This is a genomic window from Streptomonospora salina (assembly GCF_014204715.1).
GTDB lineage: Bacteria > Actinomycetota > Actinomycetes > Streptosporangiales > Streptosporangiaceae > Streptomonospora > Streptomonospora salina.
On sequence record NZ_JACHLY010000001.1, the window covers coordinates 2,640,650 to 2,698,320 of the forward strand.

Below are 57,671 nucleotides of genomic sequence, written 5' to 3' on the forward strand. Positions count from 1 at the left end.
CATGGATCGGCTCCGGTTGGTGTAGACGGATCAGCGAGCGGAGAACGCCGGGCGGTAGGCGCCGACGGCCGCGAGGGGCGGCCGTGTATCGGATTCCCCCGTCGCGCTCAGTGCGCGGCGGGCCGCAGGACCTTGGTGCGCAGGACGGACTCGGTGAGTCCGAGCTGGCGGTCGAGCTCCTTGACGGTCTTGGGCTCGGCCGTCAAGTCGACCACCGCGTAGATGCCGTCGGAGTTCTTGGCGATGTCGTAGGAAAGACGGCGCTTCCCCCAGACGTCGACCTTCTCGACGGTGCCGCCGTCGTTGCGGACGACTCCCAGGAACTGCTCAAGCGACGGGGACACCGTGCGCTCGTCGAGGCTGGGGTCGAGGATGACCATAACTTCGTAACGACGCATGAGCGTTCGTACCTCCTCTGGACTGTTGCGGCCATGGTCTCTCCATGGCAGGAGGGCATTGAGCCAGACGGGAGCCAAGGTTACCAGCCGTCACGGCCGTCGACGGCCCGTCCGCAAGCAGTCGGCGACCGTCAGCGCGCACAGCGCCGCGACCGCTCCCAAGCGCCCGAGCAGCACCGGAGCGTACCCCTCGAACGGCAGGCCCTGCGGCGCCCCGGCCACGGCCGGATCGCCCTGCTGCGACACGTGCAGCAGGTGCTGCCAGATCCCGAAGAAGTAGCAGACCTCGGCCGCCTGCCACAGGACGAACAGGGCCGCGGCCGCACCCGGGCGGATCGTACGCGGCCAGGCCAGGGCGGCCAGCGGGATCAGCCACAGCGCGAACTGCGGCGACCACACCTTGTTGGTCATCAGGAAAGCCGCCACCACCAGGAACACCAACTGCTCCAGCGGGGGGCGCCGCCTCGACAGCAGGCCCAGCAGTGCGACCCCGGCGCAGGCGAGCACCAGAGTGCCCGTTCCCGTCGCGTTGACCAGGTCCAGATCGCCGGAGTCGAACAGGCCGTAGCCGCCCAGGGCGTAGTAGACCGAGCCCCAGTCGGTGCCGCGCTCCTGGCTGAAGCGGAAGAAGGTCGCCCAGTTGTGCGGCGCCGCGAGGTAGACCGGAAGGTTCACCACCGCCCAGGTCGCGACCGCGCCGGCGAGGACCCGCAGGAAGTCGGCGGCCGGCGGTCCGCCTTCCTTGCGCCACAGTTCGCGGACCGCGAGCACCAGCAGCGGCCCGAACACCAGGAACGGGTAGAACTTCGCGGCCGTCGCCAGCCCGATCAACGCACCGGCCGCCCACATCCGGCCTCGGGCGTAGCAGACCAGCCCGCTGACCAGCAGCGCGACGGCCAGCAGGTCCCAGTTGATCAGGCCGGTGAGCACCGCGGCCGGGGCCAGGGCGACGAAGCCCCCCGCGAGCAGCGCGGCGCGCGGACGGAATCCGCCGTCGCCGTCGAGGCCTCCGCGGCCGGCGATACAGCCGGTGCCCACCACGGCGACCACCAGGCAAAGGCCCAGCACGGCGGCGGTGAGGTCGAAGTAGGCGAACGCGCGGCCGATCCCGTCGGGAAGCCAGGAGACCGCCCGCGCCGCGGCGAACATCAGCCCGCCCGTCAGCACCGGGTACTCGGTGGCGACGTCGAGGTAGGGAACCGCGCCGTCACCGAGCCCGTCGCGGTAGTACAGCGGAAAGACGTCGCTATAGCAGCCGTAGGTGTACTGGCCGCCCTCGATCCACGCGCCGCCGAAGCGGCACTGCCATTTGGCGAGGTAGGCCAGCACCGCGCCCGCAGCGCCCAGGACCGCCAGCCAGAGTCCGATCCGCCCGTTCACGGAGGACCTATGCCGCGGGCCGGCGGCTTCCTCGCCGCCGGCCCGCGCATCGGGTGTCGCCGCCATCTACTCGCCACTCAAGAGACCGGGTTGGGTTCCCGGGCTCTCCTCGTCGTCGTTGTCGTCGTCGTTGTCGTCATCGCCTGGCATGCCGTCGCCGCTGTCGTCCCCGCTGTCGCCGCCGTCGTCAAAGCAGGGCAGGTCTTCGGGACGGCACTCGGTCGTCTCTTCGTCCGTCGGGTCGGTGGGGATCGTCGGAGTCCACGTCGGGCCCTCCGGCTCCTCCTGCTCCTCCTGCTCCTCTTCTTCTTCCGTTTCCTCTTCGGTCGACGTGGCCGTCGGCGTGGGCGTGGGGCCGTAGCGCTCGGCCGAACCCGCGTACACGGGTTCGGGGAACTGCTGGACCTCCTTGCCGTCCATCGCCGTGGTCATGTAGTCCTTCCAGATCTTCGCGGAGGTCGTACCGCCGTAGATCGCGTTGACGCCGGGGATGACCAGCTTCTGGCCGTCGTCGCGGCTCAGTCCCACCGCTGTGGCCAGCTGCGGGGTGAATCCGACGAACCACGCCGACTTGGCGCTGTTGGACGTACCGGTCTTGCCCGCCACCGGGCGCCCGTCGGGCAGCGCCGCCGATTCGCCGCCGCCGCCGTCGACGACCTGGGTCATCGCGTAGGTGGCGTCGGCCGCGGTGTCCTGACTGAAGGCCCGGGTCCCCGACTCCAGCTCGGCCTGGTCGTCGGGCTCGACGACGTCGCCCTCGGCGTCGGTGAGCTCGGTGATCATGTGCTGGGGCATGTGCACACCCCCGTTGGCGAAGGTGGCGAACCCGGCGGCCTGGTCCAGAGCGGAGACGCGGTAGGTGCCCAGCGCGATGTTGGGGCCCAGGTCCGCGGTCTCGAACTGGTCCTCGCTGACCCCCGCGTCGTCGGCCGTCGTGACGACCGCGTTCGGCGTGGTCTCGATCGCCAGCTGCACGAAGCTGGTGTTGATCGATTTGGCCGTCGACTCGATGAGGTCGACCTCGCCGTGGGATTCGTTGCTGTCGTTCTGGATCGGCTCGGCGATGCCGGGGAACTCCTGCGGGGAGTCACCGTTGAAGGTGCTTTCCAGTCCGATTCCCTGTTCCAGGCCGGTCGCCAGCACATAGGGCTTGAAGGCCGAACCGGCCTGCGCGTCGAGGGTGAGCGAGTTGTTGGGGTCGGAGCTGAAGTCCTCGCCGCCGTAGAAGGCCTTGATCTCACCGGTCTGCGGCTCGACCGACGCCAGGTGCTGCACCGTCGCCTCGGGCATGTCGGGCAGGGTCTGGCTGAACGCCTCGCCGGCCCGCTTCATCAGCTCGGGGTCGAGCGAGGTCTCGATCGAGTAGCCGCCGGTGCTCAGCTGGCCGGGTTCCAGGCCGTAGCGGCGGTTGGCCTCCTGCTGGACGGCCTGGCGGATGTAGGCCTCTTGGTTGGTGACGTTCGCGCCGGGGTTGTAGTCGACCGTCTCGGGGAACTCCAGCTCGTCGGCCTCGGACTTGGGCATGCCCAGTTCCGAGTTGTCGCCGTGCATCTCGATGAGGCCCTTGCGGGTGTACTCCCACCGGTCCTTGAGGATGTCCTCCATATCCGAGCCCTCTTCGACGTTCTCGAAGTTGCCGGGCTGCTGGATGATGGAGCCGATGAACACGCCCTCGGCGGCGTTGAGCTCTTGGACGTCCTTGCCGAAGTAGGCCTGGGACGCGGCCTGGACCCCGTAGGCCTGGCGGCCGAAGTAGATCGTGTTGAGGTACTTCTCCAGGATCTCGTCGGCGGGCATCTGCTGGCCGGCCTTGATGGCGATCAGGATCTCGCGCAGCTTCCGGCTGTAGGTGCGTTCCTGGGACAGCGTGTCGTAGTAGTTGCGCGCCATCTGCTGGGTGATGGTGGAACCGCCGCCGGCGGCACCGCCGGTCAGCACGGCGCGCATGGTGCCGGTGATCGAGATGCCCGGCTCTTCGTAGAACTTGCGCTGCTCCGCCGCGAGGACGCCGTTGACCACCTCACGCGGGATGTCTTCGCTCGTGACCATGACACGGTTGATCTCGCCCGTGGTCGCGGCCTCTTCGCCGTTGGCGTAGTCGATGCTCGTGGACGCGAGCATGGCGTTGTCCTGCTGGCCGAGCTTCGCCAGGTCGGTCCGCGCGTAGGCGATGCCCAGCACCGCGACCCCGGTGACGAACATCAGCGCGCAGACGACCAGCGCGGGTTTCCACACTTTGCCGAAGAAGCGCCTGACGGGGCCGCGGTCGTCGTCCTCGCCGGAGCCCCCGCGCGGGGTCTTGCGGCGGCCGCCGCCCCCGCTGCCGGCTGCGGCCCGGCGTCCGGACTCGGCGCGGGCGCCTCCCGCTGGGGTGCGTCGGCCTCCGCCGCCCTGCCGGGACTGCTCGGGGGCCCGGCGCCTGCGGCCGTCGTCCGGTCCCGCCGCCGCCTCGGCACGGCTGCGTCGCGGGCGCTCGTCGTCCCAGAAGCCGGCGCTGTCGTCGCTGCCCGGCCGACTGCGCCGATCACCGGCGCGTTCGTCCGCCGCGGGGCCGCCGGCCCGGCGGCCACCGCCGTCGCCGCGGGCGCCCTCGGGCGGGCCAGAGGCCCGTCGGCGCCCGCCGGCATTCCGTCGTCTTTCGGTACTCACGCGTCCTCGATTGCTGTTAAGCGGCCGATCGGCCTTGCGACTCGGGTAGTGGAGGGGGATAAGCCCCGCGCGAAGGAGAATCCGGCCTGCGGATCGAACCACACCAGTCGTTTCGGGGGTTGAAGCGTCCGCTGATGGGACGCGCGACTGCCGCGGTCGGTTTTCGACCCTCCGGAAAGCTCGTCCTCTGCTGCCTCCTGTCGGCGACCTCTAGGCAAGGATCCCGTGGCGGAACACGGTCGGGCGACGTCCGTGCGACCACGGCGGGCCCCGGTCCCGCCGCCGCCTACCGGGCCCGTCGTCGGGGGCGGGCCACAGGCGCATCGGGCCTCACGAGTAAAGCACCCGTCACGGTAGAGCGATGCCGCCCGCTAGCACAACCCACGCGGGAGGGTACCGCTCGGCCGGACGCCTCCGGCGGGTTCCCGCCACCCTGTGTGCGCGGACACGAGCGCAGGGGCGCACTGCGCAGCGTTCGGCGCGGCGCGAGCCGATCGTGTTCCGGCGGACACTCCCGCAGGTCGCGTCGGCTTCCTGCTGGAAGGACCGCGACACCCGGCCTGTCCCAGGGTGTTAGATACTCAACACGGGCTTGCGTTATATCGACGCGATATACTCAGTCCTACACAAAGCACACATTGAACTCAGAACTCCGGTGCCGTCCGCATCCGGGATCGGACGTCGCCCGCCGGCCGCGTGGCACACCGGACGCCCGCAGCGGGAACAGATCCGGTCCCGACGCGGCTGACCCCTATCAGGTGCGACGAATCAGGGAGGTGCGCGGATGAGTGCAGGGCGGGCGCGAGTGTTGGAACTCGCCGTCCTCGGACACCTCGCGGAAGCCCCGATGCACGGCTATGAACTGCGAAAACATCTCAACGCCGACCTCGGTGCCTTCCACGCCTTCTCCTACGGCTCCCTCTACCCGGGGCTGAAGTCGATGCTGCACCGCGATCTGGTGGCGGCCTCCGCGGGCGACGGCGGCGCGGCGCGGGGACGGCGTTCGCGTATCGTCTACCGCCTGACCGAGCACGGTCGCGACCGGCTCCACGAGTTGCTCTCCGAGAGCACTCCGGCAGCCACCGACGACGAATGCTTCGGGGTGCATTTCACCCTGTTCGGCCGCACCGCCGCCGAGGTGCGGCTGCGTATCCTCGACGGACGGCGCACACGCCTGCTGGAACGGTTGTCTGCACTGCGCGAACGCCTGAGGGGGCAGGTGCAGGACCCCTACACGGTCGAATTGAACCGCCATCGGGCAGCGGCCATCGAGAGCGAGGTCGACTGGCTGGACACGCTCATCCGCCGAGAGCGGCGGTGCGCCGAAGGGTCGGCGGGCAGCGATGCGAGCATCGGCGGGAATCCCCCGCCCGGCGTGGGAGCTCCGCCGCACACCGACAACCGGCACTAGCCGGGGCGGCCCGAGCCGCCGCAGGCCGGCGCGTCGTCCCCGACGCGCCGACATAATTCCGAGTCAGCAACGAAAAAGGAGCAAGGACCAATGGGTTCGGTACGTGTAGCCGTCGTCGGTGTCGGAAACTGCGCGGCGTCGCTCGTCCAGGGCGTCCACTACTACTCGGATGCCGACCCCGAGGCCCGGGTGCCGGGCCTGATGCATGTGCAGTTCGGCTCCTATCACGTACGCGACGTCGAGTTCGTCGCCGCGTTCGACGTCGACGCCAAGAAGGTCGGCCACGACCTCGCCGACGCCATCAGCGCCAGCGAGAACAACACGATCAAGATCTGCGACGTGCCGCCCACGGGAGTGGCGGTGCAGCGCGGCCCCACCTTCGACGGGCTGGGCCGCTACTACCGCGACACCATCGAAGAGTCCACCGAGAACGCCGTGGACGTGGTCGCCGCGCTCAAGGCCGCGCGTGCCGACGTGCTGGTCTCCTACCTCCCGGTGGGCTCCGAGGACGCCGACCGCTTCTACGCCCAGTGCGCCATCGACGCCGGGGTCGCCTTCGTCAACGCCCTCCCGGTCTTCATCGCCTCCGACCCCGAGTGGGCCGAGAAGTTCTCCCAAGCGGGTGTGCCGATCGTCGGCGACGACATCAAGTCCCAGATCGGCGCGACGATAACGCACCGCGTGCTGTCCAAGCTCTTCGAGGACCGCGGGGTCGTCGTGGACCGCACGTACCAGCTCAACTTCGGCGGGAACATGGACTTCATGAACATGCTGGAGCGTGAGCGGCTGGAGTCCAAAAAGGTCTCCAAGACGCGGTCGGTCACCTCCCAGATTCCCCACGAACTCAACGCCGGTTCGGTCCACATCGGCCCTTCCGACCATGTGCCCTGGCTCGACGACCGCAAGTGGGCCTACATCCGGCTGGAAGGCCGGGCCTTCGGCGACGCGCCGGTGAGCCTGGAGTACAAGCTGGAGGTGTGGGACTCCCCCAACTCCGCCGGGATCATCATCGACGCCCTCCGCGCCGCCAAGATCGCCAAGGACCGCGGGATCGGCGGCCCCGTCCTCTCGGCCTCTTCGTACTTCATGAAGGCCCCGCCCGAACAGCACAGCGACAGCGACGGCCACGCCATGGTCGAGCGGTTCATCGCCGGCGAAGCCGACCGCTGACCCCCGCGGCCGCCGCGCCGGCTCGGTTCCGGTCCTCCGCGGATCCCCGGCCGCGGGGCGCGGCTCGGGCACGACCGGCTCCGCGCGGCCGGGACCGGCCGCGCCCGAGCCGCGCCCGGCTGCGCGCGCCATACTGGCCCTCCCCCGTGAAACCGAACCGGGCGATGCGCGCGCCCGAACAGGGCAAGGAGCCTCGATGAGCCACCCCCGAGAGCCCGGTCGGCCCCCGTACCCGGGGCCGCAGGGACCGTGGCGGCAGCCTCCGGTGCCCGGCGGCCCCCACGACCCGCACTCCCCCGTGCAGCAACCTCCGGGCGCCGGAGGCCCCGGGTACGGGACGCCGCCGGGGCCGCCGCCCGGCGGGGCGCCGGGCACCCCGGGCAGCCCGTACCCGCCGCCTCCGGGCGGGCGCCCGCCCGGAGGCGGCGGCAACGCCGGACTCGTCCTCGTGATCGCCTCCGTCTGCGTGGCCGTCCTCGTCGTGATCGGCGGAGTCGGCCTGTGGCTGCTCTCCGGCGGCGGAGACGTCACCGCTTCGGGCGGGCAGGGATCGGACGACAGCGTCCAGGCGCTCTACGAAGGCACCTGGGACGGAACCCTCGACCAGTACGACGCCGCAGGCGGCCCCATGGGGACCTGGTCGCTCACCGTCGAGGTCGGCGAGGAGACCATCGCGGCCGAGGAGTACGGCTTGGGCGGCCCCGAGGACGGCCGCTGCACCTGGGAGATCTCCGGCGCCCAAGGCACCGGGGCGCAGCTGACGTTCGGCTACACGGTCGCCGACGACCCCGACTGCGCCGACAACGGCGACGTCGTCATCGAACCGTCGGGCGGCGACTCCCTCGACATCACCGTAACGGGCACGCTCCAGGACGGAAGCGAGACCGAGTCCCGGGGCACGCTGTACCGGGATTAGCCCGGCGCGGCCCGGCAACGGCGACCGCCTCCACGCGGCGCCGTCCGCACGCCGCCCGTCGGCCGGAAGCCCGCTCCCGGGCCTCGCGCGACGTTTCACGTGGAACACGGCAAGCGGCACGACCGCGCGTCCGTGCGCTGCACGGCCCTCGTAGTCTTGGGCGGTGTCCTTCTACCGCGATCTGCGCGACGTGCTCCAGGGCCCGCGGTTCCGCCGCCTGTTCGCCACGCGCCTGATCTCCCAGTTCGGCGACGGCGTCTACCAGGCCGGGCTGGCCGGATACGTCTTCTTCTCCCCCGAGCAGCACACGACCGCCCTCCAGGTCGCCGCCGCCTTCGCCGTGCTGCTACTGCCCTTCTCGGCCGTCGGCCCGTTCGCGGGCGTCCTTATCGACAGATGGTCACGTCGACAGGTCCTCTTCGTCTCCACTCTCGCCAAAGGCCTGGTCGCCGCCTGTACCGCGGCGCTGGTGTGGTCCGGCTCCGACGGCGCCGTCTTCTTCGCGACAGCCCTCGTCGTACTCAGCGTGAACCGCTTCGTGCTGGCCGCGCTCTCCGCCGCCCTGCCGCACGTCGTGCCCCGGCACGAACTGATGATGGCCAACGCGGTGACGCCGACGTGCGGCACCTTCGCCGCCTTCCTGGGCGCGGCCGTCGGCGCCGGGCTGCGGCTGCTGGGCGGCGACGGGTACGCGGGAACGGCGCTGATCCTGGTAGGGGCCGGCGCGGCGATGGCGCTGGCCGGGCCCGCCGCCCTCACCCTCGGACGCGGTGAACTCGGCCCCGACCTCGGCGAGCAGACGGACCGGGTACGCACCGCCGTCCGGAACGTGGCGGTCGGTTTGGCCGACGGCGCGCGCCACATCTTCGACCGGCGCCCCGCGCGCTACGGACTCGCCACCGTCGCCGGCCACCGGCTCGCCTACGGCGTCGCCACGCTGGTGACCCTGCTGCTGTACAACAACACCTTCACCGCCGGAGGCGTCGCCGGCTTCGCGGGGTTCTCGGTCGCTCTGGCGGCCTCGGGCGCCGGATACTTCGCCGGCGCGGTGGCGACCCCGTGGGCCACCGCCCGCGTCCGGTCCGACACGTGGATCGCGCTGCTGCTCGGTACCGGCGCCGCGGTACTGCTGGTCTTCGGGCTGCCGTTCACGCCGGTACTGTTCCCCGTCGCCGGGTTCGCGCTGGGCGCCGTGTCCCAAGGGGTCAAGGTCAGCGTCGACACGCTGGTTCAGCGACATGTCGACGACGCCTACCGCGGACGCGTGTTCGCGATCTACGACATGCTGTTCAACGCGGCTTTCGTCGCCGGCGCCGGTCTCGCGGCGGGTGCCGTCCCCTCCTCGGGCGAGAGCGCCGCCGCGGTCGCCGGGATGGCGGCGGGTTATGCGCTGATGGCCGCCGGCTGGACGGTACGGGCCCGGCACCTGCGCCGCGCCGAACCGGCCCCGACCGCCCGCGGCGGCTGATCCGGTGCCCGGAGACCGCCGGCGAGAAGCCCTTTGGGAACCACGTGGCCCGGGCCCGTCCACGGACCGGCCCCGCCGGACGGGCCCCGGCGGGTGTCTGAGGCCCGACGGCTACCGCCGTGTCGACACGGCGCTTTGCTGACGAACCGACGTGGGGGCATGCCGACACGGCGCTTCACCGCTGCGCCCTCCCGGACGGCCCGCGCCGGGCGCGTGTCTAGTCGGAGCCTTCGCCGCCCGCGGCCTCCTCGGTGCTCTCCGCGGGCTCTCCGGCCTCCGCGGCCTCGTCGAGGTGGCGCTGGGCCCAGACGCGCAGTTCCGCGGCGGCGGCCTCCCGCCCCATGGGGCCGTTCTCCAGGCGCAGCTCCAGCAGATAGCGCCACGCCTTGCCGACCATCGGCCCGGGCTTGATGTCCAGGATCTGCTGGATCTCGTTGCCGTCGAGGTCGGGGCGGACCTTGTTGAGCTCCTCCTCTTCGGCGAGGCGCTCGATCCGGTTCTCGATGTCGTCGTAGGCGCGGGCCAGCGCGGCGGCCTTGCGGCGGTTGCGGGTTGTGCAGTCGGCCCGCGTCAGGATGTGCAGACGCTGCAGCTGCTCGCCGGCGTCGCGCGCGTAGCGCCGCACCGCCGAGTCGGTCCACTCGCCCTTGCCGTAGCCGTGGAAGCGCAGATGCAGGCTGACCAGTTTGCCGACGGCGGCCACGACGTCTTTGGAGAAGCGCAGCGCACTGAGCCGACTCTTGCTCATGGAGGCGCCCACGACCTCGTGGTGGTGGAAGGTGACGCGGCCGCCGGACTCGAACGCGCGGGTTTTGGGCTTGCCGATGTCGTGCAGCAGCGCCGCGAGGCGCAGCACGAGGTCCGGCTCCACCCCGCGCTTGCGCTCCAGTTCGATGGCCTGGTCGAGCACCGTCAGAGAGTGGTCGTAGACGTCCTTGTGCCGGTGGTGCTCGTCGATCTCCAACTGCATGCGGGGGATCTCGGGCAGCACGTGGACGGCGAGGCCCAACTCGACCATCAGCTCGACGCCCCTGCGGGGAGCGTCGCTGAGGATCAGTTTCGTGAGTTCGTCGCGGACGCGCTCGGCCGAGACGATCGCCAACCGGTCGGCCATGCCGGAAGCGGCTTCGCGCACCTCGGATTCCGGCGCCAGCCCCAGCTGTGCGGCGAAGCGCACCGCGCGCATGATGCGCAGCGGGTCGTCGGAGAAGGAGTCCTCCGGCTCGCCGGGGGTGCGCAAGCGGCCCGCCTTGAGATCGGCCAGACCGCCGAAGGGGTCGACGAACTCGCGTTCGGGCAGCCGCACCGCCATGGCGTTGACCGTGAAGTCGCGGCGCAGGAGATCGTCGTGCAGCGAGGTGCCGTAGTGGACCTCGGGCTTGCGGGACTTGGGCTGGTAGGACTCGCTGCGGTAGGTCGTGATCTCCAGCTGGAGCCCGCCCTTGCGCAGTCCGACCGTGCCGAAGTCGATGCCGACCGTCCATACGGCGTCGGCCCAGGACTCGACCAGGGAGAGGATGGTCTGGGGGACGGCATCGGTGGTGAGGTCGAAGTCGTGGACCTCGCGGCCCAGCAAGGCGTCGCGTACCGGGCCGCCGACCATCGCGAGCTCGTGCCCGCCTTCGAGGAAGAGCTCTCCCAGCTCCTGAAGGACGGAGCCGATGGAACCGAAGAGCTCGGTTATCGCCGCCCGCTGCCGGTCGGTGAGCTCACCCGGGGATGGCGGGGCTGCCCCTTCCGCCGACGCGCGGGGGGATTCACCGGGAAACGCTGTGTTGGGCACACCACCAGAGACTAGGCGGCAGCACCCCGGTCATGCGAATCGGCCCGTGGGTTCAGGCGGTCCGTGTGCTGAGGGCCACGGCCGGTTCCGACGATGCCGCGCCGGGTCTGGGACGGGGCGGCAGCACATTCCGCCCTGGCCGTAATGCAACGGAGCGCGGCCGGCAAGGGGGTATCGTTCGGAACAGTCCGCCGCGACTCCCGCGCGCCCGCGCGCCCCGGGAGGGTGCGGAACGGGTCGCGAGATCGCCCCGACGAGCGAATTCGTACCCAATCCCCCGCGGGCCACTGTCAACCTGACACGGAAGACCTTCTGGCGTGCGTCGAATCGTCCACATCGGCGCGGTCGTGGCCACGACCGCAGCCGTCAGCCCGGCACTAGCCGCATTCGGTCCTGCCCACACCCCGGCCGACGCCGATCCCGGGGACGACGGCGCCCAGAACGCTCCGCTGACCGTCGAGGCCATCACGCCGAAATCCATCGGCGACGACAGCACGGTGCGCATCAGCGGACAGGTCACCAACACCACCGGCAGCGCGCTCGACGAGATCGAAGTCCGCTTCAGCTATTCGTCCCGCCCGTTCCGCGAACGCTCCGAACTCGACTCGTTCGCCTCCGGTGACGGCGCCGCTCCGGAGACCGAGGCCGGCGGCGCCGAACTGGACACCCCCCTGGCGCCGGGCGAATCCACCGAGTACACCCTGAGCGCCGAGGCCGCCGACCTCGACCTGTCCTCGTGGGGCGTCTACCCCATGGCCGTCGAGGCGGTCAGCGGGGCCGGCGAGGACGTCGGCGCCACGCGCACGTTCCTGCCCTACCGCGGCGGCGGATCGGCCCCCGAGCCCGTCGACATCGCCTGGGTATGGCCGCTCGTGGACAGCCCCCAGCGCGCCGGCGACGACACCTATCTGGACTCCTCGCTGCAGGAGAGCCTCCGGTCCGAAGGGCGGCTCGGCCGGCTGCTGGCGGTCGGCGCCCAGAGCGACGAGGTCGTCCTGGATCCCGAGGCTCCCGGAACGCAGACCCCCGCGTCTCCCTCCCAGCCCCAGGAACCCTCCCCGTCCACACCGTCGGTCCCGGCCGACGACGCTACGGATCCCCCGGACGCCGCCGACGATTCGGCTCAGGGACAGGACGAAAGCGGCGACGCGTCCGACGTGCCCGTCACATGGGCCGTCGACCCGGGGACGCTGGCCGATGTCGAGCGCATGACCTCCGCCTACGAGGTCGCCGACGATCCGCAGGCCGCCGTCAGTACCGGCACCGGATCCGCGAGCCCCGACATGAGCACCACCTCCATGGAGGCCAGTGCCGAGGCGCAGCTGTGGCTGGAGCAGGCCCGCGGCGCGCTGGCCGGGGACCAGGTGGTCTCGACCCCGTACGCGTCCGCCGACATCGCGGCGCTGCTGCGGAACGGCCTGGGCGACGACGCCGACGCCGCGGTCTCGCTGGGCCGCAGCACCGCCGAGCGCGTGCTGGGACGGTCCACCGACGCGACCGTGGCGCTGCCCCAGGGCGGTCTGATGAACCAGGCCACCCGCGAGTTCTTCCAGGGCCACGGCGCGAGCACGTTCCTGCTGCGCGACGACGCGATGCCCGCGAAACCGCATGTGGACCACACCGCCACCGCCGAAGCGCCGGTGTCGCTGGGCGAAGGCGAGCAGGGCACCGCGCTGGTCGCCGACTCCGGGCTGACCGAGGTGCTGAGCACCGACGCTTCCCAGCCCGGCGAGGCGGCCCTGGCCCAGCAGCGTTTCGCCGCTGAGAGCGCGATGATCGCCGGCGAGGATCCGGGGGGCCGGCGTACGGTCGTGGCCTACCCGCCCTCCGATTGGAATCCCGGAGCCGAGTACGCCCAGGGCCTGCTGGAGTCCAGCGCGTCGCTGCCGTGGCTGGATCCCGTGAACCTGGCCGACGTCGCGCCGGACGGTTCCGGCGCGGGCGAGGACCGCACCACCCCGACCTATCCCGAAAGCGGGACCGAATCCGAGCTGAGCGGGTCCTACCTCCAGCCGATCAAGGACCTGCGGGGCCGGGTGCGGCTGTTCAACAGCGTCCTCGTCGACGACCCGGACCCGTTCCGCCCGGCAGTGCTGCGGCTGGAGTCGGCCGCCTGGCGCCGGGAGGACGACCTGGCGGGCCCGGCGCGCGCGCTGGTCGAGCGGGCGATCGAGCGCGACATGGACAAGGTCCGCATCATCCCGACCGAGCCGGTGACACTGGCCAGCGCATCCGGCACGATCGGGATCCCGCTGGCCAACGACCTTGAGGACCACACCGTCCGGGTCAACCTGTCCATGCTCCCGGACAACCCCGAGCGCCTGAACATCGGCGGGTACCAGGACACCATCGAAATCGGTCCGGGAGAGAAGACGACCGTCTACGTCGAGCTGTCGGCACGCGTCAACGGCCGGACCGTGGTCCGCATGAACCTGCACAACTTGAGCGGCGAGCCGGTCTCCGACGGGCAGTACCTGCCGGTCAACGCGACAGGCATGGGCATGCAGGCGCTAATCATCAGCGGCATCGGCGCCCTGGTGCTGGTGGTGGCTCTGGCGCCGCGGGCGCTGCGCAAATGGGCACGCGACCGCAAGGGCGGCACCGCCGCCGGGGACACCGCCGCCGGGGACGGCGCCTCCGCGGAGCAGGCGGACGACTCTCCGGAGGACGGATCGGAAGGCGTCCGGGCCGACGCTCCGGACGAGGCGTCGGCGCCGGCGTCCGGCGTGCAGGACAATGAGGACGATTCCGCGAGCGGCCCGGCTGTCGGCTCCGACTCCTCCGAGCCGTCGGCCGAGGGCGGCGGCGACGGCGAGGACCGCTCCGACGGCACCGGCACCGGCCGCTAGCCGGACGCACGCGGCCGCCCGCTCCGCCCACCGCGCCCCCGCAAGCCATGCAATCCGAAGGGAGCCGTCTGTGGCCACCGAGACCGCCAACGGCAGCGACGACCCGGCCGAATCCGGCCGCAGCCGGGACGGCTCGGCGCCGGATACCGCCCCCGCGTCCGACGCCGCCGATCCCGTTCCCGAACAGGAACAGGACGGGGAGCAGGACGGGGCGGCCGAAAGCGGCTCGGGCGGCATGATGCGCTCCAGCGCCGTCATGGCCGCCGGCACGATGGTCTCGCGTGTCACCGGGTTCGTTAAGGCCCTGGTCATCGCCGCCGCTCTGGGCACCCAGCTGCTCGGTGACGCCTATCAGACCGCCCAGACCATCCCCTTCATCGTCAACGACCTGCTCATCGGCGGACTGATCGCCAGCGTGCTGGTCCCACTGCTGGTCAAAAGGCGGATGCGGGACGCCGACGGCGGCGTCAAGACCGAGGACCGGCTGTTCACCGGCGCCCTGATCGCGCTGTTCGCCGTGACCGCGGTCGCGATCCTCGCCGCCGGACCGATCGTCGGCCTGTACCTGGGCGACTCCTCTCCCCGGCAGGTCGAGGTGTCGGTCTACCTGGCGCGCTTCCTGCTCGCCCAGATCTTCTTCGTGGGCATCAGCGGCCTGATCAGCGCCATGCTCAACAGCCGCAACCGGTTCGGCGCTCCGGTGTGGGCACCGGTGCTCAACAACCTGGTCATCATCGCGGTCGGGTGCCTGTTCCTGTGGACAGCCGGCGCCGGGCGCACCGTCGACACCGTCACCCAGGGTGAACTGGTGCTGCTGGGCGCCGGCACCTCCTCGGGCATGGCGCTGCAGGCGGTGGTGCTGCTCGCCGCGGTATGGCGCGCCGGGTTCCGCTGGCGCCCGCGGCTGGACCTCCGCGGTTCCGGCCTCGGCGAAGCGCTGCGCAGCGCCGGGTGGATGTTCGTCTACACCCTGATGACCCAGCTGGGCCTGCTGATCACCGCCAACGTGGTCAACCGCGCCGGTGCCGAGAGCGTGGCCGGCGGTTACGACGTCGGCGCCGGGCTGACCGCCTACAACTTCGCCTACACCCTCTTCCAACTGCCCTACGCGATCATCGCGGTCTCGCTGATCACCGTGCTGCTTCCGCGGATGAGCGCCCACGCCGAGCAGCGGCAGTGGAGCGAGGTCCGCGCCGGGTTCTCCCGCACGCTGCGCACGTCGGCGCTGGTGCTGGTGCCGCTGGGGCTGGCTCTGGCGATCTACGCGGTGCCGGTGGCCACCCTGGTCTTCGCGCGCGGCAACACCTCGGACGGGGACGCCGCCAACATCGGTGCGGTACTGACCGCCATGGCGCTGGGGCTGGTGCCGTTCACCGTCTTCCAGCTGATGCTGCGGGTGTTCTACGCGATGGGAGACACCCGCACACCCGCGCTGATCAGCGTCGCCAACGTCACCGTGCACGGTGTACTGGCGTATACCGCTTTCCTCGTACTCCCGCCCGACATCGTCGTGGTGGGCGTGGCCGCCGGGTTCATGCTGTCCTTCGTCTCCGGGCTGACCATCGCGGGCTTCGTCCTCAGCCGCCGTCTCGGCGGGCTTGACGGGCGGCGCATCGGTGCCACATTGTTGCGGCTGCACGCGGCCGCGGTCCCCAGCGTCGCCGTCGGCCTCGGCGTGCTGTGGCTGTTCACCACCCGACTGGGGGAAGGGGCGGTGACGAACATCGGAGCACCGGTCGTGGGCTGCCTCGCGGGCGGTCTGCTGTTCTTCCTCAGCGCCCGGCTGTTCGTTCCCGAACTCTCGGACGCTGTGGCCCTCGTGCGCACACGTCTGCGGCGGTAGCCCGGCGCGGGTCCCGCCACGGCGGCCGTCGGCCCGGACCCCGCCGCGCATCCCCCCGCCACACGCCGCGCATCCCCCCGCCCACCCGATGAGGAAGCACCAGCGACATGACGCGACCCGTGCCCGACGGCCGACCCGACGACGGGCACCGCGGCACGGACGGTTCCGCGCCGGCGGCCCGCAGACGGCGCCTGCCCATGCCCGACGAAGTCCTCGACGCGGTCGAGCACTCCGAGCCCGGCACCGAGCCCGAGCCGGGGCTGCACCCCGACCACGACCCGTCGGACTACGGCGACCTGGGCACGGCCGACCGGCCCGGCGAGGAAGGCAACGAGATCGGCGGCGCCGCGCACTCGGCGCCCGGCGACCTGCTGCGCTCCAGCGCGGTGATGGCCGCCGGAACCGTCGTCTCCCGCATCACCGGGTTCGTGCGCACGATCGTGCTGGCCGCGGCGCTGGGCACGCAGCTGCTGGGCGACGCTTACCAGACGGCGAACATGGTGCCCTTCGCCGTCTACGACCTCCTCATCGGCGGGCTGCTGGCGAGCGTGTTCGTGCCGTTCCTGGTGAAGCGCAGGAAACGGGACGCCGACGGCGGTACGGCGACAGAGCAGCGGTTGTTCACCGTCATCCTGCTGGTACTGGCCGTGATGACGATGCTCGCCATCGCCGCGGCGGAGTGGCTGATCCGCGTCTACGCCGGCGACTTCACGGGGCCTCAGCACGATGCGGCGACGCTGCTGGCGCGGTTCCTCCTCGCCCAGATCTTCTTCATCGGCGCCAGCGGCATCGCCAGCGCGATGCTCAACAGCCGCGACCGGTTCGGCGCGCCCATGTGGGCGCCGGTGCTCAACAACCTGGTCATCATCGCGGTCGGGGTCCTGTTCCTGACGGTCACCGGGCCCGGTACCACTCCGGACTCGGTCACCGAGGGCCAGCTGACGCTGCTGGGCGCGGGGACCGCCGCGGGACAGCTGCTGCAGGCGCTGGTTCTGGTGGGGTCGCTGTTCGCCGCGGGGTTCCGCTGGCGGCCGCGGCTGGACCTGCGGGGCTCGGGTCTGGGCGAAGCCGTGCGCACCGCCGCCTGGATGCTGGTCTACGTCGGCGTCGCCCAAGCGGGACTGCTGGTGACCACCAACGTCGCCACGCGTGCGGGCGTGGCCGCGGCCCGGGAAGGCGAGTCGGCGGCGGGCGCCGGCATCACGGCATACCAGTACGCGTCCATGCTGTTCCAGCTCCCCTACGCGATCATCGCGGTCTCGGTGATCACCGCTCTGCTGCCGCGGATGAGCGCCCACGTCGCCGACGGGCGCACGGACCTGGTGCGTGCGGACTTCTCCCGCGGCCTGCGGCTGTCGGCGGTGCTGATCGTCCCGCTGTCGGTGGCGATGGTCGTCTTCGCGATCCCCTTCTGCGTGATGATCTACGCCAACGGCAGCACCTCGGTCGCCGACGCCCGGTCCATCGGGCGCATCCTGATGGTGTTCGCGGTGATGCTCATCCCCTTCACGATGTTCCAGCTGCAAATGCGGGTGTACTACGCGCTGGGCGACACCCGGACGCCGTCGCTGTTCGCGCTGCCCGCCGAGGCCGCACACGCCGCGCTGGCCGTGGGGCTGCTGTTCCTGGCTCCCGCGCAGCTGATCGTCGTGCTCCTGCCGATCGCCTACGGGTCCTATTACGTGGTCGGCTCCGTGCTCGCCTGGCGGGGGCTGCACCGCCGGCTCAACGGGACGGACGGACGGCGGATCCTGCGCACCCTGCTGCTGCTGTACGCGGCCACCGTTCCCAGCGCCCTGTTCGCGATCGCGATGGCGACGGGCTTCGGGCTGCTTCCCGGGACTCTGCTGCCGAACCTCCTGGGCATGGCTGCCGGCGGCGCAGTGGGCGCGCTGCTGTTCATCCTGGCCGCCAAACGGCTAGGTGTGACAGAAGTCACAACGTTCCTGGAAATGGTGCGCAGCCGCCTGCTCAGCCGCTGATCACCGGGCGGACACGACCCTGCGTAATCGACCAAAGGACCCAAATGCTCGCTCATCCGCCCACTTCTGGCCACCGAAGGCACCGCAGAGGCGTCCTAGCATGGAACGGCAGTTCTATACCGCCGCACACGAGTTTTCTGAGCTGCCCGAAGGGAGGTTGGGGACAGGCACAGACACGGCCGGATCCGCTTCGCGGACCGCTCCCGACGGGAGCGTCGTCACCCTTCGGCCGTCGCGTCCGTCACTCCCGGCATGAGCACCTCCATGATTGAGCCCGGCGCCCGTCTCGCAGACCGTTACCGACTCGACAGCCAGGTGAGCCAGACCGCAGGGGCCACCCTGTGGAAAGCGACCGACGAGACCCTGGCTCGGCTCGTCGGCGTCTGGACCTTCGCCGACGACTTCCCCCGAACCGGCGAGGTCGTTCGAGCCGCCCGCGCCACCAGCCGCATCGCCGACTCACGTGTCACCCAGGTGTTCGACGCCGACGACAGCGGCCCCGCCCCCTACGTCGTCGAGGAATGGGTGGCGGGACAGTCCCTGTCCGACCTGCTCGCTGAGGGCCCTCTCGAACCCGAACGCGCCGCCGGGCTGGTAGCCGAAGCGGCAGAGACCCTGGCCACCGCGCACACCGCGGGCCTCTACCACCTCAACCTGACCCCGGGCAAGCTGATCTGGAGCCTCGGGGGTGCCGTCAAGGTCACCGGCATCGGCGTCGACGCCGCGATGCTGGGCATCGGCGCGGACAACCCCGCGGCCGCCGACGCCCAAGGGCTCGGGCGACTGCTGTATGCGGCGCTGACCGCCCACTGGCCGACGGAGGCGCGCAACGGCCTGCCGGCGGCGCCGCTCGTCGCGGGCGCCCCCTGCCAGCCCGTCCAACTGAAGTCGGGCGTCTCCCAGTACCTCAACGACCTCGTGTGCCGCTCGGCGTTCCTCGCTCCGCTGCACGGAGGCGCGCTCTCCAGCGCCCGCGAGCTCGCCGACGCGCTGGCCGACGTCCCGCGCATGGTCCCGCTGCCCGTCGCACCGCCCAACGCACCCATGGCCCCCGACCCGGCCCGCGGCACCTCGCGGCGGTCCGGCGAGTTCCCCGCGCAGCCGCAGGCGCCGTCCTCCCGGCAGCGCCAGGCCGCCCCCGCGCCGCAGCGGCGCCGCCCCGGTGCGGGCGGCGTACCTCCCGGGGTCACGAAGACGCTGGTCGCAAGCCTGGCCCTGATCGTGTTCGTCGGGGTCGTCGTGGTCGCCTGGAACATCGGCAGCAGCATGAGCACGGGCGGCGACGAGGGCCCCGGCAGCCAGACCACTGCGGGCGACGAGGAGGAGACCGTCGCCCCGACGGCGCTGGAGCCGCAGGCGGCCAACGGGTTCGACCCGCTGGGCGACGACGGCGACGAGCACAACGACATCGCCGGTCAGGCCATCGACGGCGAGCCCACGACCGCGTGGAACACGCAGGGATACAACAGCGCCGACCTCGGCGGCCTGAAGTCGGGGGTGGGACTGCGCATCGACCTCGGGCAGAGCGCCGAGGTGCACGAGGTTTCGCTCAGTTTGGGAGGAGGTCCCCACGACACGGAGATTCTCGTGGGAGACTCCGAGGATCCGGCCGCTCTGGGCGCCGGCGACTCCCCCGCCGCCGCCCGGAGCGGAGTCGAGGGCGAGGTCGACTTCGAGCTCTCCGAGCCTGCCGAGGGACGCTATGTCGTCGTATGGTTCACTAGCCTGCCCCAGGACGGGTCCAGGTATCGAGGCATCGTCAATGAGGTCGAGCTGCGCGGGAAAACGTGACTACGGTGATTGACGCGGTTCAGGAGCTCCCGGACAAGGAGCTGTTGTCCAGACACGCTCACGGGGACGACCGGGCATTCGGAGAACTGGTCCGGCGCCACCGTGAGCGTATGTGGGCTGTCGCGATCCGCGTCCTCGGCGACGCCGAAGAGGCCGCCGACGCGCTGCAGGACGCCTTCCTCTCGGCCTTCCGGGGAGCGCACCGGTTCCGCGGCGACGCCCAGGTCAGCACCTGGTTGCACCGCATCGTGATCAACGCGTGCCACGACCGCATGCGCCGCAAGATGGTCCGCCCGGCGGTCCCCACGGACGACGCCACCCTCGACGTGATCTCCAACGAGCGGACCAAGGCCAGCACCCCCGATCCCACCGGCAGCAGCGACTCGGCGATGGACGTCCACTCCGCACTGACGCGGCTGCCCGAGGATCAGCGCATGGCTCTGGTCCTCGTCGACATGATGGGCTACCGCGTCGACGAGGCCGCCGACATCCTCGAGGTCGCCTCCGGGACGGTGAAGAGCCGCTGTGCCCGGGGACGCGCGAGACTTCTGCCATATCTGTCCCACCTGAGGAACCCTGAGGCCCCCCGGGACGTCACATCCCCGAGAGGAGGTGACAGGGCATCGTGACGTCTCATGTGGACGCGGAGACTCTCGCCTTGTCGGCCGAAGGGCTGCTCCAGGACAACGAGGAGAACGCCGTCCAGCAGCACGTGGCCGACTGCGCCACCTGTGCCGCGCAACAGTCCGAGCTGGCCGACGTCCCGCAGGTTTTGGCCGAGGTGTCCGCTCCTCCGCTTCCGGACTCCGTCTCCGAACGCCTCGACGACGCGCTGCGGGCCGAAGCCGACAATCGCAGCCCGTACGGCGACACGGGCGACGCGGGCGCGGGCGGCGGTACCGCGGCATCCGGCGGCGCCGGCTCCGAACCTCCCGGCGACGTCGTGCCCATGCGGCGCCGGTTCGGCTCGTCCCACCGGTGGATCAACTACCTGGCCGTCGCCGCGGCCGCCGTCGTGGTCGTCGGCGGCGGCAGCGCCATCGTGCGCAATGTGGTCCTCGGCCCCGAATTCGGCGGGCAGTTTTCCGATACCGGCGGAGCGGCCGGCTCCACCGCCCACGACACCGCGCGGGACTACCAGCCGCTGGTCGTCGAGAGCGGGACCGTCTACACCGCCGCCCGGCTCGACGATCAGGCCGCAACGGTCCTCGACGAGAGCGACCCGACCGCGGCGGACAGCCCGGGCGGCTCTGAAAGCGCCCCTGAGGGAGCGGCCGGGGGCGCCCCGGGTGACCGCTCGGATGCGCCTCCCGACGTCTCCTCCTGCGTCGAGAGCGCCGCCGACAGCTCCGGCGACCGCCCGTTGCTGATCGACCTCGCGGAGTACTCCTCCGACGGGGCGGAGGGCACCGCGTGGGTGATGTACTACGGATCCCGGCCCGGCGGCCGGGCGCAGGACACCTACGACGTCGTCGTCTTCGCACCGGAGTGCGGATCCGAGGGCACCGCCGCGCACGAGGACGCCGTACTGGAGCGCACCACCGTCAAGGCTCCCTGAGGACCGCGCGCCCCGCCCGAACCCGGGTGCCCGCGCTCGTTCGGCCCCCGCCGCACCCGCCGGCGGGGGCCGTCGCATGCGCGCGAGGGAACCGGCGTGCCCGCCGCCGCAGCGGCTCCGCACCCGCCGGGCGGCCGCCGGGAACAGCGCCGCCCCGGCGGACCGCCGGGGCGGAACGTCCCGCCGCACCGGAGGGAATCAGACGCGCCTACCATCTGTTAGGACAGACGACTTTCCCCGCGGGCAGCCGTCAGCGCCCTGCCCGCCGAGCCGACCGGAGGGCGACGATCGTGAGCGACGTCCGCAACGTAATCATCATCGGATCGGGTCCCGCGGGCTATACCGCGGCCTTCTACGCCGCCCGCGCCGACCTCGAACCCATCGTGTTCGAAGGCGCCATCACGGCCGGCGGCGCTCTGATGAACACCACAGACGTCGAAAACTTCCCCGGGTTCCCGGACGCCGTCATGGGCCCCGAGTTGATGGACAACCTGCGCAAGCAGGCCGAACGCTTCGGCGCGGAGCTCGTCCCCGACGACGTCACCGAGGTCGACCTCACCGCCGACCCCAAGGTGGTCAAGGTCGGCGACGACGTCCACTACGCCCGCACGGTGATCATCGCGACGGGCTCCGGCTACCGCACGCTGGACGTCCCCGGCGAGGAGGAGTTCTCCGGGCGCGGCACGTCCTGGTGCGCCACCTGCGACGGCTTCTTCTTCCGGGACAAGGACATCGCCGTGGTCGGCGGCGGCGACACGGCCATGGAGGAAGCGACCTTCCTCACCCGCTTCGCCCGTTCGGTCACCGTCATCCACCGCCGCGAGGAGCTGCGCGCCAGCAAGATCATGCAGGAGCGCGCCTTCGAGAACGACAAGATCAGTTTCCTGTGGAACAGCGAGGTGACGGAGGTCGTCGGCGAGTCCAAGATGACCGGCGTGCGCGTGCGCAACACCGTCACCGGCGAGGAGAGCAAGCTCGACCTCAGCGGCCTGTTCATCGCCATCGGGCACGACCCGCGTGTGGAGCTCTTCCAGGGCCAGTTGGACTTCGACTCCGAGGGCTACCTGGCCGTCGACGCACCGAGCACGCGCACCAAGATCCCCGGCGTGTTCGCCTCCGGCGACGTCGTCGACCACAACTACCGCCAAGCCGTGACCGCAGCCGGCACCGGTTGCGCCGCCGCTCTGGACGCCGAGCGGTTCCTGGCCGACCAGGGCCGGTGACACCGCGACCGCGTCGCTCTCGACATCCCACCACCACGCTGACCGAGCGATTGATGAGGAGTACACCATGGCCGACCTGAAGCAGGTCACCGACAGCAGCTTCGAAAGTGACGTACTCAAGAGCGAGAAGCCGGTGCTGGTCGACTTCTGGGCCGAATGGTGCGGCCCGTGCCGCCAGGTCGCCCCGATCTTGGAGGAGATCGCCCAGCAGCACGGCGACAAGCTGGAGATCGTCAAGCTCAACACCGACGAGAACCCCGAGACCTCCCGGGACGCCGGCGTCATGTCGATCCCGATGATGAACGTCTACCAGAACGGCGAGGTCGTCAAGCAGATCCACGGCGCCAAGCCCAAGCGCAAGCTGCTGCAGGACCTCGAAGAGTTCATCGGCTGACACGGAGTCCACGCAGTCGCCGCGCGTTTCACGTGAAACGGCAGTTACTCGCGCACGGTTTCACGTGAAACGCGTCCCGCGAGCCGGACACCACCCCCGCACGCGCAGCAGCGCCCCCGAGCACGGCTCGGGGGCGCTGCTGCGCGTGCGGGGGTGGTGTCGCCGCACTCCGCTCACGGCCACGCTTCGTCTCTTCGTCCGCCTAGCGCCACAGCGCTTTGTCGACCCGCCGCATGCTTCGTCGACCCGGCCGAGACCTCCGCGGCGGCCCGCCGCACCGGTGTACGTCATCCCGCGGACCGGGCGGCGCCCGATCAGCGCGGCGCCTCACTCCCGATCGGCGGCACCGGGCGCCATGGCCGCGATGATGCGCTCCAAGTCCTCCTTCGTCGCGAATTCCACGACGATCTTGCCCTTGTTGCGCCCCTGGTTGATCTTGACCCGGGTCTCGAAGGTATCGGACAGGCGCCGCGACAGCTCCTCCATCTCCGGGCTGGGGTCGCTGCTCGCCGGCGACTTCCGGGACGCCGAGCGCTTCTCGTCGGTCTCGCCGAGCGTGATGATCTCCTCCAGCGCCCGAACCGACAGGCCTTCCTCGACGATCCTGCGAGCGAGGCGGTCCTGGGTGTCGGACTCCTCCACCGACAGCAGCGCGCGGGCGTGCCCGGCGCTGAGCACGCCGGCCGCGACGCGCCGCTGCACCGACGGCGACAGGTTCAGCAGGCGAAGAGTGTTGGTGATGTGGGGGCGCGAGCGGCCGATGCGCTTGGCGAGTTCGTCGTGGGTGGCCCCGAAGTCGTCTAGCAGCTGCTGGTAGGCGGCGGCCTCCTCCAGCGGATTCAGCTGCTGGCGGTGCAGGTTCTCGAGCAGGGCGTCGCGCAGGAGTTCGTCGTCGGTGGTGTCGCGGACGATCGCGGGGATCGTCTCCAACCCGACTTCCTTGCTGGCGCGCCACCGGCGCTCGCCCATGATGAGTTCGTAGCGGCCCGAACCGAGTGTTCGGACGACGATCGGCTGCAGCAGCCCGACCTCGGCGATGGAGGCGCGCAACTCTTCGAGCGCTTCCTCGTCGAAATGCTGCCGGGGCTGTCTCGGGTTGGGGGTGACCGCGCCTACCTCGATCTCGTCGAGGTAGGCGCCGCCGACTGCCTCAGGCGCCGGCTGCTCCAGCCCGAACTCGGCCGGAGCGTCCAGGCCCGCTGTCTCGGGCGCTTGCGGTATCAACGCGCCAAGGCCCTTGCCCAGACCGCGCCGCTGCTGGCTCACCGACGACTCCCTTCACGTCTCATGATCGGTTCCCGGCGCCCATCGCCGCCCGGTAGGCGATCTCGCGCGCCGCCTCCATATAGGCGACCGCACCGGTCGACCCCGAGTCGTAGGTCATGACCGACTGGCCGTAGCTCGGCGCTTCCGAGACGCGGACGCTCCGGGGCACCAGTGTCTTGAGTACCAGATCTCCGAAGTGTCCGCGTACCTCCTCCGCAACCTGGGACGCCAGTCTCGTCCGGCCGTCGTACATGGTGAGCACGATCGTGGAGATCTCCATCGCCGGGTTGAGGTGGGACTTCACCAGTTCGACGTTGCGCAGCAGCTGCCCGAGCCCTTCCAGCGCGTAGTACTCGCACTGGATCGGAATCAGGATCTCTTCGCAGGCGACCATCGCGTTGACCGTGAGGAGGCCGAGCGAGGGCGGGCAGTCGATGAGGATGTAGTCGAGTTCGCTGCTGTCGTAGGCGGAGAACGCACGCTTTAGCCGCGATTCACGGGCCACCAGCGAGACCAGTTCGATCTCCGCGCCGGCGAGATCGATCGTAGCGGGGACGCACCAGAGATTCTCGACGTCGGGTACCGGCTGGGCGAGGTCCCGGATCTGGGCGTCTTCGACCAGGCAGTGGTAGATGGAGCGGGACTCGGCGCTGCGGTCCATGCTCAGCGCGGTCGACGCGTTGCCCTGGGGATCGAGGTCGACCACGAGCACGCGGTTGCCGTGCATCGCCAGCGACGCCGCGAGATTGACCGCGGTGGTGGTCTTTCCGACACCGCCCTTCTGGTTGGCCACGCTGATGACGCGGCACGCGCCCGGACGGGGCCAGGAGTCGTCCCCGTTGCCGCGCACCGACATGGCTACACGAGCGGCGCGCGCTATGGGCGTATCCAACTCCACCTCGGGTTCCGGCACGGAGATCGCGTCGGCATCCGTTTCATGTGAAACGTCGGTGGCCATGTCTCGGTCCTCCCAGCGAGGCGTTTCATGTGAAACATCGGCGCCGTCGGTCTGGTTCTGGGTCACGAATGACTTCACCTCTTCCGTCCGCGCTTCTTCTTCGAGCCACCCGAGGAGCGGCGGGCCTTGGACGCGCCGGAGTGACCGCTCTCAGAGGTGACCGTCACGCGAACAACCGTGGTAGCGGGTTCGACTTTACCGCGCCCTACCCGAATCACATCAGCAACGCAGGGGCGTTGTGCCGACAAATCACCGCGCGCCTCTTCCAGTTCACTCTCGGCCTGCTCCCCCTTGAGCGCCAGGAGGAACCCGCCCTTGCGCAGCAGCGGAAGCGCCCACGCCCCGAGTCGTGCCAGCGGCGCGACGGCGCGGGCCGTTACGACGTCCGCTCGGATCTCCGACCGCATGTCCTCGGCCCGCCCGCGGCGGACCGCGACATTGGGGAGTTCGAGGTGCTCGATGCACTCCCGCAGGAACACCGTCCGCCGAAGCAGGGGTTCCAGCAGCGTAACGGAGAGATCCGGGCGCAGGATGCCCAGGATCACTCCGGGCAGTCCGGCACCCGAGCCGACGTCGACGACCGCGGAGCCCTCGGGGATCAGCTCCTCGATCACCGCGCAGTTCATCAGATGCCGTTCCCACAACCGGGGCACCTCGCGCGGACCGATGAGTCCGCGTTCGACGCCCGCGCCCGCGAGCAGGTCGGCGTACCGGGCCACCAGCGGCAGTGCGTCACCGAACAAGTGCTGCGCCTGCTCGGGCGGGGGCACCTTCCCCTCAGCACCCGAGGTCATCAGTCACCACCTTGCGCCTTTCAGACCGGCCGGCGATGAATCGACAGGTCGACATGGAGAGAAATCCGGGGGTAGATACGAAAGCGCCCCCCACGATCCTATGCGTGAGGGGCGCCTGCGGGGACGTCGTGTTTCACGTGAAACCCGGGTCGGCGGGGTTCCGCGTCCGCCGCCGCGGCCGGATCGCGGGTATTCGCCGTGGAAACCGGGGAGCCGGGAGGCCGAGCGCGCATCACTCGGCGGGATGGACCACCACGTAGCGGTCGGGCTCTTCGCCCTCGGACTCGCTGCGCAGCCCGGCGGCCGCGACGGCGTCGTGCACGACCTTGCGCTCGAAGGGGCTCATCGGCTCGAGTTCCTTCATCTTTCCGCTCTTGCTGACCTCCTCGGCGGCGTCGGTTCCCACGCGCGTCAGGGTGCGCCGCCGGGAGTCGCGGAAGCCGCCGATGTCGAGCATCAACCGGCTGCGGTTGCCGGTGCTGCGGTGCACCGCCAGACGCGTCAGCTCTTGGAGGGCTTCGAGGACCTCGCCGTTCTCGCCGATGATGTCGTCGAGCGTCGCGCCCACGACCGACACCATCGCCCGATCGCCCTCGACGTCCATGTCGATGTCGCCGTCGTAGTCGGCGATATCCAGCAGGCCCTCGATGTAGTCGGCGGCGACGTCGCCTTCACGCTCCAGCGCCGCGACATCCACGGCCGTCTCGTCGTCCTTCTCCGGTGCCTCCGCCACGGCGACGCCGCCGCCGTCCGCCCCGTCCTCGCTACCGTTGCTCACAGCCAACCGTCTCCTAACGTCTGAGCGGGGCCCCCGCGGCGGCGCGCCTCTAGGGCGTTGCGTGCCTGCGCGCCGTGTACGGAGATCACCCGATAGCCCTACTAACCCTTGCGCTGATTGCCGCCGCGCTTGGCCCGCGGCTGCTTCCTCGGCTGCCTACGCTCGATCTTAGGCTCTTCGACCGGCTCTGGCGCGCTCTCTTTGCGCTTGCCGAGCAGACCCTTGGCGGATCCGTTCGGGGAGGCCGCCGCGTCTCCGGTGTCGGCCGACGAGGCAGTGGCGGGCTTGCGGTAGATGAAGTGCTGCTGGCCCATGGTCCACAGGTTGTTCGTGACCCAGTAGATCAGCACACCGACGGGCATCCCCAGACCGAAGAGGCCGAAGGCCGGCGCCAGGTACATCATGATCTTCTGCGACTGCGCCATGGGGTTGTCGGGCATCTGCACGGTGCTGCGCCTCATGCTCTGGCGCATCGTCAGGAAGGTCGTCCCGCCCATGATGATGCAGGCCAGCACGATCACCGCTTTGGCGATGAGCGGCTCGGCGCCGTAGCTCTCCAGCTCCTCGTTGCTCATCAGGAACTGGGCCGCGAGCGGGGCGTGGAAGATCGCCGCGTTCTGCGCGCTCTCGACCAGGCCCGGGGTGAAGCCGTAGTTGGCGTGCCCCTGGGCGACGTTGCGCAGTACGTTGAACAGTGCGAAGAAGACCGGCATCTGCAGCAGCAGCGGGAGGCAGCCCATCAAGGGGTTGGTGCCGCTCTCCTGGTAGAGCTTCATCTGCTCTTGCTGCAGGCGCTGCTTGTCGTTCTTGTAGCGCTCACGGATCTTCGTCAGCTGCGGCTGCATGTCCTGGATCTTGCGCTGCGTCTGCATCTGCTTGACGAACAGCGGCACCATGATCAGCCGCATCAGAATCGTCAGTGTGACGATGGACAGGCCCCACGCCCAGCCGCTGTCGGGGTTGAACCCGACGGTCGCCAGAGCAGAGTGGATGTGGATCAGCACCCAGCCGACGATGTTGTAAAGCCAGTCCAGCACCGGCCAACTCCCTCTTCCTTCGGTTCGGCTACTGCCCCGGTGGTTCCGGCGCGGTGCCCGGTTCGACGATCGGCTCAGCCCCCTGCCCGGCGGCACCGCTGCGCGGCGGGACGGGATCGAGGCCGCCGGGATGGAATGGCTGGCAGCGGGCGAGCCGGCGCACGGTCAGCCAGAGCCCGCGAGGGGCGCCGTGGACGTGGAGCGCCTCGATCGCATAGTGGCTGCACGACGGATAGAAGCGGCAGACGGGGGGAAGGAGCTGACTGATGAAGCGCTGGTAGCCGCGGATCGGCAGCACCAGGGCTCTCGCCGCCCGACTCGGAGTCTCGTCGCTCATGAACCCGCCAGATCCCCGCCGCCGCGCGTCTCCTCCGGTGCGACCGGCCCCTTGCGACGGCGAGTCGCATTCTTGCGGGGCCGCATCGCCGAAGCGATGGCACCGTCGAGTTGCGCGGCCAGCGTGTCGTATCCCAGGGACGCGGACAGGGGTTTGGCCCGCACTACTAGCAGGCTACCCGCAGGCAGGTGCCCGACCCGCGCCCGCATGAGGTGGCGGAGGCGGCGCTGCACCCGCTTCCGGGTCACGGCGTTGCCGACGGGCTTTCCCACCGCGAAACCGACGCGCGGCTCGGCCGCGGCATCCCGCTCCCGGGCGGGGGGCGCCAGATAGGCGACACTGAGCGCCTCGCGGCCGGCGCGGCGACCGGACCGCAGGACGGAGGTGAACTCCGCGCTGCGGCGCATGCGGTTCTGGGGCGACAACATCGGATCGAATCCTCTGCGGACAGAGCGCACAACGAAGGCCGGCTGCCGCAGGGACAGCCGGCCCGCAGGTCGATCGGTCGACCGTGGCCGTTAGTGGCTCACGGTCAGCCGCGCGCGCCCCTTCTTGCGGCGCGCTGCGATGACAGCGCGTCCGGCACGGGTCCGCATGCGCAGCCGGAAACCATGAACCTTGGCGCGGCGCCGGTTGTTCGGCTGAAACGTACGCTTGCTCACTGCAGGCTCCAGGGGCGTGTAATCGAAGTACTACGGCTGCCCCACGGCAGCGGGGCACGGTGTCTGCGCTCTCCGGCGCCGAAGGGCGTTGCGAACGATCCGCACGGGGCCCTTCAGCGAGGGCGGGCCGACGGCGCCGCAGGCCGCCGTGACGGTGCGCTGCGGCATCGCCGCAAGCGCAGACCGATGACGGCCCAAGCATACCGAACATACGGCCAGGTTCCGTACCGGTCAAATCCACCACCGCGGCCACCAGCGACGATGTGCAGACGACGCCCGCGACGGCAGGTCTCCCGGACGGTTTTCCCGAGCCTGTGGACAACTTCGCACCATGTTCTCCACAGGCTGTGCATCAGCGTCGGGCACCCCTAAGCTGTGGAAAACACGCGGTCGTCGGCCGACTGTGGCCGCACCCCTCCACGGAGCGCTGTCCACAGCCTGTGCGCATGCATCGCAACCACGATGATCTGCGAATTGTGGATAACTCACCGTCCGCGGACCACGTCTGGGAAGCTGTGCAAAAGCACGTGGACAACGTGTGGATCACGCCTCGCAGTTGTGGAAACACGTCATGTCGAGGGTGATCTCCCTCCTGCCGCCCCGCATTCCTCCGTACACAGGTGATCCACAGAACACCGCAGGTTACCCACAAGACGCCGGGTTGTGGACCGACGGCGCGGCCCGGTCCCGCACCCGTACACACAACCGCGACAATGGAATGTCGAGCTCCGGAGCCCGGACCGTCGACGACGAACCGAACCTCCCTACGGTGCATCGAGGAGACCAGTGAGAAGGGGACGAACCATGGCAGGTCACCGTGTCTGAGGCACAGGTCAACCTCGCAATGGTGTGGTCGAGCGTGCTCAACAGCCTCGACAACAGCACTCTCCCCCCGCAGCAGCGCGCGTGGCTTCCCCAGACCCGACCGCTCGGGCTGATCGAGGACACCGCCCTGCTGGCCGCACCCAACGAGTTCGCCAAGGAAGTGCTGGAGACCCGCCTGCGACCGGCGATCAGCGAGGCGCTCTCCAGCGAGCTCGGCCGGGAGATCCGGGTGGCGGTCACCGTCGACCCCGCAGCGGTCCAGCCGCCCCCGTCCGCCGCGCCGACCGCCGCCGGCGGCTACACACCGCCCTCCCCCGACCCCGCAGCGGGGTCCCCCGCGCCGGGCGCCGGTTCGGGGCCGCGGCAGCAGCCGGCCATAGCGCCCGAGGACCTGCCGGGCTCGCCCGCGGCGACCGAAGAGGTCCCCGACGGCCAATTCGGGCAGCCGGGACACGACGAACCGGGGCGACACCAGTACGGGCAGCCGGGACACCACGAACAGCAGTCCCAGGGACAGCAGGCGGCGCAGAGCCGGGCGGAACAGCTGCCCAGCTCCTATGCGGCTCCCGAGCCTCCGCGTTCCGATTCCCGCGGGTCCGGCGCCGACCCCGACGACGGCTATCCGGAAGGCGCCTACCCGGGCGGCGACGATCTGCTCGCGCCGCGCCGCGACCCCGGCGCACACGAGTACCGGTCCGCACCGCCCCGCCCCGAGCCGGAGCCCGCCCCCCGACCCCAGCAGCAGCCGGACCCCCGATACCGGCAGCAGCCCCACCAGCCCCCTGAGCCCCAGTCCCGGGGAGACCACCTCCGCCCGGACCAACCCGCCGCCGCCGAATGGGACGGACCGAACCGCTGGGAGACGCCCGCCGGGGAGACCGGAGGACCGGGGCCGGGGCGCCAGGCCGCCGACGGCCCCTCGGACCAGGGCGACCAGCACCGCCGCGAGCCCGGCTCCGCCGCATCCGAGCCCGCGGACCGGCCGCCGGCCGACGCCCCGGGTGAGGGCGGCGGCGCCGAGGCGGTGCAGGGGGCCGCTCCCCCGCCGCCGACGCCCGCGGCGCCCGACACGTCGGGGGGCAACCAGCCCCACACCTCGGCCGAGCCCGCGCGGCTGAACCCCAAGTACACCTTCGACACCTTCGTCATCGGCTCCAGCAACCGGTTCGCCCATGCGGCGGCGGTCGCCGTGGCCGAAGCGCCGGCCAAGGCATACAACCCGCTGTTCATCTACGGCGGCTCGGGCTTGGGCAAGACGCATCTGCTGCACGCCATCGGCCACTACTCCCAGCGGCTCTACGACGGCGCCCGTGTGCGCTATGTCAGCTCGGAGGAGTTCACCAACGAGTTCATCAACTCCATCCGCGACGGCAAGGCCGACGGTTTCCGGCGGCGCTACCGCGACATCGACGTCCTCCTGGTCGACGACATCCAGTTCCTGGAGAACAAGGAGCAGACGCAGGAGGAGTTCTTCCACACCTTCAACACGCTGCACAACTCCAACAAGCAGATCGTAATCTCCAGCGACCGCCCGCCCAAGCAGCTGGTCACGCTGGAGGACCGGCTGCGCAACCGGTTCGAGTGGGGCCTGATCACCGACGTCCAGCCGCCCGAGCTGGAGACCCGGATCGCGATCCTGCGCAAGAAGGCCGCACAGGAAGGGCTGGCGGCGCCGCCCGAGGTGCTGGAGTTCATCGCCAGCAAGATCGCCACGAACATCCGGGAGCTGGAGGGCGCGCTGATCCGCGTCACCGCCTTCGCCAGCCTCAACCGGCAGTCGGTGGACCTGCATCTGACCGGGATCGTCCTCAAGGACCTGATCCCCGACGACGAGGGGCCCGAGATCACCGCCTCGGCCATCATGGCCCAGACGGCGTCCTACTTCGGGCTCAGCGCGGACGATCTGTGCGGTACGTCTCGCTCGCGTGTGCTGGTCACCGCGCGGCAGATCGCCATGTACCTGTGCCGCGAACTCACCGATCTGTCGCTGCCCAAGATCGGCCAGCAGTTCGGCCGCGACCACACCACGGTGATGCACGCCGACCGCAAGATCCGCTCGCTGATGGCCGAGCGCCGGTCCATCTACAACCAGGTCACCGAGTTGACGAACCGGATCAAGCAGAAGTCGCGAAACGGCTGACCTCCCGTCCGCCCCGCTGCGGCCGGATCGGACCGGCCGCGGGCCGCGGAATTTTCTCGCGCCGATTTCGCGCCGATCTGACCGAAGTTGTCCCCAAGGCGGGCGGGTTGTCTGTGGAAAACTCGTGGATAACCCTGCGGATAACCGGCCGATTCCCGTGGACAACTTGGGGACGGGCTGTGGGGCGCGTCCACTGCCCGTCCCGCCCGGTCCCCCGGCACTTGTGGGTAACCCGTGGACAACCTGTGGAACGGCCGTGGACAACCTGTGGATCGATTGTGCAGGCCCGTCGGCCGTCCACAGCGAGCCGAGTTCTCCCCAAGCTCCGCCCACAGGGGCGGTGGACAAAAATCGCGGGGATGACCTGCGAATACAATGGTTGTCCACACTATCCACAACCCCTACTACTACGACGCCACCCCTTATCCCTCAGTGCCTTGGTAAAACAGCTCAGCCCCTCATCTGTGGACAGCCCGGCCCTGACCCCCGCCTCGGCACCAGGCGGGTCGGCGATCGAGTGTTGACGGGCAGCAGCGGCGGGCGAATCCGGGTACCGTGTGAAACCGTCCCCGTGAAGCGACCGGTGCCACCGCCGCGACAGCGCCCCCAGCACTCACAGGGACCACCTGGTTTCGAGGAAAGTGAGTCGGATAGTGAAGTTCCGGGTCGAACGTGACGTACTGGCCGACGCCGTCGCCTGGACCGCCCGCAGCCTGCCGTCCCGGCCGTCGGTTCCGGTCCTGGCCGGCATGCTGCTGGACGCCACAGCGGACGACGGCGGCAGGCTGCGGCTCTCCAGCTTCGACTACGAGGTCTCCGCTCAGGTATCGGTGGACATCGACGCCGAGGAAGCGGGAACCACGCTGGTCTCCGGCCGCCTGCTCGCCGAGATCACGCGGAACCTCCCTCCCCAGACCGTGGAGATCAGCACCGACGGAGCCAAGGTCGTGGTCTCCTGCGGCAGCGCGAAGTTCACACTGCTGACCCTGCCTGTGGAGGACTACCCCTCGCTTCCGGCCATGCCCGAGCAGACCGGCTCGATCGGCAGCGACGCCTTCGCCGCCGCCGTCGGCCAGGTCGCCGTAGCGGCCGGACGCGACGACACGCTGCCGATGCTCACCGGCGTGCGCATCGAGATCGAGGGCGACACCGTCACGCTCGCCTCGACCGACCGCTACCGCCTGGCGGTGCGCGAAATCCCCTGGAAACCGGAGAACCCCGACGTCTCCGCCGTCGCGCTGGTCCCGGCCAAGACCCTCGCCGACACCGCCAAGTCCCTGACCAGCGGCGCCGAAGTCTCCATCGCGCTGGCCAACGCCGAAAGCGGCGAGGGCATGATCGGGTTCGAGGGCGGCGGCCGCCGCACCACCACGCGCCTGCTCGACGGCGAGTTCCCGAAGTACCGCGCGCTGCTGCCCGACTCGTTCAACTCGGTGGCCGAGATCCAGCGCACCGAATTCATCGAAGCCGTCAAGCGCGTCTCGCTGGTCGCCGAGCGCAACACTCCGCTGCGGCTGGCCTTCAGCGAGGGCCGGCTCGTACTTGAAGCCGGAACCGGCGACGAGGCACAGGCTGTGGAGGCCTTGGACGCCTCTCTGGACGGCGACGAGGTCCAGATCGCCTTCAACTCCGCGTTCCTGCTCGACGGCCTCTCTGCGATCGACTCCGACGTCGCACGGCTGCAGTTCACCACCTCGACCAAGCCTGCGATCATCACGGGCAAGCCCGCCGACGACGAGGCGAGTGCCGACTACCGCTACCTGATCATGCCCGTCCGGTTGTCGGGCTGACACCGTCGGCGAGAGCACACCGACCCGGCTCCTATAGGGGGATGAGACGCATGCAGCTAGGGATGGTCGGACTGGGCAAGATGGGCGGCAACATGGCCGGCCGCTTGCGCGACAAGGGCCATGAGGTCGTCGGCTTCGATTTCGACCCCGAGTTGCGCGACGTAGCCGATCTGGCCGAGCTCGTCCAGCGGCTCGCGGCCCCGCGCACCATCTGGCTCATGGTCCCCGCGGGCGCCCCCACCCGCGAGACCGTCGACCGGCTCGCGGAACTGCTGGAGGCCGGCGACCTCGTCGTCGAGGGCGGCAACTCCCACTACGCCGACGACCGGCGCTGCGCCGAGCACCTGCGCGAGCGCGGGATCGGCTACGTCGACGCGGGCGTGAGCGGCGGCGTGTGGGGCCGCCAGGAGGGCTACGGGATCATGGTCGGCGGTGATCCCGAGGACGTCGCGCGCGGCGAGCCGGTCTTCACCGAACTGACTCCCGACGAGGGCGGCTACGTGAAAGCCGGCGGCGTCGGCGCCGGCCACTTCGTCAAGATGGTGCACAACGGCATCGAGTACGGCATGATGCAGGCCTTCGCCGAGGGCTACGAGCTGATGGCCGCCTCCGACATCGTCGACGACGTCCCCGGGACCTTCGAAAGCTGGCGCGAGGGGACGGTCGTGCGCTCCTGGCTGCTGGACCTGCTCGTGTGCGCTCTGCGCGAGGACCCCGGGCTCGACGCCATCCGGGGCTATGCCGAGGATTCCGGCGAGGGCCGGTGGACGGTGCAGGCGGCGGTGGACCACGCCGTGCCCGCTCCGGTGATCACCGCGGCGCTGTTCGCGCGCTTCGCCTCGCGCCAGGACGACAGCCCCGCGATGAAGGTGGTCGCGGCGCTGCGCAACCAGTTCGGCGGACACGAGGTCACCGCCTCCGGCGACGACGCCGCCGAGAATTCGCCCGGGAGCTGACCGCTCCCCCGCCGCCCGGCGGTCGGGCGCCCCGCCGCCGACCGTCCAGGGCGGGCGCACCCCGGCCGCGTGTCGGCGGTGCGCGGTTGACGTGACTGCGGAGCCCGGTCGCCGCGCCGACGCGACCGGCCGTGCCTACCGGGTTTCACGTGAAACCCGGCGAACCTGCGCACCTCGCCACCGGCGTTCCCGGGTATCAGGAGAGGTCGGATGTACGTTTCACACCTCCAACTGGCCGACTATCGGTCCTACGAGTCGGTCCATCTGGAGCTCGGTCCCGGGATCAGTACGTTCGTCGGACCCAACGGCCAGGGCAAGACCAACCTCGTCGAGGCGATCGGCTACGTCGCCACTCTGGGCAGCCACCGTGTGGCCACCGACGCGCCGCTGGTCCGCAAGGGCGCCGAGCGCGCCATCGTGCGCGCCGCCATCGTCAAGGACGAGCGCCAAGCCGTCGTCGATCTGGAGATCAACCCCGGAAAGGCGAACCGCGCCCGGCTCAACCGGGCACCCGCCACCCGCCCCCGCGAGGTGCTGGGCGTGCTGCGGACCGTGCTGTTCGCCCCCGAGGACCTCGCACTGGTCAAGGGCGACCCCGGGGAGCGGCGGCGTTTCCTCGACGAGCTCCTCGTCGCCCGGGCTCCCCGGATCGCGGGGGTGCGCTCCGACTACGAACGCGTCCTCAAGCAGCGCAACGCGCTGCTCAAGTCCGCCTCGGCCCAGTTCTTCAAGCGCGGCGAACCCGACCTGTCGACCCTCGACGTGTGGAACGAGCACCTCGCCGTCGCCGGGGCCGAGCTGCTGGCCGCGCGTCTGGCCCTGGTGGCCGAACTCCAGCCGCTGGTGGGCAAGGCCTACAGCGAGCTGACCACCGTCGGCGGACCGCCGGTGCTGCAGTACCGCTCCTCGGCCGCGGCCTCCGACGAGGAGCCGCCCGCCGACCGCGAGCAGCTCGCGCAGCTGCTGCGGGAGGCTCTGGCCGAGGCACGCGTGCAGGAGCTGCAGCGCGGCGTCAGTCTCATCGGTCCGCACCGCGACGACCTGCACCTGCGCCTGGACGAGCTTCCGGCCAAGGGATACGCCAGCCAGGGCGAGTCCTGGTCCTACGCGCTGGCGCTGCGGCTGGCGGGCTTCGAGCTGCTGCGCGCCGACGGCGACGATCCCGTGCTGCTGCTCGACGACGTCTTCGCCGAACTCGACTCCGAGCGCCGCAGCCGCTTGGCCGAGCACGTCCGCCATGCCGAGCAGGTGTTCGTCAGCGCCGCCGTCGCCGAGGACATCCCGCCGGAGCTGCAGGGCGACCGGTTCCGCGTCGTCGAAGGGGGGATCGAACATGAGTGAGGACACCCCGGACCCCTCCCCCGCCGAAGAGCAGCCGGCGCCCAGCGGTGCCGACCTCGCCCGCCAGGCGCTGGCCCAGGCCAAGGCCGCTGCACGCGAGCGGGGCGCATCGCCCGAGCAGCGCCCCCGCCCGGTGCGCCGCAGGTCGGGGCGCTCGCGCAACGAACCGCAGCTGTTCGGCGACGCGGTGCGCGCATGGCTGGTCGAGCACGGCTTGCAGGAGCAGGTGGCGGTCGGCGGCGTCTTCGGCCGGTGGAACGAGATCGTGGGCGACTACAACGCCCAGCACCTGCGTCCGGTCTCCTACGAGGGCGGCGAGCTGGTCGTGGCCGCGGACTCGGCGACCATGGCGGCCCACGCCCGCGCCATGGTGCGCGATCTGCTGCGCAGGCTGAACGAGGAGCTCGGGCACGGCACGGTGACATCCATCAAGGTCCAGGCTCCCGGCCGCGGGCGCGGGCGCGGTCCCGGGCCGCGGCGGGTGCGCTGATCGTTCGGTGATCGCGGCCTCACCCGGGGTTGACCGGGGATTGAATAGGCGGATGCCGCTGAACGGCGCTGAACGGCGCGGGGAATTGTTGACGGGGTCGCTCGCGTGTAGGGAGTCCGGTCCCGGTCTGTTCACTCGTTCTCGTGCGGCACAGCGCCGCGGATGCCACTTTCCGGTCGTTCGCGAGGTATCATGTACGTAGTTCTTCGGACGCTTCCGCCGGTATAGCCCGCCCCAAAGAGGAGAGGGCGGTGGGAAACGGGGCGGTAGGCGATGACCAGGCGCAGGATGTACCGGCGGTGCAGATGCGTGCTGCGTGGCAGACGGCCCGGTTGACCTCCCCATGTCCTGGGGGCACCGGACGGGACGCGTCCCCAGCAGGAGGGTGTTTCCACTTGGCCTACGACGCTTCAGCGATCACGATTCTTGAAGGGCTCGAGGCGGTACGCAAACGCCCCGGCATGTACATCGGATCGACCGGTGAGCGCGGACTCCACCACCTCGTCTACGAGGTCGTGGACAACTCGGTCGACGAGGCGCTCGGGGGGTACGCCAGCGCCATCGAGGTGACCCTGCAGGCCGACGGCGGTGTGCGCGTGGCCGACAACGGCCGCGGTATGCCCGTCGACACCCACCCGGTCGAGAATCGTCCCGCGGTGGAGGTCATCCACACCACGCTGCATGCGGGCGGCAAGTTCGACGGCAAGTCCTACGCGGTCTCCGGCGGGCTTCACGGGGTCGGCGTCACCGTCGTAAACGCGCTCTCGTCCCGTCTGGAGATCGAGATCTGCCGGGACGGCAGCGTGTGGCGGCAGAGCTACGACACGGCCCGCCCCGTCGCCCCTCTCGCGCGCGGGGAGGAAACCGCCGACACCGGCACCCAGACGACCTTCTGGGCCGACGAGACGATCTTCGAGAGCACGACGTACAGTTTCGAGACCCTCGCGCGGCGCATGCAGGAGATGGCGTTCCTGAACAGGGGACTGTCGATCACCATCCGCGACGAGCGACCGGAGTTCGTCGGCGATACCCCGCTGGTGCACACCTACCACTACGAAAACGGCATCTCGGACTTCGTCGCGCATATCAACACGACGAAGGAGCCCGCCCACGCCACGATCATCGGGTTCGAGGAAGAGGGCGAGGGGATCTCCACCGAGATCTCCATGCAGTGGAACCAGTCGTTCACCTCCTCGGTGCACACCTTCGCCAACACCATCAACACCGCTGAGGGCGGCACGCACGAGGAAGGCTTCCGCACCGCGCTGACCTCCGTGGTCAACCGCTACGCGCGCGAGCAGAAGCTGCTGCGGGAGAAGGACGACAACCTCACCGGCGACGACATCCGCGAGGGCCTGACCGCCATCATCTCGGTCAAACTGGCCGACCCCCAGTTCGAGGGCCAGACCAAGACCAAGCTGGGCAACACCGAAGCCAAGTCGTTCGTCCAGCGCGTCACCCACGAGCACCTGCGCGACTGGTTCGAACGCAACCCCGGCGAAGCCAAGGACGTCGTCACCAAGGCCAGCCAGGCGGCCCGCGCCCGCATCGCCGCGCGCCAGGCGCGCGACCTGACCCGGCGCAAGACGCTGCTGGAGTCCACGTCCCTGCCGGGCAAGCTCTCGGACTGCCAGTCCACCGAGCCGGAGAAGTCCGAGGTCTACATCGTCGAGGGCGACTCCGCCGGCGGCTCCGCCAAGGGCGGCCGCGACCCGCACTACCAGGCGATCCTGCCCATCCGCGGCAAGATCCTCAACGTCGAGAAGTCGCGCATCGACCGGATCCTCAAGAACAACGAGGTCCAGGCGATCATCACCGCCCTGGGCACCGGCATCCACGACGACTTCGACGCCTCGAAGGTGCGGTACCACAAGATCATCCTGATGGCCGACGCCGACATCGACGGCCAGCACATCCGCACGCTCCTGCTCACGCTGCTGTTCCGGTTCATGAAGCCCCTGATCGAGGCGGGCTACGTCTACCTCGCGCAGCCGCCGCTCTACAAGATCAAGTGGGATCAGCGCGGCGGCGACTCCGACTACGCCTACTCCGACCGCGAGCGCGACGAACAGGTCGCCGCCGGCATCGCGGCCGGCAAGCGCGACCCCCGGCCGCGCGACCTCGTGCAGCGCTTCAAGGGCCTCGGCGAGATGAACGCCAAGGAGCTCTGGGAGACCACGATGGATCCCGACGGCCGCGTCCTGCTCCAGGTGAACCTCGACGACGCCGCCCAGGCCGACGAGATGTTCAGCGTGCTCATGGGCGAGGACGTCGAGTCCCGGCGCTCCTTCATCCAGCGCAACGCCCGGGACGTCCGCTTCCTCGACATCTGATACCGGCACATCCCGACGGCAGCGAACGACTCAGCAGAAAAGGATCGACATCCAGTGACGGATGCGAACACACCGGAAGCTCCGGAAGAGGCCGAAGGACCGCGCCAGCGTGTCGAGCCGGTCGACATCCAGGTCGAGATGCAGCGCAGCTACCTCGACTACGCGATGTCGGTCATCGTCGGCCGTGCGCTGCCCGACGTCCGCGACGGCCTCAAGCCCGTGCACCAGCGCGTGCTCTACGCGATGTACGACGGCGGCTACCGGCCCGACCGCGGCTACTTCAAGTGCGCCCGCGTCGTCGGCGACGTGATGGGCAACTACCACCCGCACGGCGACAGCGCCATCTACGACACCCTGGTGCGCCTCGCCCAGTCGTGGTCCATGCGGATGCCGCTGGTCGACGGAAACGGCAACTTCGGCTCCGCCGGCAACGACCCCGCCGCGGCCATGCGCTACACCGAGTGCAAGCTGGCTCCGCTGGCCATGGAGATGCTGCGGGATATCGACAAGGAGACCGTCGACTTCCGGCCCAACTACGACGGCCGCTCCCAGGAGCCCGTCGTACTGCCGTCCCGCATCCCCAACCTGCTGGTGAACGGCTCCGCCGGCATCGCGGTGGGCATGGCCACCAACATCCCGCCGCACAACCTGCGCGAGGTCGCCGACGGCGTCCAGTGGTTCCTGGCCAACCCCGAAGCCACCGACGAGGCCCTGCTGGACGAGCTGATCGCCCGCATCAAGGGGCCCGACTTCCCCACCAACGGGCTCATCGTGGGCCGCCGCGGCATCGAGGAGGCCTACCGCACCGGTCGCGGCTCCATCACGATGCGCGCGGTCGTGGAGGTCGAAGAGGACTCGCGGGGCCGCCAGACACTGGTCGTCACCGAGCTTCCCTACCAGGTCAACCCGGACAACCTCGCGCTGAAGATCGCCGAACTGGTCAAGGACGGCAAGGTCTCCGGCATCGCCGACGTCAAGGACGAGAGCAGCGGCCGCACCGGCCAGCGCCTGGTCATCGTGCTCAAGCGCGACGCCGTCGCCAAGGTCGTCCTCAACAACCTGTACAAGCACACCCAGCTGCAGGAGACCTTCGGCGCGAACATGCTCGCGCTGGTCGACGGCGTGCCGCGCACGCTGCGGCTGGACCAGCTCATCCGGTTCTGGGTCGAGCACCAGATCGACGTCATCGTCCGCCGCACCCGCTACCTGCTGCGCAAGGCCGAGGAACGGGCCCACATCCTGCGGGCGCTGCTGCGCGCTATCGACCGCATCGACGAGGTCATCGCGCTCATCCGCGGTAGCGCCTCGGCCGACGAGGCCAAATCGGGACTGATGGGGCTCCTGGAGATCGACGACATCCAGGCGCGGGCGATCCTGGACATGCAGCTGCGCAAGCTCGCCGCTCTGGAGCGCCGGGCGCTCACCAACGAGTACGACGAGCTGATGGCCCAGATCGACGACTACAACGACATCCTGGCCTCGCCGGAGCGGCAGCGCCGGATCGTCGGCGACGAGCTCAGTGAGATCGTCGAGAAGTACGGCGACGACCGCCGCACGCACATCATCCCGTTCGAAGGGGATATGCGTATGGAGGACTTCATCGCCGAGGACGACGTGGTCGTCACCATCACCCGCGGCGGTTACGCCAAGCGCACCCGGCTCGACGGCTACCGTGCCCAGAAGCGCGGCGGCAAGGGAGTACGCGGGGCGCAACTGCGCCAGGACGACATCGTCCAGCACTTCTTCGTCACCACCACGCACAACTGGATCCTCTTCTTCACGAACAAGGGGCGCGTCTACCGCATCAAGGCCTATGAGCTGCCCGAGGCGGCCCGCGACGCCCGCGGCCAGCACGTCGCCAATCTGATGGAGTTCCAGCCCGACGAAGAGATCACCCAGGTGATGGCGCTGCGCGGGTACGACGACGCGCCGTATCTGGTGCTGGCGACCCGCCAGGGGCTGGTGAAGAAGTCGCGGCTGGAGGACTTCGACTCCTCCCGGTCGGCCGGGATCATCGCCATCAACCTGCGCGACGACGACGAGCTGATCTCGGCGCGGTTGGTGTTCCCCACCGACGACCTGCTGCTGATCAGCGGTGACGCCCAGGCGATCCGCTTCCCCGCCTCCGACGACTCCCTGCGACCGATGGGGCGCGCCACCAGCGGTGTCATCGGGATGCGGTTCCAGGACGGCGAGTACCTGCTGAGCATGGACGTCGTCCGGGAATCCGACGGGCCGGCCGACGTGCTGGTGGCCACCGAAGGCGGCTACGCGAAGCGGACGCCGGCCGACCAGTACCCGGTGCAGAACCGCGGCGGCAAGGGCGTGCTGACGGCCAAGGTCGTCGAGACGCGCGGCAGGCTCGTGGGCGCGCTGATGGTCTCCCCGGACCAGGACGAGGTCTTCGCGATCACGTCTTCGGGCGGGGTGATCCGCACCCACTGCTCGGAGGTGAAGCAGTCGGGCCGGGCGACCATGGGCGTGCGGCTGATGAATCTGGACGAGGGCAATCACGTCGTGGCCGTCGCCCGCAACGCTGAAGCCGACGAGGACCAGGTCGGGGAGGGCGCCGAGACCGGCGCCGGCACGGAGACCGGCGCCGGTGTCGAGACGGCATCCGGAGACGAGGACGCATCCGGTGGGCAGGAGACCGAGATCGCCGGAACCGAAAGCGGTATCGGAGGATCGGACGGGGTGGAGTCCTGACCGAGTGCCGGAACCGCGCTGAGATCAGCGCGTAGCCGGACGCCCGTAGACTCCTCGGCACGACCGGAACGCACCGCGGAGGGCGGTATCGGCCGCCCTCCGTGTGCTGTTTCGGCTAACCGACGAATCGGGCATAGAGTTTGCCCCCGTGGCAGTGTCGTCCGCCGGTGCGGAGTCGGCCTCGGATCGATCCCCCTTGACCCTGTTTCACCGTCACAAGGAAAGTCCAGCGGTAACGTGGCTATGTCTGACAACACGCAACGGCAGTCCACCGCTCACGAGAAGTCCGCGGCGGACGGCGTGAGCACGGAATCGACGACCGCAGAATCGGATCAGGCCGCCACAGCCCGGGAGCAGAACGGGGACGATACCGCCGCCTCCGACGGATCCGCCGACGCGCCGAGCGACGACACGGCGGCCGACGGGTCCGACCCTTCCGAGGGCACCGCCGAGTCCTCCGCAGCGGTCCGAGACGGGGACGCCACGAAGGGCGGGGCGGCGAAGAAGGGCGCCTCGAAGCCCGAGTCGGGATCCGGGAGCGGTTCGGCAGCGGCGGGCCGGAAGCCAGCGAGCGCGAAGCCCGACGCTTCGAGCCCGGCATCCGCGTCCGCGGGCACGGCCGGGAGCACGGCGAAGACCGGGAAGGGCTCCGGGGCCGAGGACACCCCGAGCGCAGAGACCGCGAAGACCGCCTCCCCGACGCAGGCCGCCGCGGAAACCGACGGTTCCACCGACAGCGCGGACACGAAGCCGGAGCCGGCGAAGCCGACGGATTCCGCGAAGTCCGGAACCGAGTCCGCTGACTCGTCGACGTCCGCGGGCACCGGGGGCGCGAAGGACACGAAGAGCGCGAAGGACGGCGTCGCCGATCAGGCGTCGGGTCCCGGACCCGCCGGCAGCGCCGGAGCCGGGGGCGCCGGCGGCAAGGGCGACACGTCGACAAAGAAGCCTGGCGACATCTCGTCCGGCACCGCCTCGACGGACTCGGCGAAGAAGACCGGTAAGGGGTCGGCGGCGGCCGCATCGCCGTCGTCCGGATCGTCGTCGGCGAAACCGTCCTCGCCGTCTTCGCTGTCGGCGGGTTCGTCCGCTGCCGGCGCCGGCGCCGGCGCCGGCAGCGGCAGCGCGTCGGCAGGCACGGGCGCGGGCTCGGCGGGTTCCGGCCGCCCTACGGGCGGCGAGGCGTCGGCCAAGTCCGCGTCCGCCACCGGGGCCGCGAGCGGCACGCCTTCCGCGGCTTCCGGGGCCACCGCGCGATCCTCCTCCGGCACGGGATCGGGCACCGGTGCGGCGAAGCCCGCCGCCTCCGCGTCTTCCGCGGCCGGTTCGGCCAGCTCAACGGCGAGCAAAACGGGTAAGAGCCCTCAGGGGGCTTCGACCACGTCGGGTGCATCCCGCGGATCGGGCGGTTCCGCCGGTGCGGCTTCGGGGAGCGAGCCGGCCGGCGGCAGCGGATCAGCGGCGAGTACGTCCCCCGCGGAGGCGAAGGCCGAGCAAAGGGGAGTGTCGATGATGGCGCCGAACGGGCCCGCGACCACGGTCAAGGCCGGAAAATCCACGCGCAAGGCGCACTTGGCGGTGAGTCGCGTCGAGCCGTGGTCGGTGATGCGCTTCAGCTTCGTCATCTCGCTGGTGTGCTTCATCATCCTGTTCGTCGCGGTGTTGGTGCTCTACGGGATCCTCTCGGGCCTGGGCGTCTTCGACGCGATCACGGACCTGATCACCTCCCTCACCGAAGGAGGCGAGGGCGACGAGCTGAACCTCCAGCCCGCGTCGTGGTTCTCGCCCGGCCGCGTCCTCGGCTACACCGGCCTGATCGGCGCCTTGAACATCATCCTGATCACGTCGCTGTCCACGATCGGTGCGATGCTTTACAACCTGGCGGCCGACCTCGTCGGCGGCATCGACGTGACGCTGTCCGAGACCGAGTAGAGGACCGACCGACCCGGCGATCGCCCCGTTCCGCAGTCGCGAGCATCCCTCGCAAGGCAGTAGAGTGGATCCGCGGGCAGGCGGCCTCCCCCACGGGTGACCGCGGACCCGACCACCGCCTCGACCTGGTTCGCCCTGAATCGACGAGTGCGGTAAAGTTCCACCTGGAACGCGGGCGTATAGCTCAGTCGGTTAGAGCGCATCCCTGATAAGGATGAGGCCCCAGGTTCAAGTCCTGGTACGCCCACTCGTTTATGCAGATCAGAGCCTGGTTCCCGCTGTGCGGGAGCCGGGCTCTTGTTCGTTTGACCGTCGCTTGACCGTGAGGACGACCCGGTAGCGCCTGTCAGGACCCAGCTGCGTGTGGCAGCGAGCGGTAGGAACGGGATCGGCGGCCGAGGACGTATTCGGCGAATGGTCACTGTGACTCCGTAGTCGTATCGGGCAGCTCGACCGGTAGTGGAACGTCGAGCAGACGCAGTATTTGCGCTGTCGGGATGCGGTAGGAGTCCCCGTAGCGCGTCACTGTACAAGGGAACTCTCCGCTCCTGGCTAGCTCGTAGGCAGTCGTTCGTCCCATGTTCAAGGCTCTCGCCGCTGTCATGAGGTCGACGGCGGCGGGTAGCGAGTACAGCTCGGAGATCGTCAAGGGCGTCCTGGGCACTCCGGCATCTGCTCCTTCGGTCGCACACTGGGCATCCGGTAGCAGTAAGCGGAGGCGGGGGCGCGATCTGTGACCGGCGCTCGCTGAGCGTTGGTGTACGTTCGTGCTCAGGTTCCGGCGATGAGAACCGGACTGGTGCGCATCACCCTCCTCTGTGTCGAAAGCCGAGGTCATGTCGCGAGCAGGAGTGCCCTCGTGGGATCCCCGGGCGCTGTACTCGGCGCGTACGAATGCGCGGTTGGACCAGGGCGTCCTCGCTGAACGCGTGGGCATCTCGCGCGCCAGTGTGGCCAACTACGAGCGGACGGACGGCCACGCTCCCTCGCCCGCTGTGCTGGTGTCCCTGGCCCGGGCTCTGGACGCTCCTCCGCGTGAGCTGCTGGCGCCGGACGCGCGAGGGTTGGCGGTCCTGCGAGCCGTTGCGGGACTCTCCCAGTCGGAACTGGTGGAGCGGCTTCCCACCCGGGATCTCAGCGTCCCGGCCTATAAAGCCATCGAGACCGGGCGCACCCGGCGCCTCCGCGAGTCGGACGCCGAGGCGATCGCGGCGGTACTGGGCACCGACCGCGACACCCTGATGCGCGAGCACGCCTACGACGTCGACGCCTTCACCGCTCGGGCGGGCGAGGGATCTGCTGCCGAGTGAGCTCATCCGTCCGCGCTTGGGCGAAGAGGGAGTTGCTCGTGCGGGGGACGGGATCGGCGGGGCGTGGGCGTGCCCGACAGTGTGAAGACGGCGTCGACCAGCTCGGGATTGATCATGGAGTCGTCGCCGTGCAGGGCGGCGCAGACCTCGGTGAGCGCCGTTCCGGGGCCGATTCCCGAGCGCAGTACGCCGTAGCGGGCGGCGACGGCGGGGGTGCGGCTGCGCCCGGCGGCGCAGTGCAGGAGAACACGCTTGCCCTCCGCGCGCAACTCGGCCACGGCACGGGCGGCCTGGTCGAGTACATAGGGCGTGTGGGCGTTGGCGCCGGGTGTGTCGACCAGCCAGACCTGCATGTGATCGCCGCCGGGAAGGCCGGTGAAGTCCTCGACGCCCGTGCGGCACAGCGATACCACGGCGTCGACCTCCGGTTTCGCGTCGGCCAGTGCGAGGTTTCCCAGGATCAGGCCCGGGTCGCGGGGATGGGCGGTGTGGACGGGAATCGCGGCGTCCTCGGGTCGCGGCTGGTGGTGGGCGGCGGGCCACCCGGTGGAGTCGGTTCCGAAGGCGATGCCGATGCCCTGGGCCGCCAGGTCGCGGACGGTGTAGCCGGGCCAGCCGTGGACGATGCGCTGCCATTCGAGGGGAATGGCCGAGACGCCCCAACGGGCACCGAGAAGCCCTCCGGCGATAGCGGCGACGGTGTCGGTGTCGTGGCCGGCGCGGACGGCGGCCTCCAGCGCGTGGCGGAAGTGGTCTGCCCGGAAGGAGCCTTCGGCGGGCCGGTGCGCGGGGATCAGCGTGCGGATGATCGCTGACCAGGCTGCCTGGAGAGCGTGCACGACCCAGCCGTTGCTGCAGAAGCTCGCAGGCGGATGGCTTGCGGCTTCGTCGAAGCGGTCGCGCCACACCTGCCTGCGGTGGTCGGGAAGCAGGGTGACGGCGTCGCGTAGGCCGTCGAACTCTCCGTGCACCACCGCATGGCGGATCGCTTCGCACCAGAGGATGCAGGCTTCGGCCGCTTCCGGGTCGCTATGCGTGAGGCGGCTGAAGCGGTCGGCCGCGGCCGCCAGGCCTTCCCGGTCGGTGAGGTAGGCGAGTGCCAGTGGCGCGGTGCGCATCAGGGAGCCGTTGCCCGCGCTGGGGACGCCGGATGTGTAACGCTTCCAGGCGGCTGCTGTCATCCGGTCGGATACGAAGGGGGCCCCCGCGTGCTGTTGGGCGGCGTGGAGAACGCTCGACGTCTGGATCCCGATGTCGGTGGCGCCTTCGCGTCGCCAGTGCAGCCAGGCCTCGGCCGTGTGGTCGCGGCCCTGTGGCGAGTCCACGTCGGCCCCGTAGAGCAGAGCGGCCTCGGCCAGGCAGACGGCCATCTGGGTGTCGTCGCTGTATTCGCCGGGTGCGTAGGGGCCCAAGCCCCCTCCGGCCATCGTCGGTGTCCGGTCGTCGCTGAGGCGAGGTTGGAACTCGTAGGGCACGCCGAGGGCGTCGCCGCATGCGGTACCGGTCAGTACGCCGGCGGCCCGGTCGCGGATTCGGGGATCACGGGTGAGGTCGATGTGCATGGAGCCTCCGTTTTTTCGGTTGAAGGGAGTCACGGGTCGGACTGTTGGCGGTTTTGCGTTGACGACGGGTTGCCGAGAGAAAGGGGCATTATGGATTCCGAGCAGACGTCGCCGGTCGTGACCGTCACGCAGGCGGGCGGACGGCAGTTGATCGGGGTGTCGCTGCGGTCGGGGCCTGAGGAGTCCTCCACACCGCTGCGTGCGGCCTGCTACCGCTACGACGGTGATGACGACGGCGCCGAAGCACCGATCCTGTCTCTGGACCAGGGCACAGTGCACGCACAGCTCAGCTGCGCCGATCGCGGGGCGGTGTGTGAAGCCGATGTCCGCACGGCTCGCCTGATCGCCGAAGCGGCTCTGGGCTACTTCGAGGCCATGCTGAGGGCACGCGCGAATCAGACCGCAATCGACTGACGGTTGGGCTCCGGGGCGGGCCCTGACGAAGGGTTCCGCCCCGCGAAGCCATATATATCTTAAGCAAACATTCAACATCAACGCAAGTCCGGTCATGCGGCTTATGATTGACACTATAGTTTGCTTAAGTTATTACTTGTCCCATGCAATCAACACGAACCCAAGTGACAGCCGTAGCCGAGGCGGCCTGCTCCGCATGGCAGAGTGCCTTCGCCGGCCCGGACAGCCGCGTCCCGCTCAGCGTGGTGGCGGCCCTGAGCCTGGTCGATCACGGAGATCCCGCCGACGTCATAGGTGCCGATGACGCGGAAGTAGCGCAGCTCATCGGTCACCTGTGGAGCTCCTTCTGCCGCCTGCGCCCGGACCTGGCCTACCGCGTTATGTCCTTATTGGAGTGGAGTCCCGGAAGGCGGGTCGGGGCCGATGAACACCGCGGCGCCGCCGCCGTGGCTCGCGCCGCGGTCGATGCCGGGATCCTGGACATGGGAGCTTCGGGCGCCCTGCAGGAAGAGGACGTGCTCGGACCGTTGGTATCGATGCTGCGCCCGCCCTCGGCGCTGCAACGCACCGGGACCTTCTTCACCCCCGCAGACGTCGCCGACCTGATGGCGGCCACGACCCTGGGTGAGGGGCGGATTCCTGCCGGCAGCAGCATCGCCGACGAAGCCGCCGGAACCGGCGGACTCCTGCTCGCAGCCGCGCGACACCTGCGTCGCCGCGGCATCGAACCGGCCACGATGCGATGGGCCGCGGCCGACATCGATCCGCTGATCGCCGCCTGCCTGGCCGTCAACGTCCACCGCTGGGGGCTGGGCCCTCGGGTCCTGATCGGCTGCGCCGACACCCTCGCTCACGACTGGGTGGAGCAGGCCAGCCACGAACGGGATCTGGGCCTGGGCATCGCCCGCAACACCGGGATCCTGGCTGCCCTGCGCGGATTCGGCGCAGCCGCCTGACAGGCCCCATACCACTGCACCGATATTCATCCGATGGTCGGGTGACCTGGGAGCCGCTTTCGAACGTTCTGCGGTCCCGGACGGCATCCCCTGTTGTCCGCATCGCCCGACCACGTTCACCCCGTTTTCGACCGGCCAGGGAGGCCCGTATGTCTCAAACCCCGTTCCCCATGCCCGAGACGGTCCGTGCTCTGCACCGGACCCCCGAAGGAGTGCCCATCCCGTGGAACACCGAATGGGACAGCTCCGAGAACCGCCGCATCGTCCAGCGCCTCACGCCCGCTCCTCGCCTGGACTGCGACTGCATCATCGGCCGCGGTGAGCCCCGCATGGGCGGGCAGTGCCCGAGCCGACAGCGCATGGCGGTGACGGGGCGGCTGTGCGGGGTGTGCGGCACCCCCGTCGACGCCCGCACGTCCGTGGCATGGATCAGCGCCACCCCGGGCGCCTCGCTCGTCGAGCCGGGGGCGCACCCGGCGTGCCTGGCCTACGCGATGTGCGCCTGCCCCCACCTGCAGCACCTGCTGCACCGTTCCCGCGTCATCGAGTGCCAGGAGTACGCCGTGGCCGAGAGCCACATCGTGCTGCGCGAAGGCGCCGCCCTTGAGCGTGTGCCGGCTCCGCTCGACAGCACGAGGCCGGGGCTCCTGGACTTCTACGTTTCCCTGCCGCACGAGTCGCGTACGACCTACGCCCGCCGCTGGCTCGACGAGCAGACCGCGCGCAATTAGCCCGACGCACACGCTCACCCCGGGAAGCGAAAGGAGCGACATGAGATCTCACCAAGCGACACCGACCACGACAAGCGCCACGACCTTCGGACACGAGCCGGATATCGCGCATTGCGGCTGCGGTCTCGGCGGCCGCCGAGACGCCAAGGCGGCGACATGAGCGACACGACAGCGACACACCGCCGCAGCGGCAGCCGACGCGGGCGGTTCGCCTGGGGCCAGCTCGCGACGCTCGGCGGCAGCTTGGCCATCGCCATCGGTCTGGCGCTGGTCTCCTACGGCCACATCCACTCCTTCGCCCGCGACGCGGGCGCGTCGGTATGGGAAGCCGCCATTGTCGCGGCCACGGTCGACGGACTGATCGTCGTCGCCATCGGAGCCATCGGACATGCGCGGCGAACGGGAGCGACACCCCCGAGGATGGTCAAGATGGCCCTGGTCATCGGAATCATCGCCACCACCGGCGCCAACGTGCACGACGGTCTCCCCCACGGCTGGCGGGGTGTGGTGCTCGCGCTGTGGGTGCCCATCGCCGCCGAGGTGGCCTATCAGCTGGCGATGTGGGTCGGGCGTACTCCGGTGCCGCAGGAGGAACCCCCCGAACTGGTCGTGTGCGGCGCCTTCAGCAGCGTCGAGTCTCTGTCGGCGTCGCTGGACGGTCGCCGGCCGCTGGGGCTGGGCGAGCATGTCGCGGACGACACCGGCGAAAGCCGCCCCGGCGGGGTCGGCGTCGCCACCGACGCCCTGCCCAGGATCGACGACCTGCCCGCCAAGAAGCGCGACGCCCTGGTCGTATTGCTGAACGAACCGGCGATCTCCGGGGCCGAACTCGGCCAGCGGCTCGGGCTGACGCCCCGCACCGGGCAGCGCTACCGCGAGCAGCTCACCCCGATGGTGCGACTGCACGGCGGTCGCCCCGCACCCGAAACCGTCACCCGCGACACAGCGGCCCCACTGGGCGACACCGCCCCGATGCCGCCTGTCGGCGACGACATCGCAGCGACAGCGCCGTGCGACACCGGCGAACGCGCCCTGGTCGCCTGACACACCGACGACTGACCCCATAACCAGCAGCAGCGGCCACCCTGTCGAGTTTGCTTAAAACAGTTCGTGTCTTAAGTGAATGGAGTGGACGCCAACAGGAGGAAGACATGGAACCCCTCACCCCAACGATCACCCGCATCGCCGACCGCGTCGCCGACGCCTGGACCTACCACTGCGGCCCCAGCCGTGTGGAGATACCCGCCGGCGTGTGCGTCGCCATCGCGCTCACTCGCGACCTGCCCGCCCGCGGTCACGGCCTGACCGACCTGCCCAACCTGCCTGCGCTCTCGCCCACCGAGGTGCGCCGCGAGATGTGGATGCGCTGGAACCACCTCAATCGGCTCCACCTCTGGGCGCGCCCCCGTTGGCTGTGCCTCTACGGCGACCTCGCCCCCACCCCCTGGGTCTGGAACCTCGAGGCCGGCGTTCAGGCCGTGGCCGCCGTATGCGTGGAGGAAGGCCTCGCCCAGCTGCTCGCAGACGACGAAACCCGCCTGGGAGCCGACGTACTCGGCCACATCCGCCACCGCCTGGTCGGCCTGCTGTGGTCGCAAGATCCCTCGCCGTTGGAAGACGACCGTCGGCTGTCGGGTCCCACACGTTCCCTACTGGCCTCGGCCGCGGACGGCTCGGCCCTGTGCATCGACGGGAACGCCGCCTCGGTCTTTCCGCGCATCGTCGGCGAACTGCGGCGCATCGGCCGCTCCCCGGCCGCCCTGCGCTGGCACCTGCGCGAGATCCATGAGCTCTCCGCGGCCGTCCTCACCGCCAGCTGCGTGCTGTGGGAGGTCGGCGAACCGCTGATCGGCATCGCCGAGCACGGCGAGTGGGTCGCCGAAGCCCTCGAAGAACGCGAAGAGCTCGGCTTCTAGGAGAAACCGACTGCTCGTTCTGAAACGAACTGAGGCCGTCCGGTGGTGGATCACCGGACGGCCTCTGACCACCGTCCTGACCTGACCAGGAGGCGGCCATGCCCGATCATAACCCCCGCTCATCCCCCGCTCCCGGCCTCGACGACACCGAACGTCCCCGCAAGCGCCCCATGGGAGCCATGCGCGGACTCGGATTCATCCCCAGCCTGTGGATCACCACTGCTCTGAAGCGAGGCTTGATCCCCTCCTCGCGTGCCCACACCGTGCTGGCGATCCTGGCCGACGCCGTCGACGCCGATGGGCGCTGGTGCTGGCTGCGTATCACGACCATCGCCGCCCGATCAGGTGGCACGCTGAGCACATCCACCGTCAAGCGGGCGCTGGCCGATCTGGAGCAGGCCCGCCTCATCCGCCGGCTTCCCAAGTCCGCGGTGCATGCCTTTTTCGCCGACGACCTCGCCGCGGGGCGGCGCACCGGCGACCGCCTACCGGACGTCATCGAGCTTCTCATTCCTGCGTCGGCGTTCCCGACGCAGACGGTGGAAGAGATCAACGCGGTGCGCGCTGAACTCGGCGAGTGCCCACTGACTCCCACCACCCGGCCCGATCACGCGAGCACCAACATGGGCCACGCGGCGGAGCATCCTGGTCGCGACGCCGGGTCAGATCGGTCCCCAGACCTGTGCCCTGAAGACCCTCACCCTCAGACCACTTCTCCGACCGGCCCGCCCAGCTCCACCGGGACCATCCCTGAGCGCTCAGCGCGTATCCCCGAGCCCCGTCTACCGGACCCGCCGGCCCGCGGGACCAGCGCGGATCCGGCGCCGTCCGAGGCCGCGCTGCACGCTCTGCGGCTGGTCCCCGACGCCGCCCTGGCCTTCCCGAACGCCGACCGCCGTCGCTTGGCGCTGCGGTTGGACTCGCTGGCGGCACAAGGCGTGTCGTGGGACGACCTCAAGGCGACTGTCGCCGCCGCCGACACCGCCACCCGCCCCTACGCCGCCCTCATGGCCAGGCTTGCCGGTCCGGCGTCTGCGCACGCCTGGCTTGCCCGAGCGCCCAAGAGGGCCGAGAAACCGACCGGAGAGCCCGACTCACCCGCGCCGGAGCGGGAGATCTCGGCCGTCTGCCCCTCGCACCCGAGCATCCGCCCGCTGGCGAGCGGATGCCCGCTCTGCGCGGCAGCTGCTCCGGGCCGTTCCACGGCTCATCCGGCTCCTGGGAGCGCCGGAAGTGTCCGCCATACGGGTACTGAGGACGCGCACCAGGCAGCAGGGCCGCATGGGCTCGACGCGCCGAATCGGCGACGTGTCGGGCTGTCACCAGGAGCCCGCGCCGCCGCGGATTCCGCCCGTGCCCACTTGGCAGAGCTCAAGGCAGCAGTTTGATCTGCAGAGCCGTACCGGAGATGGAGCAGATGACCGAGTCCTTTCATCTCACCCTTCGACGTGGACGACTCTGTCAGAGCCGTGGACACGTCTCCCTTGCGGAGATCGTGATCCCGTCGCGGCGCCTTCAACGTGGACGGCTCCTTCAGAGCCGTGGACACCTCGGGCTGACGCCGCTGTACTACCAGGCCGAGTTCCTTCAACGTGGACGGTTCCTTCAGAGCCGTGGACACCCTGCTTCACCAGTGGAAATGCGGTTCTTTGGGGCATCTCGGGAGCCCGGGAGGGCGATGTTTGTGACCATGTGTCGGATTTTCGGATTGGGAACCTATCGGGGATTTCATGGGCACTGACGGTTCGCCAGGAGTCGCGTCTGTGTTCGACTGAATATAGCTATGCCCTATGTCTACCCGAGTGTGCCGCATCGTCGGATTCCCATCTCGGCCGGTTCCGGACTTCCGCCTCCATTGTCGTCCCCCGCCTATACGGTGCCGATCGCACGTAAGCGCCGAACGGCCCGCAGCGGCCGATCGCCCGTCGACGCCGTAGAGGGGACCCATGTCCGAGGGACTCGTGCAGACACTGCTGGACGCAGTGGACGAAAAACGCACGGTGGCAGGAATCGCGACCCAGGCCCGGTATCGCCCCCCGGAAGGGGAGAAGGTGTTCCCGCCGACCTTCCCCATCGACGGGACCAATGCGCCGGCGCCCGCCCTGGTGGGCCGGCGCCTTACCGATGAGCAGGGACGCCAGTTCATGGTGGTGCGCGAGCAGAGCGCGCACGAAACCGGCCGCAGCCCGGATGACAAGGTGCAGTACCTGATCGAGCCGCGGCGCATCGACGATGAGATGCGGGAGATCGTGGTGCTGGACCAGGTACCCAGCCAGGCCAACAGGATGGAAGCGGCACTCCTGGCGGCTCGCGACGCCGGACGGATCCGGATTCCGCTGTTCGAGCTGACCATGACCGCCTCCGACGAACTCTCGGTGCGGTTGACATCCCTGGAGTTCCCGCACCGCTTTGCCGACGCTTACCTACGCGACAGCCTGCTGGACGGCGTGGTCTTCGACCGGACGCCGGTGGGCCAGCGGCTGCGCTCGGCCACCTCTCACGACGTACGCCCGCTCTTCGAGTACTCGCCGGAATCGCTGATCTTCGGGGCGTGGGACTCCCATCGCAAGGGCCGCGGGGTGAAAATCGCCCGCTCCTACTCCTCCTCCATGATCGGGATGGACCCCCAACTCGGGAAGCGCCGATCGGGCCGGACGGATCCCAACAACCTGACCGGTGCGGTCAAGCCCGGCCACAACGGCGCCGACTGGACCTTCACCTCCTCCGGGGAGAAGAAGAAGGGAGAGCGGCTCAGCGAGGTCGGCCACGGCAACATCGCGCCCGGCTTCGACCACGGCGGAGTGGTGATCAGCAGCGCCCAGCGCAGCGGGTGGCTGTCGCTGGCCGGTCTGGCCCAGCTGCGCTTCGGCGACGCCACCTCGGAGGCCGCCCACCTCGCCCGCGCCACATTGGCGGCGCTGGCGCTGGCAGCCGACCGGTTGGCCTTCGACACGGTTTCGCTGCGGCTGCGCTCGGGCTGCGACCTGGTGCGCACCGAGGACCAGGTGGCGCTGGATGCCGGCAACCACCGCGAACCCCTGGACGTCGATACAGCCTCGGCGATCGCGGCCTTCCACGAGCTGGCCGAGCGCGCCGGGCAGGCCGGCATCCCGATAGCCACCGAAACCGTGTCCCTCACCCCGCATACCGCGTTGGCGCAGGCCATCGACTATGCCCTGACACGGGCCGAGACCAGCGAGGCGGAGTAGTCCGGCATGGCAGTCGCAATCGAAGCCCGGCTGCTTTCGGGCCGCTATGAAGCCGCGACCCAGCGCGGCGATCGGGTCGAGTGGCCGCCGCATCCGGCGCGGGTGTTCTGCGCGCTGGTGGGCGCCGCCCGCTCCCACGCCGAGCGAGAAGCCCTGGAGTGGTTGGAAGCCCAGCCGCCCCCGCAGGTGTGGGCGCCCGAGTTGGAGGGCGACTCGGCGGTGACGACCTATGTGGTCACCAACAAGAAGAGCCCGAAGGGCGGCCATCAGAACTGGCCGGGCCGCACCGCCACCGAACGCACCCGGGTGACCGGCATCCCCACCGACGACACTTTCGCGCTGGTGTGGGGTGAAGCCGAACCTCCCGAGGGGGTCGTGGCAGCGCTGGGCGAGGCGGCATGGCGGGTGCCCTACCTGGGGCGGGCCTCCAACCCGGCGGCGCTGCGCGTGCACACCGCCCCCACCCGCCGGGACGGGTGGGCCATCTACCGGCCAACCAGGTTGGACGCGGTCAACGCGATCGCGCTGCGGGTGTGCTATCCGGGCTATCTGCAGGCATTGGACGCGGCCTTCGACGAAGGGCGGCGCGCGTGGGAGGAGTCGCGCACCCTGCCCTACACGCGCGAGAGCGACGACGACCCCGCCCCTGAGGCGCCGACGGCAGCAGGACCCTTTGCCCGGATCCTGGCCTTCTCCCTACCGGGCGGCACCGTGCGCCCCGAGGGCATCGACCTGCTGCGCGCCACGAACACACTGCGCGCGACCGTCCTCAGCCGCATCGGCGACGCCGCAGCCGGCCAGATCACCGGCCACACCGATCCGGGCCGCGGCCACGTGGGCTACATCGGCCTGGTCGACGTGGGCCACGCAAATGCCCGCGGCCACCTGCTCGGGATGGGCGTGCTCCTGCCCGAGGACCTGGACACCGATGCGGCGGTCCAGTTGCGCCACGCGCTCACCGGCGAGGAGGGAGTGCGGGTGAAGATGGGACGGGCCGGCCACCTCGACCTCACCTACGAGCCCTGGCCTTCAACCCCGCGCCGGCTCACCCCCGGCTACTGGTCGGCCGGCGCGGGCGGGGCCTGCTGCTGGTCCAGCGCCACCCCGCTGATGCTGGACCGCTACATCCGCCCCAGCACCGACCGGGCGGCCGAGGTCGCCCGGTGCCTGGTCACCGCGGGCTACCCGGAACCGGTCCGGGTAGAGGTCGGCGACGCGCCCCTGCTGGCCGGGGCGCCGCACCGCATGAACCCCAAGACGTTCCCGCAGAACCGGCCGCGCCGCAAGATGCTGCACGCCCGCATCACCTTCCCCCACCCTGTTCGCGGTCCGGTAGCTGCCGGGTCGCTGCGCTACCTCGGCTTGGGCCTGTTCGCCCCGGCCCCCGCCCACCACCACACCCACGACGACGAAGATGCACAACTGCGGGAGGCTGCGCATGACGTGGGACGCTGAGGGCTTCGCCCGCTTCTTCGCCGACGTGCACGGCTTCGCGCCGCTGCCCTGGCAACACGCCCTGGCCGATCATGTGCTGCAGGGCGAGGACTGGCCGCAGGAGATCGACGTGCCCACCGGGCTGGGCAAGACCGCGCTGATCGACATCGCCCTGTTCGCCTCCGCCGCCGGAGCGCCGGCGGCCCGGCGGCGGGTGTTCTTCGTCGTCGACCGGCGCCTGGTGGTCGACCAGGCCCACACCCACGCCCGCACCATCGCCGACGCTCTCGCCGCGCCCGGGAGCGAGGCCGTGGCGGCCGTCGCCCGAGCGCTGCGCCCCGCCGAGGGAGAGGACGGGCCGGTGGTGGAGGTCGGGCGGATGCGCGGCGGCACCACCTGGTCCTGGCGGTGGGTGGAGCGGCCCGATGCCCACGCCGTCATCGCCGGCACCGTCGACCAGATCGGCTCCCGGCTGCTGATGCGCGGCTACGGACTCAGCGCCAACCTGGCGCCGATCGACGCGGCCCTGGTGGGCACCGACAGCCTCATCGTCTGCGACGAGGCCCACCTGGCCGAACCGTTCCTCACCACCCTGCAGGCCGCCTCCGAGTTCGCCGGCGGGCCGGGGCGGCTGCACCGCCCCACGGTGGTGGCCATGTCGGCCACGACCAACGGCATGGAGCGCACTCGCCACACCATCACCGCCGCCGACGAGAACCACCCGGTGGCGGCGGCCCGGCTGCACGCGCCCCGCCGACTCCACCTCATCCACCCCAAAGCCACCCCGGCCCAAGCCCCGCGGGCCGTCGTGGCCCAAATGGCCGCCTGGGCCCGGCACCTGGCCGACGAGCCCGACAGCGGCCGGGTGGTACTGAGCGTGTGCAACACCGTGGCCCGCTCCCGCGCCGTCTTCGACGCCCTGGCCACCGCCGGTGTACCCGCCGAACAGCGGATCCTATTGACCGGGCGGACGCGCCCGCTGGACCGCGACCACCTGCTCGCCCGCACCGCCGACAAGTTCTTGCTGGGTCAACGAAGCTATGCGTCGGCCCCGCCATTTCACATTGTCAGCACGCAGACGATCGAGGTCGGAGCTAACCTCGACGCCGACCACCTGGTGACCGAGTCGACCTCGATATCGGCGCTGATCCAGCGGTTGGGCCGCATCGGCCGCGCCCCCGACCAGCGGCCCAACGGGGGAGCAACGGCTTCGGTGTTTCGCGCGGTGGTGGTGCATGACCCCGCCACCACCGACGACGACCCCGTCTACGGGCCCGCCCGCCCAGCCGCCTGGGAAGTGCTCTGCCGCTACGCCACCCCGGCCCGCCCCACCCCCAAAACCAGCCCCAGCGCCGACCTGATGGGCGACCACATCGTCGCCTCCCCCGTCGCGCTGCAACGCATGCTGGCCGACCTCAGCCCTGAGGCACGAGCGCGCCTGGCGCCGCCCGCCCCGCTCGTACCTCGCGTGTGGGAGACCACCCTGCAGGCGTGGTCCAACACCGGACCGCGCCCGCACCCCGACCCGCCGGTTGCGCCCTACCTCCACGGGCTCGAGACCCGCGAGCCGGACGTACAGATCCTCTGGCGCGCCGACCTCACCCCCGCGCACCTGCGCCAGGCCCGCACCGACGGCAGCCGCGTCGCCCCCGCTCCCGAGACGGTACAGCAGCGGCTGCAGGCCCTCCCACCGGCCGCCGAGGAGATGCTCAGCCTGCCCGCCCCGGCCCTGCGCCGCTGGGCCAACGGCAACCCGCCCGCCGACGTGGCCGACGTCGACACCGCCCACGACCCCGCCGAGCCCGACACCCAGAACGCGACGATGCGAGTGGTGCGCTACCGCGGACGCGAGGACATCGCGGTCATCCCCGCCTCGGCAATCCGCCCCGGCGACACCGTCGTCCTGCCCACATCCGCGGGCGGATGCGACGCCTACGGGTGGAACCCCGACTCCCGCGCCCCCGTGATCGACATCGGCGACCTGGCCCTGCGCCGCCATCGCCCCCACCTGCGCATCCACCCGGCCCTGCCCACCGTGCTGCAACCGGCACCCGGAGAACCGGCCACAGACCCCGGCCCCCCGGAGGCCGACGCGCTTGAGCGCATCCGTCCCCTGCTGGAGATCCTGCAGGAGCGCGACCCCGACGCCGCCGTGCGCGGGGCCGACTTCGCCCACGCCCTCACACCGCCCCCCGCTGTGGACGCCGAACCGCTGTTCGCCACCCGCGCCCGGCGCCTGCTGCAGGTGCTGACCGACCTCGCCGCTGCCGGCCCCCGCCGCCTCAACGCCGCCCTCCTTCCCGAATCTGAGGGTGCAGCCGGGGCGGTGGTGCTCTCGACAGCCGGGGCCGGCGCCGGCGACGACGACACCTCCTCGGCCTCCACCGCCCCGGCCCCCGTCGAGCTCGACGAACACCAGCACGCGGTGGCCGACCAGGCCGCCGCCTTCGCCCGCGCCCTCGGCCTCGACGACCACACGGTCCACGCCCTCTGGCTGGCCGGGCGCCACCATGACGAGGGAAAGCGCGACCCCCGGTTCCAAGCCATGCTGCGCGGGCTGCCCGCCGACGCCCTGGACGGGCTGCCCGCATTGGCCAAGTCCGGCTTCAACCCCGCCGACCGCACCGCCTACCGCCAGGCGCTGGCCCGTTCGGGCTACCCGCCCGGGCTGCGCCATGAGGCCCTGTCGGCGCGCATCGCCGCCGCCCTGCTCGACCAACACGGCTACGACGTCGACCGCGACCTCGTGCTGCACCTGATCGCCACCCACCACGGCCGCGCCCGCCCGCTGATCACCCCCGTGCTCGACCCCGAACCGCCCGCGATCCCGCTGCCTACCGGGCTGGAGGCCATCACCGCGGCCAACGGGCTCGACCGGAACCAGCCGGACCGCTTCGCCCGGCTCCAGCAGCGCTACGGGCCCTGGCACCTGTGCCTACTGGAAGCGGTGGTGCGCATGGCCGACATCTGGTGCTCGGC

At 70.4% G+C, this 57,671-nt stretch carries 46 protein-coding genes and 1 tRNA gene (2 of these 47 running past the window's edge); 31 read left to right on the forward strand and 16 right to left on the reverse strand.

Annotation, left to right across the window (positions count from 1 at the left end; all coding sequences use genetic code 11):
• The 4 genes from HNR25_RS12105 to HNR25_RS12120 all read right to left on the reverse strand — a co-directional run.
• On the reverse strand, positions 1-3 hold the 5' portion of the coding sequence (locus HNR25_RS12105; protein ID WP_184635107.1) for a single-stranded DNA-binding protein. It extends 543 nt beyond the left edge of the window; 3 of the gene's 546 nt are visible here — the first part of the coding sequence; it begins with the start codon at positions 1-3; its stop codon lies off the left edge, out of view.
• A 104-nt stretch (positions 4-107) separates the two neighbouring features.
• The gene (rpsF, locus tag HNR25_RS12110; protein WP_184635110.1) at positions 108-398 is read right to left on the reverse strand and encodes a 30S ribosomal protein S6; all 291 of its coding nucleotides are present in this window, start codon (positions 396-398) and stop codon (positions 108-110) included.
• A gap of 90 nt (positions 399-488) precedes the next feature.
• On the reverse strand, positions 489-1,778 hold the full coding sequence (locus HNR25_RS12115; protein WP_312862503.1) for a glycosyltransferase family 87 protein: 1,290 nt from the start codon (positions 1,776-1,778) through the stop codon (positions 489-491).
• A gap of 66 nt (positions 1,779-1,844) precedes the next feature.
• Positions 1,845-4,427, reverse strand: coding sequence for a transglycosylase domain-containing protein (locus HNR25_RS12120; protein ID WP_184635113.1), 2,583 nt, complete (start codon positions 4,425-4,427; stop codon positions 1,845-1,847).
• Between the two features lie 784 nt (positions 4,428-5,211).
• Between HNR25_RS12120 and HNR25_RS12125 the strand changes: the two genes are divergently transcribed.
• The 4 genes from HNR25_RS12125 to HNR25_RS12140 all read left to right on the forward strand — a co-directional run bounded on the left by HNR25_RS12125 (position 5,212) and on the right by HNR25_RS12140 (position 9,392).
• Positions 5,212-5,838, forward strand: a complete 627-nt coding sequence (locus HNR25_RS12125; RefSeq protein WP_184635115.1) for a PadR family transcriptional regulator — start codon at positions 5,212-5,214, stop codon at positions 5,836-5,838.
• 90 nt (positions 5,839-5,928) lie between these two features.
• Entirely contained in the window at positions 5,929-7,008 is a 1,080-nt protein-coding gene (locus HNR25_RS12130) for an inositol-3-phosphate synthase (RefSeq protein WP_184635117.1), read from the forward strand.
• Between the two features lie 196 nt (positions 7,009-7,204).
• Entirely contained in the window at positions 7,205-7,924 is a 720-nt protein-coding gene (locus tag HNR25_RS12135) for a hypothetical protein (protein ID WP_184635119.1), read from the forward strand.
• A gap of 163 nt (positions 7,925-8,087) precedes the next feature.
• Positions 8,088-9,392, forward strand: a complete 1,305-nt coding sequence (locus HNR25_RS12140) for an MFS transporter (protein ID WP_184635121.1) — start codon at positions 8,088-8,090, stop codon at positions 9,390-9,392.
• Positions 9,393-9,609: 217 nt separating this feature from the next.
• On the opposite strand, the gene HNR25_RS12145 is transcribed toward HNR25_RS12140, so the two are convergent.
• Complete coding sequence (locus HNR25_RS12145; RefSeq protein ID WP_184635123.1) at positions 9,610-11,175, reverse strand: CCA tRNA nucleotidyltransferase; 1,566 nt, start codon at positions 11,173-11,175, stop codon at positions 9,610-9,612.
• A gap of 317 nt (positions 11,176-11,492) precedes the next feature.
• Between HNR25_RS12145 and HNR25_RS12150 the strand changes: the two genes are divergently transcribed.
• The 8 genes from HNR25_RS12150 to trxA all read left to right on the forward strand — a co-directional run bounded on the left by HNR25_RS12150 (position 11,493) and on the right by trxA (position 22,815).
• On the forward strand, positions 11,493-14,024 hold the full coding sequence (locus HNR25_RS12150) for a DUF6049 family protein (RefSeq protein WP_184635125.1): 2,532 nt from the start codon (positions 11,493-11,495) through the stop codon (positions 14,022-14,024).
• 70 nt (positions 14,025-14,094) lie between these two features.
• Positions 14,095-15,867: a murein biosynthesis integral membrane protein MurJ gene (gene murJ, locus HNR25_RS12155; RefSeq protein WP_312862504.1), complete on the forward strand. Its 1,773-nt coding sequence runs from the start codon at positions 14,095-14,097 to the stop codon at positions 15,865-15,867.
• A gap of 107 nt (positions 15,868-15,974) precedes the next feature.
• Positions 15,975-17,849 carry a murein biosynthesis integral membrane protein MurJ gene (gene murJ, locus HNR25_RS12160; protein WP_376767494.1) on the forward strand — a complete coding sequence of 625 codons (1,875 nt, stop codon included), beginning with the start codon at positions 15,975-15,977 and terminating at the stop codon, positions 17,847-17,849.
• A 252-nt stretch (positions 17,850-18,101) separates the two neighbouring features.
• A complete protein-coding gene (locus HNR25_RS12165) occupies positions 18,102-19,640 on the forward strand; it encodes a protein kinase family protein (protein ID WP_184635128.1) in 1,539 nt (512 codons plus the stop codon).
• An 8-nt stretch (positions 19,641-19,648) separates the two neighbouring features.
• A complete protein-coding gene (gene sigM, locus HNR25_RS12170) occupies positions 19,649-20,269 on the forward strand; it encodes an RNA polymerase sigma factor SigM (protein ID WP_184639226.1) in 621 nt (206 codons plus the stop codon).
• Positions 20,266-21,198, forward strand: coding sequence for an anti-sigma factor (locus tag HNR25_RS12175; protein ID WP_184635130.1), 933 nt, complete (start codon positions 20,266-20,268; stop codon positions 21,196-21,198). The genes sigM and HNR25_RS12175 overlap by 4 nt, the downstream gene beginning before the upstream one ends.
• A 290-nt stretch (positions 21,199-21,488) precedes the next feature.
• The gene (gene trxB / locus HNR25_RS12180; RefSeq protein WP_184635132.1) at positions 21,489-22,421 is read left to right on the forward strand and encodes a thioredoxin-disulfide reductase; all 933 of its coding nucleotides are present in this window, start codon (positions 21,489-21,491) and stop codon (positions 22,419-22,421) included.
• 67 nt (positions 22,422-22,488) lie between these two features.
• Positions 22,489-22,815 (forward strand): thioredoxin, encoded by a 327-nt coding sequence (trxA, locus tag HNR25_RS12185; protein WP_184635134.1) that lies wholly within the window; start codon positions 22,489-22,491, stop codon positions 22,813-22,815.
• 327 nt (positions 22,816-23,142) lie between these two features.
• Here trxA and HNR25_RS12190 read toward each other — a convergent pair whose 3' ends face one another.
• The 8 genes from HNR25_RS12190 to rpmH form a co-directional block, all read right to left on the reverse strand.
• Positions 23,143-24,081: a ParB/RepB/Spo0J family partition protein gene (locus HNR25_RS12190; protein ID WP_184635136.1), complete on the reverse strand. Its 939-nt coding sequence runs from the start codon at positions 24,079-24,081 to the stop codon at positions 23,143-23,145.
• A gap of 19 nt (positions 24,082-24,100) precedes the next feature.
• A complete protein-coding gene (locus HNR25_RS12195; protein ID WP_221458580.1) occupies positions 24,101-24,937 on the reverse strand; it encodes a ParA family protein in 837 nt (278 codons plus the stop codon).
• Positions 24,938-25,113: 176 nt separating this feature from the next.
• Positions 25,114-25,833: a 16S rRNA (guanine(527)-N(7))-methyltransferase RsmG gene (rsmG, locus tag HNR25_RS12200; RefSeq protein WP_184635140.1), complete on the reverse strand. Its 720-nt coding sequence runs from the start codon at positions 25,831-25,833 to the stop codon at positions 25,114-25,116.
• A 232-nt stretch (positions 25,834-26,065) separates the two neighbouring features.
• Complete coding sequence (locus tag HNR25_RS12205) at positions 26,066-26,566, reverse strand: Jag family protein (RefSeq protein WP_184639228.1); 501 nt, start codon at positions 26,564-26,566, stop codon at positions 26,066-26,068.
• Between the two features lie 146 nt (positions 26,567-26,712).
• The gene (yidC, locus tag HNR25_RS12210; RefSeq protein ID WP_184635142.1) at positions 26,713-27,648 is read right to left on the reverse strand and encodes a membrane protein insertase YidC; all 936 of its coding nucleotides are present in this window, start codon (positions 27,646-27,648) and stop codon (positions 26,713-26,715) included.
• A gap of 28 nt (positions 27,649-27,676) precedes the next feature.
• Positions 27,677-27,985, reverse strand: coding sequence for a membrane protein insertion efficiency factor YidD (gene yidD / locus HNR25_RS12215; RefSeq protein ID WP_184635145.1), 309 nt, complete (start codon positions 27,983-27,985; stop codon positions 27,677-27,679).
• A complete protein-coding gene (gene rnpA, locus HNR25_RS12220) occupies positions 27,982-28,413 on the reverse strand; it encodes a ribonuclease P protein component (RefSeq protein ID WP_184635147.1) in 432 nt (143 codons plus the stop codon). The genes yidD and rnpA overlap by 4 nt, the downstream gene beginning before the upstream one ends.
• Before the next feature lie 90 nt (positions 28,414-28,503).
• Positions 28,504-28,647: a 50S ribosomal protein L34 gene (rpmH, locus tag HNR25_RS12225; protein WP_084723123.1), complete on the reverse strand. Its 144-nt coding sequence runs from the start codon at positions 28,645-28,647 to the stop codon at positions 28,504-28,506.
• Positions 28,648-29,464: 817 nt separating this feature from the next.
• On the opposite strand from rpmH, the gene dnaA reads away from it, so the two are divergent.
• The 7 genes from dnaA to gyrA all read left to right on the forward strand — a co-directional run bounded on the left by dnaA (position 29,465) and on the right by gyrA (position 41,228).
• Entirely contained in the window at positions 29,465-31,612 is a 2,148-nt protein-coding gene (dnaA, locus tag HNR25_RS12230; protein ID WP_184635149.1) for a chromosomal replication initiator protein DnaA, read from the forward strand.
• A gap of 653 nt (positions 31,613-32,265) precedes the next feature.
• Positions 32,266-33,402, forward strand: coding sequence for a DNA polymerase III subunit beta (gene dnaN, locus HNR25_RS12235; protein ID WP_184635151.1), 1,137 nt, complete (start codon positions 32,266-32,268; stop codon positions 33,400-33,402).
• A gap of 50 nt (positions 33,403-33,452) precedes the next feature.
• The gene (gene gnd / locus HNR25_RS12240) at positions 33,453-34,358 is read left to right on the forward strand and encodes a phosphogluconate dehydrogenase (NAD(+)-dependent, decarboxylating) (protein WP_184635153.1); all 906 of its coding nucleotides are present in this window, start codon (positions 33,453-33,455) and stop codon (positions 34,356-34,358) included.
• Positions 34,359-34,568: 210 nt separating this feature from the next.
• Positions 34,569-35,699, forward strand: a complete 1,131-nt coding sequence (recF, locus tag HNR25_RS12245) for a DNA replication/repair protein RecF (protein ID WP_184635155.1) — start codon at positions 34,569-34,571, stop codon at positions 35,697-35,699.
• A complete protein-coding gene (locus HNR25_RS12250; protein WP_184635157.1) occupies positions 35,692-36,189 on the forward strand; it encodes a DciA family protein in 498 nt (165 codons plus the stop codon). Before recF ends, HNR25_RS12250 begins: the two co-directional genes overlap by 8 nt.
• A 395-nt stretch (positions 36,190-36,584) precedes the next feature.
• A complete protein-coding gene (gene gyrB / locus HNR25_RS12255) occupies positions 36,585-38,522 on the forward strand; it encodes a DNA topoisomerase (ATP-hydrolyzing) subunit B (protein ID WP_246463625.1) in 1,938 nt (645 codons plus the stop codon).
• Positions 38,523-38,576: 54 nt separating this feature from the next.
• Positions 38,577-41,228: a DNA gyrase subunit A gene (gene gyrA, locus HNR25_RS12260; protein WP_184635159.1), complete on the forward strand. Its 2,652-nt coding sequence runs from the start codon at positions 38,577-38,579 to the stop codon at positions 41,226-41,228.
• Positions 41,229-41,560: 332 nt separating this feature from the next.
• Here the strand turns inward: gyrA and HNR25_RS25895 are convergent, their stop codons facing one another.
• The gene (locus tag HNR25_RS25895) at positions 41,561-42,070 is read right to left on the reverse strand and encodes a hypothetical protein (RefSeq protein WP_246463627.1); all 510 of its coding nucleotides are present in this window, start codon (positions 42,068-42,070) and stop codon (positions 41,561-41,563) included.
• A gap of 229 nt (positions 42,071-42,299) precedes the next feature.
• On the opposite strand from HNR25_RS25895, the gene HNR25_RS27220 reads away from it, so the two are divergent.
• Together HNR25_RS27220 and HNR25_RS12270 are read left to right on the forward strand one after the other, a co-directional pair.
• The gene (locus HNR25_RS27220; RefSeq protein WP_425579741.1) at positions 42,300-43,160 is read left to right on the forward strand and encodes a DUF3566 domain-containing protein; all 861 of its coding nucleotides are present in this window, start codon (positions 42,300-42,302) and stop codon (positions 43,158-43,160) included.
• Positions 43,161-43,333: 173 nt separating this feature from the next.
• A tRNA-Ile gene (locus tag HNR25_RS12270) sits at positions 43,334-43,407 on the forward strand.
• Between the two features lie 171 nt (positions 43,408-43,578).
• Here HNR25_RS12270 and HNR25_RS26840 read toward each other — a convergent pair.
• On the reverse strand, positions 43,579-44,097 hold the full coding sequence (locus HNR25_RS26840; RefSeq protein WP_312862505.1) for a helix-turn-helix domain-containing protein: 519 nt from the start codon (positions 44,095-44,097) through the stop codon (positions 43,579-43,581).
• On the opposite strand from HNR25_RS26840, the gene HNR25_RS12280 reads away from it, so the two are divergent.
• Complete coding sequence (locus HNR25_RS12280) at positions 43,997-44,470, forward strand: helix-turn-helix transcriptional regulator (protein ID WP_184635163.1); 474 nt, start codon at positions 43,997-43,999, stop codon at positions 44,468-44,470. The two genes, HNR25_RS26840 and HNR25_RS12280, sit on opposite strands and share 101 nt — an antisense overlap.
• 2 nt (positions 44,471-44,472) lie before the next feature.
• On the opposite strand, the gene HNR25_RS26845 is transcribed toward HNR25_RS12280, so the two are convergent.
• Positions 44,473-46,032 carry an ADP-ribosylglycohydrolase family protein gene (locus HNR25_RS26845; RefSeq protein ID WP_184635165.1) on the reverse strand — a complete coding sequence of 520 codons (1,560 nt, stop codon included), beginning with the start codon at positions 46,030-46,032 and terminating at the stop codon, positions 44,473-44,475.
• Between the two features lie 90 nt (positions 46,033-46,122).
• On the opposite strand from HNR25_RS26845, the gene HNR25_RS12290 reads away from it, so the two are divergent.
• From HNR25_RS12290 to cas3g, 9 genes are all read left to right on the forward strand, one after another.
• Positions 46,123-46,446 (forward strand): hypothetical protein, encoded by a 324-nt coding sequence (locus tag HNR25_RS12290; protein ID WP_184635168.1) that lies wholly within the window; start codon positions 46,123-46,125, stop codon positions 46,444-46,446.
• A gap of 143 nt (positions 46,447-46,589) precedes the next feature.
• On the forward strand, positions 46,590-47,402 hold the full coding sequence (locus HNR25_RS12295) for an N-6 DNA methylase (protein WP_184635170.1): 813 nt from the start codon (positions 46,590-46,592) through the stop codon (positions 47,400-47,402).
• A 149-nt stretch (positions 47,403-47,551) separates the two neighbouring features.
• Complete coding sequence (locus HNR25_RS12300) at positions 47,552-48,133, forward strand: hypothetical protein (protein ID WP_184635172.1); 582 nt, start codon at positions 47,552-47,554, stop codon at positions 48,131-48,133.
• Positions 48,134-48,289: 156 nt separating this feature from the next.
• Positions 48,290-49,177: a DUF2637 domain-containing protein gene (locus tag HNR25_RS12305; RefSeq protein ID WP_184635174.1), complete on the forward strand. Its 888-nt coding sequence runs from the start codon at positions 48,290-48,292 to the stop codon at positions 49,175-49,177.
• Between the two features lie 107 nt (positions 49,178-49,284).
• Positions 49,285-50,049 carry a hypothetical protein gene (locus tag HNR25_RS12310; RefSeq protein ID WP_184635177.1) on the forward strand — a complete coding sequence of 255 codons (765 nt, stop codon included), beginning with the start codon at positions 49,285-49,287 and terminating at the stop codon, positions 50,047-50,049.
• 98 nt (positions 50,050-50,147) lie between these two features.
• The gene (locus tag HNR25_RS12315) at positions 50,148-51,437 is read left to right on the forward strand and encodes a helix-turn-helix domain-containing protein (RefSeq protein WP_184635179.1); all 1,290 of its coding nucleotides are present in this window, start codon (positions 50,148-50,150) and stop codon (positions 51,435-51,437) included.
• Positions 51,438-51,995: 558 nt separating this feature from the next.
• Positions 51,996-53,258, forward strand: coding sequence for a type I-G CRISPR-associated RAMP protein Csb1/Cas7g (gene cas7g, locus HNR25_RS12320; protein ID WP_184635181.1), 1,263 nt, complete (start codon positions 51,996-51,998; stop codon positions 53,256-53,258).
• Between the two features lie 6 nt (positions 53,259-53,264).
• Complete coding sequence (gene csb2, locus HNR25_RS12325; RefSeq protein WP_184635183.1) at positions 53,265-54,713, forward strand: type I-G CRISPR-associated protein Csb2; 1,449 nt, start codon at positions 53,265-53,267, stop codon at positions 54,711-54,713.
• Positions 54,697-57,671, forward strand: partial view of a type I-G CRISPR-associated helicase/endonuclease Cas3g gene (cas3g, locus tag HNR25_RS12330; protein WP_184635185.1) — the 5' portion only. The gene runs 1,057 nt beyond the window's last position; only the first 2,975 of its 4,032 coding nucleotides appear in the window; its start codon is at positions 54,697-54,699; its stop codon lies beyond the right edge, outside the window. The genes csb2 and cas3g overlap by 17 nt, the downstream gene beginning before the upstream one ends.

Excerpts from the sequence above, each read along its gene's own strand:
- HNR25_RS12135 (WP_184635119.1), top strand. The coding sequence starts at position 7,205 with ATGAGCCACCCCCGAGAGCCCGGTCGGCCCCCGTACCCGGGGCCGCAG.
- recF (WP_184635155.1), top strand. The coding sequence starts at position 34,569 with ATGTACGTTTCACACCTCCAACTGGCCGACTATCGGTCCTACGAGTCG.
- rpsF (WP_184635110.1), bottom strand. The coding sequence starts at position 398 with ATGCGTCGTTACGAAGTTATGGTCATCCTCGACCCCAGCCTCGACGAG.
- murJ (WP_376767494.1), top strand. The coding sequence starts at position 15,975 with ATGACGCGACCCGTGCCCGACGGCCGACCCGACGACGGGCACCGCGGC.
- HNR25_RS12165 (WP_184635128.1), top strand. The coding sequence starts at position 18,102 with ATGAGCACCTCCATGATTGAGCCCGGCGCCCGTCTCGCAGACCGTTAC.
- HNR25_RS12300 (WP_184635172.1), top strand. The coding sequence starts at position 47,552 with ATGTCTCAAACCCCGTTCCCCATGCCCGAGACGGTCCGTGCTCTGCAC.
- HNR25_RS12130 (WP_184635117.1), top strand. The coding sequence starts at position 5,929 with ATGGGTTCGGTACGTGTAGCCGTCGTCGGTGTCGGAAACTGCGCGGCG.
- HNR25_RS12310 (WP_184635177.1), top strand. The coding sequence starts at position 49,285 with ATGGAACCCCTCACCCCAACGATCACCCGCATCGCCGACCGCGTCGCC.
- HNR25_RS26845 (WP_184635165.1), bottom strand. The coding sequence starts at position 46,032 with ATGCACATCGACCTCACCCGTGATCCCCGAATCCGCGACCGGGCCGCC.
- HNR25_RS12305 (WP_184635174.1), top strand. The coding sequence starts at position 48,290 with ATGAGCGACACGACAGCGACACACCGCCGCAGCGGCAGCCGACGCGGG.
- cas7g (WP_184635181.1), top strand. The coding sequence starts at position 51,996 with ATGTCCGAGGGACTCGTGCAGACACTGCTGGACGCAGTGGACGAAAAA.
- rnpA (WP_184635147.1), bottom strand. The coding sequence starts at position 28,413 with ATGTTGTCGCCCCAGAACCGCATGCGCCGCAGCGCGGAGTTCACCTCC.
- yidD (WP_184635145.1), bottom strand. The coding sequence starts at position 27,985 with ATGAGCGACGAGACTCCGAGTCGGGCGGCGAGAGCCCTGGTGCTGCCG.
- HNR25_RS12250 (WP_184635157.1), top strand. The coding sequence starts at position 35,692 with ATGAGTGAGGACACCCCGGACCCCTCCCCCGCCGAAGAGCAGCCGGCG.
- HNR25_RS12315 (WP_184635179.1), top strand. The coding sequence starts at position 50,148 with ATGCCCGATCATAACCCCCGCTCATCCCCCGCTCCCGGCCTCGACGAC.
- HNR25_RS12280 (WP_184635163.1), top strand. The coding sequence starts at position 43,997 with ATGTCGCGAGCAGGAGTGCCCTCGTGGGATCCCCGGGCGCTGTACTCG.
- HNR25_RS12125 (WP_184635115.1), top strand. The coding sequence starts at position 5,212 with ATGAGTGCAGGGCGGGCGCGAGTGTTGGAACTCGCCGTCCTCGGACAC.
- HNR25_RS12290 (WP_184635168.1), top strand. The coding sequence starts at position 46,123 with ATGGATTCCGAGCAGACGTCGCCGGTCGTGACCGTCACGCAGGCGGGC.
- rsmG (WP_184635140.1), bottom strand. The coding sequence starts at position 25,833 with ATGACCTCGGGTGCTGAGGGGAAGGTGCCCCCGCCCGAGCAGGCGCAG.
- HNR25_RS12195 (WP_221458580.1), bottom strand. The coding sequence starts at position 24,937 with ATGTCGGTGCGCGGCAACGGGGACGACTCCTGGCCCCGTCCGGGCGCG.
- trxA (WP_184635134.1), top strand. The coding sequence starts at position 22,489 with ATGGCCGACCTGAAGCAGGTCACCGACAGCAGCTTCGAAAGTGACGTA.
- gnd (WP_184635153.1), top strand. The coding sequence starts at position 33,453 with ATGCAGCTAGGGATGGTCGGACTGGGCAAGATGGGCGGCAACATGGCC.
- csb2 (WP_184635183.1), top strand. The coding sequence starts at position 53,265 with ATGGCAGTCGCAATCGAAGCCCGGCTGCTTTCGGGCCGCTATGAAGCC.
- HNR25_RS12295 (WP_184635170.1), top strand. The coding sequence starts at position 46,590 with ATGCAATCAACACGAACCCAAGTGACAGCCGTAGCCGAGGCGGCCTGC.
- HNR25_RS26840 (WP_312862505.1), bottom strand. The coding sequence starts at position 44,097 with ATGCCCACGCGTTCAGCGAGGACGCCCTGGTCCAACCGCGCATTCGTA.